57 protein-coding genes, 5 tRNA genes, 1 riboswitch and 2 other annotated features (1 of these 65 running past the window's edge) are annotated in these 57,671 nt (G+C 36.7%); of the genes, 55 read left to right on the forward strand and 7 right to left on the reverse strand.

The features are described from left to right. Positions 1-65 precede the first annotated feature (65 nt). From ABF682_RS05060 to ABF682_RS05100, 9 genes are all read left to right on the forward strand, one after another. A tRNA-Gly gene (locus tag ABF682_RS05060) sits at positions 66-136 on the forward strand. Between the two features lie 15 nt (positions 137-151). Then, positions 152-239, forward strand: a tRNA-Ser gene (locus ABF682_RS05065). 6 nt (positions 240-245) lie between these two features. Next, positions 246-317, forward strand: a tRNA-Glu gene (locus ABF682_RS05070). Positions 318-326: 9 nt separating this feature from the next. Then, positions 327-400 (forward strand) — tRNA-Met (locus tag ABF682_RS05075). 13 nt (positions 401-413) lie between these two features. Beyond that, positions 414-487, forward strand: a tRNA-Asp gene (locus tag ABF682_RS05080). Positions 488-604: 117 nt separating this feature from the next. Continuing rightward, positions 605-689: riboswitch (SMK box riboswitch) on the forward strand. Further along, on the forward strand, positions 687-1,877 hold the full coding sequence (metK, locus tag ABF682_RS05085; protein WP_415619179.1) for a methionine adenosyltransferase: 1,191 nt from the start codon (positions 687-689) through the stop codon (positions 1,875-1,877). Its footprint overlaps the riboswitch before it by 3 nt. Before the next feature lie 50 nt (positions 1,878-1,927). Next, positions 1,928-2,148 (forward strand) — a binding site (T-box leader). A 65-nt stretch (positions 2,149-2,213) separates the two neighbouring features. Beyond that, positions 2,214-4,628: a leucine--tRNA ligase gene (gene leuS, locus ABF682_RS05090; RefSeq protein ID WP_289977686.1), complete on the forward strand. Its 2,415-nt coding sequence runs from the start codon at positions 2,214-2,216 to the stop codon at positions 4,626-4,628. Positions 4,629-4,925: 297 nt separating this feature from the next. After that, positions 4,926-6,602, forward strand: coding sequence for a putative polysaccharide biosynthesis protein (locus tag ABF682_RS05095; protein WP_415619180.1), 1,677 nt, complete (start codon positions 4,926-4,928; stop codon positions 6,600-6,602). A gap of 11 nt (positions 6,603-6,613) precedes the next feature. Further along, positions 6,614-7,336, forward strand: a complete 723-nt coding sequence (locus ABF682_RS05100) for a pseudouridine synthase (protein ID WP_415619181.1) — start codon at positions 6,614-6,616, stop codon at positions 7,334-7,336. Positions 7,337-7,451: 115 nt separating this feature from the next. On the opposite strand, the gene ABF682_RS05105 is transcribed toward ABF682_RS05100, so the two are convergent. Then, positions 7,452-8,297, reverse strand: a complete 846-nt coding sequence (locus ABF682_RS05105; protein WP_289977678.1) for an NAD(P)H-hydrate dehydratase — start codon at positions 8,295-8,297, stop codon at positions 7,452-7,454. A gap of 133 nt (positions 8,298-8,430) precedes the next feature. On the opposite strand from ABF682_RS05105, the gene pepV reads away from it, so the two are divergent. The 3 genes from pepV to ABF682_RS05120 all read left to right on the forward strand — a co-directional run bounded on the left by pepV (position 8,431) and on the right by ABF682_RS05120 (position 10,600). Continuing rightward, positions 8,431-9,831, forward strand: a complete 1,401-nt coding sequence (pepV, locus tag ABF682_RS05110; RefSeq protein ID WP_415619182.1) for a dipeptidase PepV — start codon at positions 8,431-8,433, stop codon at positions 9,829-9,831. A gap of 159 nt (positions 9,832-9,990) precedes the next feature. Continuing rightward, a complete protein-coding gene (locus tag ABF682_RS05115; RefSeq protein ID WP_289977676.1) occupies positions 9,991-10,236 on the forward strand; it encodes a hypothetical protein in 246 nt (81 codons plus the stop codon). An 82-nt stretch (positions 10,237-10,318) separates the two neighbouring features. Continuing rightward, positions 10,319-10,600 carry a hypothetical protein gene (locus ABF682_RS05120; RefSeq protein ID WP_289977673.1) on the forward strand — a complete coding sequence of 94 codons (282 nt, stop codon included), beginning with the start codon at positions 10,319-10,321 and terminating at the stop codon, positions 10,598-10,600. A 16-nt stretch (positions 10,601-10,616) separates the two neighbouring features. On the opposite strand, the gene ABF682_RS05125 is transcribed toward ABF682_RS05120, so the two are convergent. Beyond that, positions 10,617-11,066 carry a universal stress protein gene (locus ABF682_RS05125; protein WP_289977670.1) on the reverse strand — a complete coding sequence of 150 codons (450 nt, stop codon included), beginning with the start codon at positions 11,064-11,066 and terminating at the stop codon, positions 10,617-10,619. A 231-nt stretch (positions 11,067-11,297) separates the two neighbouring features. Here ABF682_RS05125 and ABF682_RS05130 point away from each other — a divergent pair, with 231 nt between their 5' ends. After that, complete coding sequence (locus ABF682_RS05130) at positions 11,298-12,248, forward strand: alpha/beta hydrolase fold domain-containing protein (protein WP_415619235.1); 951 nt, start codon at positions 11,298-11,300, stop codon at positions 12,246-12,248. A gap of 181 nt (positions 12,249-12,429) precedes the next feature. Here ABF682_RS05130 and ABF682_RS05135 read toward each other — a convergent pair whose 3' ends face one another. From ABF682_RS05135 to ABF682_RS05145, 3 genes are all read right to left on the reverse strand, one after another. Continuing rightward, entirely contained in the window at positions 12,430-13,320 is an 891-nt protein-coding gene (locus ABF682_RS05135; protein WP_289977669.1) for a peptidylprolyl isomerase PrsA, read from the reverse strand. A gap of 149 nt (positions 13,321-13,469) precedes the next feature. Next, positions 13,470-13,772 carry a hypothetical protein gene (locus tag ABF682_RS05140; protein WP_289977668.1) on the reverse strand — a complete coding sequence of 101 codons (303 nt, stop codon included), beginning with the start codon at positions 13,770-13,772 and terminating at the stop codon, positions 13,470-13,472. A gap of 3 nt (positions 13,773-13,775) precedes the next feature. Then, positions 13,776-14,204: an HIT family protein gene (locus tag ABF682_RS05145; RefSeq protein ID WP_415619183.1), complete on the reverse strand. Its 429-nt coding sequence runs from the start codon at positions 14,202-14,204 to the stop codon at positions 13,776-13,778. Between the two features lie 137 nt (positions 14,205-14,341). Between ABF682_RS05145 and ABF682_RS05150 the strand changes: the two genes are divergently transcribed. The 33 genes from ABF682_RS05150 (at position 14,342) to ABF682_RS05310 (ending at position 44,452) form a co-directional block, all read left to right on the forward strand. After that, positions 14,342-15,082 carry an ABC transporter ATP-binding protein gene (locus ABF682_RS05150; protein ID WP_415619184.1) on the forward strand — a complete coding sequence of 247 codons (741 nt, stop codon included), beginning with the start codon at positions 14,342-14,344 and terminating at the stop codon, positions 15,080-15,082. After that, a complete protein-coding gene (locus tag ABF682_RS05155) occupies positions 15,075-16,280 on the forward strand; it encodes an ABC transporter permease (protein ID WP_415619185.1) in 1,206 nt (401 codons plus the stop codon). The genes ABF682_RS05150 and ABF682_RS05155 overlap by 8 nt, the downstream gene beginning before the upstream one ends. A 64-nt stretch (positions 16,281-16,344) precedes the next feature. Next, complete coding sequence (locus ABF682_RS05160) at positions 16,345-17,139, forward strand: phosphotransferase family protein (protein ID WP_289977661.1); 795 nt, start codon at positions 16,345-16,347, stop codon at positions 17,137-17,139. A gap of 349 nt (positions 17,140-17,488) precedes the next feature. After that, positions 17,489-18,136: a tRNA (guanosine(46)-N7)-methyltransferase TrmB gene (trmB, locus tag ABF682_RS05165; protein ID WP_289977658.1), complete on the forward strand. Its 648-nt coding sequence runs from the start codon at positions 17,489-17,491 to the stop codon at positions 18,134-18,136. A 524-nt stretch (positions 18,137-18,660) separates the two neighbouring features. Beyond that, positions 18,661-18,981, forward strand: coding sequence for a thioredoxin family protein (locus ABF682_RS05170; RefSeq protein WP_415619186.1), 321 nt, complete (start codon positions 18,661-18,663; stop codon positions 18,979-18,981). Positions 18,982-19,043: 62 nt separating this feature from the next. After that, complete coding sequence (gene ytpR, locus ABF682_RS05175; protein WP_415619187.1) at positions 19,044-19,655, forward strand: YtpR family tRNA-binding protein; 612 nt, start codon at positions 19,044-19,046, stop codon at positions 19,653-19,655. Positions 19,656-19,812: 157 nt separating this feature from the next. After that, complete coding sequence (locus ABF682_RS05180; RefSeq protein ID WP_415619188.1) at positions 19,813-22,008, forward strand: DNA translocase FtsK; 2,196 nt, start codon at positions 19,813-19,815, stop codon at positions 22,006-22,008. A 75-nt stretch (positions 22,009-22,083) separates the two neighbouring features. Then, positions 22,084-23,415, forward strand: coding sequence for a UDP-N-acetylmuramate--L-alanine ligase (murC, locus tag ABF682_RS05185; RefSeq protein WP_289977646.1), 1,332 nt, complete (start codon positions 22,084-22,086; stop codon positions 23,413-23,415). 211 nt (positions 23,416-23,626) lie between these two features. After that, positions 23,627-24,112 carry a MaoC/PaaZ C-terminal domain-containing protein gene (locus ABF682_RS05190; protein WP_289977644.1) on the forward strand — a complete coding sequence of 162 codons (486 nt, stop codon included), beginning with the start codon at positions 23,627-23,629 and terminating at the stop codon, positions 24,110-24,112. Beyond that, positions 24,112-24,807 (forward strand): Bax inhibitor-1/YccA family protein, encoded by a 696-nt coding sequence (locus ABF682_RS05195; protein ID WP_289977642.1) that lies wholly within the window; start codon positions 24,112-24,114, stop codon positions 24,805-24,807. The genes ABF682_RS05190 and ABF682_RS05195 overlap by 1 nt, the downstream gene beginning before the upstream one ends. Positions 24,808-24,945: 138 nt before the next feature. Continuing rightward, complete coding sequence (gene polA, locus ABF682_RS05200; protein WP_415619189.1) at positions 24,946-27,627, forward strand: DNA polymerase I; 2,682 nt, start codon at positions 24,946-24,948, stop codon at positions 27,625-27,627. 22 nt (positions 27,628-27,649) lie between these two features. Then, positions 27,650-28,477: a DNA-formamidopyrimidine glycosylase gene (mutM, locus tag ABF682_RS05205; protein ID WP_289977640.1), complete on the forward strand. Its 828-nt coding sequence runs from the start codon at positions 27,650-27,652 to the stop codon at positions 28,475-28,477. Further along, entirely contained in the window at positions 28,478-29,077 is a 600-nt protein-coding gene (gene coaE / locus ABF682_RS05210) for a dephospho-CoA kinase (protein ID WP_415619190.1), read from the forward strand. A 43-nt stretch (positions 29,078-29,120) separates the two neighbouring features. Then, positions 29,121-29,615, forward strand: coding sequence for a transcriptional regulator NrdR (gene nrdR, locus ABF682_RS05215; protein WP_289977637.1), 495 nt, complete (start codon positions 29,121-29,123; stop codon positions 29,613-29,615). Between the two features lie 14 nt (positions 29,616-29,629). Continuing rightward, the gene (locus tag ABF682_RS05220) at positions 29,630-31,000 is read left to right on the forward strand and encodes a DnaD domain protein (RefSeq protein ID WP_415619191.1); all 1,371 of its coding nucleotides are present in this window, start codon (positions 29,630-29,632) and stop codon (positions 30,998-31,000) included. A gap of 17 nt (positions 31,001-31,017) precedes the next feature. After that, complete coding sequence (gene dnaI / locus ABF682_RS05225; protein ID WP_289977634.1) at positions 31,018-31,935, forward strand: primosomal protein DnaI; 918 nt, start codon at positions 31,018-31,020, stop codon at positions 31,933-31,935. 314 nt (positions 31,936-32,249) lie between these two features. Beyond that, positions 32,250-34,187, forward strand: coding sequence for a threonine--tRNA ligase (gene thrS / locus ABF682_RS05230; protein WP_415619192.1), 1,938 nt, complete (start codon positions 32,250-32,252; stop codon positions 34,185-34,187). 41 nt (positions 34,188-34,228) lie between these two features. After that, positions 34,229-34,362: a sequence feature (ribosomal protein L20 leader region), on the forward strand. 45 nt (positions 34,363-34,407) lie between these two features. Beyond that, positions 34,408-34,908, forward strand: a complete 501-nt coding sequence (gene infC, locus ABF682_RS05235; protein ID WP_289977632.1) for a translation initiation factor IF-3 — start codon at positions 34,408-34,410, stop codon at positions 34,906-34,908. Positions 34,909-34,935: 27 nt separating this feature from the next. Continuing rightward, positions 34,936-35,136 (forward strand): 50S ribosomal protein L35, encoded by a 201-nt coding sequence (gene rpmI, locus ABF682_RS05240; RefSeq protein ID WP_003690491.1) that lies wholly within the window; start codon positions 34,936-34,938, stop codon positions 35,134-35,136. Between the two features lie 93 nt (positions 35,137-35,229). Continuing rightward, the gene (gene rplT, locus ABF682_RS05245) at positions 35,230-35,589 is read left to right on the forward strand and encodes a 50S ribosomal protein L20 (RefSeq protein ID WP_289977628.1); all 360 of its coding nucleotides are present in this window, start codon (positions 35,230-35,232) and stop codon (positions 35,587-35,589) included. A gap of 304 nt (positions 35,590-35,893) precedes the next feature. Next, positions 35,894-36,427, forward strand: coding sequence for a YqeG family HAD IIIA-type phosphatase (locus ABF682_RS05250; protein WP_415619193.1), 534 nt, complete (start codon positions 35,894-35,896; stop codon positions 36,425-36,427). Continuing rightward, a complete protein-coding gene (yqeH, locus tag ABF682_RS05255) occupies positions 36,420-37,538 on the forward strand; it encodes a ribosome biogenesis GTPase YqeH (protein ID WP_415619194.1) in 1,119 nt (372 codons plus the stop codon). Before ABF682_RS05250 ends, yqeH begins: the two co-directional genes overlap by 8 nt. Before the next feature lie 10 nt (positions 37,539-37,548). Next, positions 37,549-37,863, forward strand: coding sequence for a ribosome assembly RNA-binding protein YhbY (yhbY, locus tag ABF682_RS05260; protein ID WP_289977620.1), 315 nt, complete (start codon positions 37,549-37,551; stop codon positions 37,861-37,863). A gap of 25 nt (positions 37,864-37,888) precedes the next feature. Further along, positions 37,889-38,530: a nicotinate-nucleotide adenylyltransferase gene (locus tag ABF682_RS05265; protein WP_289977618.1), complete on the forward strand. Its 642-nt coding sequence runs from the start codon at positions 37,889-37,891 to the stop codon at positions 38,528-38,530. Next, the gene (gene yqeK / locus ABF682_RS05270) at positions 38,523-39,116 is read left to right on the forward strand and encodes a bis(5'-nucleosyl)-tetraphosphatase (symmetrical) YqeK (RefSeq protein ID WP_289977617.1); all 594 of its coding nucleotides are present in this window, start codon (positions 38,523-38,525) and stop codon (positions 39,114-39,116) included. The genes ABF682_RS05265 and yqeK overlap by 8 nt, the downstream gene beginning before the upstream one ends. A gap of 11 nt (positions 39,117-39,127) precedes the next feature. After that, the gene (gene rsfS, locus ABF682_RS05275) at positions 39,128-39,484 is read left to right on the forward strand and encodes a ribosome silencing factor (protein WP_289977615.1); all 357 of its coding nucleotides are present in this window, start codon (positions 39,128-39,130) and stop codon (positions 39,482-39,484) included. Then, positions 39,484-40,221: a class I SAM-dependent DNA methyltransferase gene (locus tag ABF682_RS05280; protein WP_289977613.1), complete on the forward strand. Its 738-nt coding sequence runs from the start codon at positions 39,484-39,486 to the stop codon at positions 40,219-40,221. The genes rsfS and ABF682_RS05280 overlap by 1 nt, the downstream gene beginning before the upstream one ends. A gap of 12 nt (positions 40,222-40,233) precedes the next feature. Next, complete coding sequence (locus ABF682_RS05285; protein ID WP_415619195.1) at positions 40,234-41,376, forward strand: nucleotidyltransferase; 1,143 nt, start codon at positions 40,234-40,236, stop codon at positions 41,374-41,376. 82 nt (positions 41,377-41,458) lie between these two features. Then, entirely contained in the window at positions 41,459-41,989 is a 531-nt protein-coding gene (locus ABF682_RS05290; protein WP_289977611.1) for a YceD family protein, read from the forward strand. Positions 41,990-42,087: 98 nt separating this feature from the next. Then, entirely contained in the window at positions 42,088-42,264 is a 177-nt protein-coding gene (gene rpmF, locus ABF682_RS05295) for a 50S ribosomal protein L32 (protein WP_415619196.1), read from the forward strand. Between the two features lie 162 nt (positions 42,265-42,426). After that, positions 42,427-43,014, forward strand: a complete 588-nt coding sequence (gene yihA, locus ABF682_RS05300) for a ribosome biogenesis GTP-binding protein YihA/YsxC (RefSeq protein ID WP_289977608.1) — start codon at positions 42,427-42,429, stop codon at positions 43,012-43,014. Positions 43,015-43,030: 16 nt separating this feature from the next. Then, on the forward strand, positions 43,031-43,330 hold the full coding sequence (locus tag ABF682_RS05305; protein ID WP_289977606.1) for a nucleoside triphosphate pyrophosphohydrolase family protein: 300 nt from the start codon (positions 43,031-43,033) through the stop codon (positions 43,328-43,330). 48 nt (positions 43,331-43,378) lie between these two features. Next, positions 43,379-44,452, forward strand: coding sequence for a S66 family peptidase (locus ABF682_RS05310; protein WP_415619197.1), 1,074 nt, complete (start codon positions 43,379-43,381; stop codon positions 44,450-44,452). Between the two features lie 189 nt (positions 44,453-44,641). Here ABF682_RS05310 and ABF682_RS05315 read toward each other — a convergent pair whose 3' ends face one another. Continuing rightward, positions 44,642-44,779, reverse strand: a complete 138-nt coding sequence (locus tag ABF682_RS05315) for an SPJ_0845 family protein (protein WP_289977600.1) — start codon at positions 44,777-44,779, stop codon at positions 44,642-44,644. Positions 44,780-45,026: 247 nt separating this feature from the next. Here ABF682_RS05315 and ABF682_RS05320 point away from each other — a divergent pair, with 247 nt between their 5' ends. The 3 genes from ABF682_RS05320 (at position 45,027) to uvrC (ending at position 49,267) form a co-directional block, all read left to right on the forward strand. Beyond that, on the forward strand, positions 45,027-46,445 hold the full coding sequence (locus tag ABF682_RS05320; protein ID WP_415619236.1) for an ABC transporter substrate-binding protein/permease: 1,419 nt from the start codon (positions 45,027-45,029) through the stop codon (positions 46,443-46,445). 1 nt (position 46,446) lies between these two features. Beyond that, positions 46,447-47,172: an amino acid ABC transporter ATP-binding protein gene (locus tag ABF682_RS05325; protein ID WP_289977730.1), complete on the forward strand. Its 726-nt coding sequence runs from the start codon at positions 46,447-46,449 to the stop codon at positions 47,170-47,172. 325 nt (positions 47,173-47,497) lie between these two features. Continuing rightward, positions 47,498-49,267 (forward strand): excinuclease ABC subunit UvrC, encoded by a 1,770-nt coding sequence (uvrC, locus tag ABF682_RS05330; RefSeq protein ID WP_415619198.1) that lies wholly within the window; start codon positions 47,498-47,500, stop codon positions 49,265-49,267. On the opposite strand, the gene ABF682_RS05335 is transcribed toward uvrC, so the two are convergent. Further along, entirely contained in the window at positions 49,268-50,179 is a 912-nt protein-coding gene (locus tag ABF682_RS05335; protein ID WP_289977594.1) for a cation diffusion facilitator family transporter, read from the reverse strand. Positions 50,180-50,430: 251 nt separating this feature from the next. On the opposite strand from ABF682_RS05335, the gene obgE reads away from it, so the two are divergent. The 6 genes from obgE to recJ form a co-directional block, all read left to right on the forward strand. Next, positions 50,431-51,747, forward strand: a complete 1,317-nt coding sequence (gene obgE, locus ABF682_RS05340; protein ID WP_289977593.1) for a GTPase ObgE — start codon at positions 50,431-50,433, stop codon at positions 51,745-51,747. A gap of 37 nt (positions 51,748-51,784) precedes the next feature. After that, the gene (locus ABF682_RS05345; protein ID WP_415619199.1) at positions 51,785-53,671 is read left to right on the forward strand and encodes an acyltransferase family protein; all 1,887 of its coding nucleotides are present in this window, start codon (positions 51,785-51,787) and stop codon (positions 53,669-53,671) included. 633 nt (positions 53,672-54,304) lie between these two features. Continuing rightward, positions 54,305-55,267, forward strand: a complete 963-nt coding sequence (gene rnz, locus ABF682_RS05350) for a ribonuclease Z (RefSeq protein WP_289977589.1) — start codon at positions 54,305-54,307, stop codon at positions 55,265-55,267. Beyond that, positions 55,254-56,063 (forward strand): SDR family NAD(P)-dependent oxidoreductase, encoded by an 810-nt coding sequence (locus ABF682_RS05355; RefSeq protein ID WP_289977587.1) that lies wholly within the window; start codon positions 55,254-55,256, stop codon positions 56,061-56,063. Before rnz ends, ABF682_RS05355 begins: the two co-directional genes overlap by 14 nt. Positions 56,064-56,101: 38 nt before the next feature. Next, on the forward strand, positions 56,102-56,449 hold the full coding sequence (locus tag ABF682_RS05360) for a LapA family protein (protein WP_415619200.1): 348 nt from the start codon (positions 56,102-56,104) through the stop codon (positions 56,447-56,449). Positions 56,450-56,471: 22 nt separating this feature from the next. Next, positions 56,472-57,671, forward strand: the 5' portion of a protein-coding gene (gene recJ, locus ABF682_RS05365) for a single-stranded-DNA-specific exonuclease RecJ (RefSeq protein ID WP_415619201.1). 1,131 nt of this gene lie beyond the right edge of the window; only the first 1,200 of its 2,331 coding nucleotides appear in the window; the start codon lies at positions 56,472-56,474; its stop codon lies off the right edge, out of view.

The following is a 57,671-nucleotide window of genomic DNA, read 5'->3' on the forward strand; positions in this document are numbered from 1 at the left end:
GTAGAGCAATGGATTGAAGCTCCATGTGTCGGCAGTTCGATTCTGTCCCGCGCCATAAGATTTATGCGGGTGTAGTTTAGTGGTAAAACCACAGCCTTCCAAGCTGTTGTCGCGAGTTCGATTCTCGTCACCCGCTTATTAATTTTTTCATGGAGAAGTACTCAAGTGGCTGAAGAGGCGCCCCTGCTAAGGGTGTAGGTCGCGAAAGCGGCGCGAGGGTTCAAATCCCTCCTTCTCCGTTTTTTGACCCGTTGGTCAAGTGGTTAAGACACCGCCCTTTCACGGCGGTATCATGGGTTCAAATCCCGTACGGGTCATTTTAATATCGCGGGATGGAGCAGTCTGGTAGCTCGTCGGGCTCATAACCCGAAGGTCGTAGGTTCAAATCCTGCTCCCGCAATTTTGTTTGTTATGGTCCTATGGTGTAGGGGTTTATCACGCCTGCCTGTCACGCAGGAGATCGTCGGTTCGAATCCGTCTAGGACCGTAGATAATGGTTTAAGTATAAGTAAAGTGAAGTCTTCCTTTTAAGGAGGATTTTTTATTTTTTTTGAGTAGCTATTGAAACAAAGCGGCCGCTAAATTAATAATTGTGATAAAATAGTATTGTTACAGCGTATTCCCGAGAGGATTCAGTAATGTGAAGCTGCCTTGTAACCAAAAAATATTGTAATGGGGGAATTATTGTGTCAGAAAGACATTTATTTACATCAGAATCAGTTTCAGAAGGGCATCCTGATAAGATAGCCGATCAGATAAGTGATGCGATCTTAGATGCTTTGTTAGAAAAAGATCCAAATTCACGTGTTGCTTGTGAAACAACAGTCACGACAGGATTAGTAGTTGTTGTAGGAGAGGTCTCAACAGATGCTTATATTGATATTCAGAAGGTTGTCCGTGGAACTATTAAGAAAATTGGATATACCGGTGGGAAATATGGCTTTGATGGTGACAATTGTGCGGTTATGACTGCGATAGACGAACAATCACCTGATATCGCACAAGGTGTTGATTCATCATTAGAAACACGAAATGGTGATGTTGATCCGCTAGATCAGATTGGTGCGGGTGACCAAGGTATGATGTTTGGGTATGCTATTGATGAAACGCCAGAGCTAATGCCGCTTCCTATTGCATTAAGTCACCGATTAATGCGCAAAATTGCAGAAATTCGTAAAAACGGAACTTTAGATTACTTGGGGCCAGATGCGAAGGCACAAGTGACAGTGGAGTATGATGAAAAAAATACACCCGTGCGAGTTGACACAGTCGTCGTTTCAACACAACATTCTGAAGATGTAAACTTAAAAACAATTCGAGCAGATATAATTGAGAAAGTAATAAAGGCAGTTATTCCAGCTGAATTACTTGATGATGAAACAAAATATTTTGTTAATCCTACTGGCCGCTTTGTTATTGGTGGCCCCCAAGGTGATGCTGGTCTGACTGGCCGTAAGATTATTGTGGATACTTACGGTGGATATGCTCATCATGGTGGTGGTGCGTTTTCAGGTAAAGATGCTACCAAAGTTGACCGTTCCGCTAGTTATGCGGCACGATATATTGCAAAAAATATTGTAGCAGCTAAGATTGCTTCACAAGTTGAAGTTCAACTGGCATATGCTATTGGTGTTGCTCAACCAGTTTCGGTATCTGTGAATACTTATGGAACTTCAAAAGTAGAAGATAAGGTTCTTGTCAAAGCAATTAGAGAAATTTTTGACTTACGGCCTGCAGGTATTATTGAAATGCTGAATTTAAAACGTCCAATTTATGAACAGACGGCAGCATACGGTCACTTTGGTCGTACAGATATTGATTTGCCTTGGGAAAAAACAGATAAAGTAGACGAATTAAAAACTAAATTAAATATTTGACATAGATCTGCCTTGCTTTTTATTTTTTTTTTTGTTATATTTGACTAAATATAATTGTGTTGAAAAGGATTAGTAGTTATTTTTCTTGTTTAAGAGAGTGCGTGGGTGGTGTTAACGTATACTTGATAAATAATGAACTCGCCTTTGAGTTTCTTGTTGAATAGAATTTATTTTTTTGTAGGCAAGGACGGTATTTTCCGTTATGAAATTAAGTGTCGGCATTTTTAGTTGTCGGAAAATAGGTGGTACCGCGATTGCATTCGTCCTATACAGAACTCTGTTTGAGTTTGTATGGGGCTTTTTGTTTTAAAAAAATGAAGAAGGATGGTTTTCAAATTGACATATAATCATAAAGAAATTGAAAAAAAATGGCAACACTATTGGGAAGAACATAAGACCTTTAAGACAACAGAAGATGAATCTAAGCCTAATTATTATGCATTAGATATGTTTCCTTATCCCTCTGGACAGGGACTGCATGTAGGACATCCTGAAGGGTATACAGCAACAGATATCATTGCCAGAATGAAAAGAATGCAAGGATTTAATGTTCTTCATCCAATGGGATGGGATGCTTTTGGGCTGCCAGCAGAACAATATGCATTAAATACAGGACATTCACCAAAGGAATTCACAAAAGAAAATATTAATAATTTCAGAAGACAAATCAAATCATTGGGTCTATCTTACGATTGGGAACGCGAAATTAATACTACAGATCCTTCATATTACAAATGGACACAATGGATTTTTGAAAAGCTGTATGAAAAAGGACTAGCTTATGAAGATGAAGTGGCTGTTAACTGGAGTCCCGATCTGGGAACAGTAGTCGCTAATGAAGAAGTAATTGATGGGAAGACTGAACGTGGAGGATTCCCAGTAATTCGTAAACCCATGAGACAGTGGGTCTTAAGAATCACAGCGTATGCTGACCGGTTGATTGAAGATTTAAACGATCTTGACTGGCCAGAAAATATTAAGGAGCAACAACGTAATTGGATTGGACGATCAATTGGAGCAAGTATCAAGTTTAAATTTGCAGGATTTACTGACAAGAAGATCGAAGTTTTCTCAACTAGACCAGATACCATTTTTGGTGCTTCTGCGATGGTGCTGGCTCCAGAATTAGAAATAGTCGAAGAAATAACGACACCAGAGCAAAAAGATGCTGTTGATGCCTATATCGAAGAAATTGCTCATAAATCTGATTTAGAGAGAACTGATTTGGCAAAGGATAAAACAGGAGTCTTTACGGGTGCTTACGTAATTAACCCGGTAAATGGGGAAAAAATCCAGGTTTGGATTGCCGATTATGTTTTGGCTTCGTACGGAACAGGTGCGGTCATGGTTGTTCCAGCGCATGATGATCGTGATTATGAATTTGCTTCTAAATTCCAATTGCCGATTATACCTGTAATTGAAGGTGGAGATGTTTCAAAAGAAGTATATACAGGCGATGGAATCCATATAAATTCAGGCTTTTTAAATGGACTAGATAAGAAACAAGCTATTGCTAAAATTATTGAATGGTTGCGTGAAGAAAAAGTTGGAGATAAAAAGGTAAATTATCGCTTACGTGATTGGTTATTCTCACGGCAACGTTACTGGGGAGAACCAATTCCTGTTATTCATTGGGAAGACGGGGAAACAACGCTTGTTCCTGAGGATAAGCTACCTTTACGCTTACCTAAGGCTACTGATATTAAGCCATCAGGGACAGGAGAAAGCCCCTTAGCCAATTTGGATGAATGGATAAATGTGGTTGATAAAAATGGACGAAAGGGGAAGCGCGAAACAAATACTATGCCTCAATGGGCAGGAAGTTCATGGTATTTCTTGCGCTATATTGATCCACATAATCAAGGGAGAATTGCAGATCCTGTTAAATTAAAAAAATGGCTGCCGGTTGATCTATATGTGGGTGGTGCCGAACATGCTGTACTACACTTACTCTATGCACGCTTTTGGCATAAATTCTTGTATGATATTGGTGTAGTCCCGACAAAGGAACCGTTCCATAAGTTAATTAACCAAGGAATGATATTAGGTGATAACCATGAGAAAATGTCGAAGTCAAAAGGGAATGTTGTAAACCCTGATGATATTGTTACTGAGTATGGAGCAGATACCTTAAGACTTTATGAAATGTTCATGGGTCCATTAGATGCATCTATTGCTTGGAGTACAGAAGGGTTGAACGGTGCAAACAAGTTTATTAATAGAATTTGGCGATTGATTGTTGATGAAAATAGTCATTTAAGAGACCGTGTTACAACATTAAATGATGGTAATCTTGATTTTATTTATAACCAGACTGTAAAAAAAGTTACAGAAGATTATGCAGCTCTTCATTTTAATACTGCAATTTCACAATTAATGGTTTTTGTGAACGAAGCATATAAAGCTGAGGCACTTCCATTAAATTATGTTGAAGGCTTTGTCAAAATGATTTCACCAATCACACCACATATTGCAGAAGAATTGTGGACAAAGTTTGGACATGTTGGTTCAATCACATATGAGAAATGGCCAACGTTTGATGAGGATAAACTAGTTGAGGATACGGTTGAAGTTGTCTTACAAGTAAACGGTAAGGTTCGGCAGCATTTGAAAGTGTCAAAACAGATTTCAAAGGAAGATTTGAAAAAAATAGCATTGGACGATGAAAAAATAAAACAAGAAATTGCCGGAAAAGATATAATGCGAGTAATCGTGGTTCCTGGTAAATTAGTAAATATTGTTGTGAAGTAATACTAGGATTAGGGGCTGGGTCAAAAGTTAAATTTTGACTCAGTTTTTTATTTATTCCAGATAAACGTGTTTCATAAGTCAAAACTCTGCGGCTAACTTCTAATTCCTCATAGCAAAATACTAATTATGTTTGTAATTTAGAGTTAATGCTTAAATTTTCTCGACTTTCTAGTACACTCCTTTTTTATTGGAATATTTGAGTTAGTTGATATTTACTAAATTATTATAACCAACATTGCAACTCTATCAAAATCAGTATAAAATAACAGAGTGATTTAGGAAAAGGTAGGAAAATACATGGCAAATAGGTCACTTGATGAATCGGGGTATTCTAAGACCGAGAGTGAGAAAATTCTAAAGAAAAAAAATGAAACTGCAAAGGCAAAAATGTTACGTGGCTCTGCCTGGATGACAATGGGAAGTATTTTCTCTAGAATATTAGGAGCGCTTTATATCATTCCATGGTATGCATGGTTTGGGAAAGATAATTTGGCGGCCAATAACTTATATACTCAAGGATATACTGTGTATAGTGTTTTTTTAATGATCTCAATTGCAGGTATTCCATCTGCTGTCTCCAAGCAAATATCTAATTATAACGGGCAAAATGAATATGCTTTAGGCCAGCGGTTGTACAAGAAATTATTACTGATAATGTTGGGACTGGGTATTATCTCTGCTATTGCAATGTGGTTTGTTGCCCCATTTTTGTCACAAAACGATAAGAATGTTATTCCAGTGTATCGTTCACTTGCAATTGCACTGACAATTATTCCAACAATGAGTTTAACTAGAGGATTTTTTCAAGGATATCAGGATATGTTTCCGTCTGCAATGTCGCAGTTAGTAGAACAAATTGCACGAATTATATATATGCTGGGGACCACCTTTATAATTATGAAAGTTATTCATGGAAAATATGTTTCCGGAGTTGTTCAATCAACATTTGCTGCTTTTATAGGTGCAATTGCTGGTTTACTGTTTCTAGCATGGTTTTATTTTAAGAAGAAAGATGAGTTTGCAACATTAGCTAGACAGAGTGCAAATAAATTGAATATTTCTGATACACAGGTCATTAAGACTTTATTGTTGGAGGCGATTCCTTTTGTTGTTATCAGTGTTTCAACCACTGTTTATAATCTAATTGATCAATTTACTTTTAAACAAGTGATGTTGCGCTTTACTGACTACAGAGTAACCGTGATTAATGATCTCTATACAATTTTTGCAGGTAATTCGAACAAGTTAATAATGATTATTATCTCATTGGCTTCTGCAATGTCTGCTACAGCAATTCCACTGCTTGCACAAGCATATTCAAAACACAAGAGAGAACAAACTGCGACTCAATTAGCTGATGCAATTGAACTATTCTTTTTTGTGATGTTGCCTTGTTCTTTAGGAATGGCCGCAGTTGCCAAACCCTTGTATATCATTTTTTATCAATATAATTTTACTGGGGTATATGTCTTAAGTTTCTCTGCATATGTTGCACTACCAATTGGTTTGTTTATGGTCTTAGCCTCATTACTACAAGGTGTTTACCAGAATATGCAGGCAATTAAATTCTTCTTAATTGGATTAGTAATTAAGCTAGTATTGCAAGTTCCACTGATATTACTTTTTCATCCGTTTGGACCGCTGATGGCAACGGGAATAGGGATGACAGTTTCAAGTTGTCTGATGCTTAGATATTTTTATTACAATCTGCAAGTTAATCTAGGTAAAGTTATTGGAAGATTTAATCAATTACTGCTTTTCTCATTAATAGTGTTTGTTGTGGCATTAGGTGTAATTCAGCTAAGTGATCTTTTCTTGAATCTACAATACCGAATAACTGCCTTTGTAGTGTTAATTGTTGCTGTCTTAACTGGTGGATTGACCTACGTATATTTATCATTGAAAACAAGGGTAGCTGATAAGATAGTAGGAAATCGGGCTGCTGTACTAAGATCAAAGTTGAGAATAAAGTGAGGAAGTAAAAGATGAGACTTGATAAATTTATTGCTGACTCGAAAGGATTGACACGTTCGCAGGCAAAAATACCTATCAAAGATGGTTTAGTTAGTGTAAACCAAAAGATTGTTAAGCAAACAAAACATCAAGTTGATTTGAATTTTGATGTTGTCCAATTAAACGGGATAACAGTAATATATCAAGAATATAGATATTATATGATGAATAAACCTAAGAATGTAGTTTCGGCGACTAGTGATGTTCTTGAGAAAACAGTTATAGATTTGACTGCAAAGGTAAATCAAAAAGGTTTGTTTCCAGTAGGAAGGTTAGATAAAGATACAACTGGGTTATTGTTTTTGACAAATGATGGTATGTTGGGGCACAAATTGTTAGCACCTAGAAAGCATGTCACTAAAGTTTATCGCGCTTTGATTGCTGGTGAGGTTACAGAGGAAATTGTTCAAACCTTTGCCAGTGGAATTACATTAAAAAATGGTGAAACGACAAAACCTGCGCTATTAAAAATTTTAGCTATTAATAGGCAGAAAAATGAAACGAAAATAGAAATAAGTATTGTTGAAGGTAAGTATCATCAAATTAAGCGGATGTTTGGAGCGGTTTCAATGAGGGTCCAAGAATTAAAAAGGGTCCAAATGGGTGGCTTAAAACTTGATGAAGGGCTTAAACTTGGGGAATATCGTGAATTGACACCTGATGAATTGAGTTGCTTAATTAGGAATATTAATTAATTTTACTAAAATAAAGTGGGGCTGGGTCAAAAGTTAAATTTTGATTCAGTCCCCATTTTCTTTCTTGTATAGTCCAAAACAAATTAGTCATGCAGTCCTTTACCGCTTTTATTTATTACGAGACAGCCCAACGTTTCATAAATGATTGAATTTCTGCAATAATATCGGTGGGCAAAACAACATATTTTGTTGTACTAATTTCATCAGCAATTGCGCTGTGAGCATAAAGCGCGGCATCAACAACATATTCATAATTTTTAAATTTGAATTGTGCAAGAAAACCTGCAATTATACCTGCAAGTGTATCACCCATACCACCAGTTGCCATGTACGGTCCACCAATTGCCAGTTGTGAAATAGACCCATCTCTATGATAGATTGTTGTATGATATTTTTTTAGAACAACGGTAGCCTGTAATTGCTGCTGATACAGCGTATTTTTGATATCATCCTGCTCAGAAATCTTAATTCCACTTAAACGTTGCCACTCCATTTGATGTGGTGTAAGAATCGGATGCAATTCTTTAAGAAGGGGCAGAAATTCATGATGATCGGCAATCATTGTAATTGCAGACCCATCAATAATTAACTTTTGTTGAAGTGTCATATGTTGCAAGACAGTTTGTAAAATTTTCAGTGAATTTTCATTGGTTCCAAGACCAGGTCCAACAAGAATCACATCTGAATTTGTCAATGCATCAATTAGTTTGTATTCAGAATCGAAGGGAATGAACATTGCTTCTGGAACAATAGTGTGAAGTGCTGTTAAGTTATCAAGCGAAGTAGCACAAGTTGCCAGCCCAGCACCGCTGTGAATAATTGCTGAAGTTGCCATGATTATTGCACCACCAAATTGGCTGTTGCCGCCAACCGTTAACACACGACCATAATTACCTTTATGGCTTTTAACTGGTCTAGTAGTAATAATCTGATTTAAAATATTTTTACTAAGTACATGCATAACCCAATCCTCCTTGAAAAGAAAGTTCGTTCTTATTATACAGCAAATCTTTTTTTTGTTTGCAGTATTTAGTAATAATATCTGGATATCATGTGATAATATTATTGTATGACACGTATTAAGGAGGAGAAGCATGCAGATTGAATGGCAAAAAGAAATCAGTCAAAGAAAAGATGCATTATTAGCAGACTTAACCGAAATGCTAAAAATTGAGAGTGTGAGAAATGAGAAACTGGGGTCAAAAAATGCCCCCTTTGGTCCTGGGCCACGCGCAGCGCTAGACAAGTTTTTAGAAATTGGAAAACGTGATGGTTTTGCAGTACTTAATGTGGACGGAATTGCAGGACACCTTGAATATGGTACCGGTATTGAGACTATGGGAATTCTTGCTCATGTTGATGTGATGCCAGCTGGAAAAGGGTGGGATACTGACCCCTTTGAGCCCATAATTAAGGATGGAAAATTATTTGCACGAGGTTCTTCAGATGATAAGGGACCAGGGATGGCCGCGTATTATGGTTTGAAGCTTATCAAGGAATTAGGATTACCAACAAGTAAAAAAGTTCGCATGATTATTGGGACGGATGAAGAAAGCGGTTGGAGATGTATGACACATTACTTTGAGAAAATGCCGCTTCCAGATTTCGGATTTTCGCCGGATGCTTTCTTTCCTTTGATTAATGGTGAGAAAGGAAATGTTAGCTTTAATGTTGATTTTCAAGGTGGAAATGGTGCAGGGGCAAAACTTTTGGATTTTTCTGCAGGGTTACGTGAAAATATGGTGCCACGTGATGCGATTGCACACATCAGTGGAATTGAACTAAAAGAAATTAAAGAATTACTTACTGAATTTGCGGACGATAAGCCAATTGAAGTTGAAGCGTTAGAACAAAATGAAAGAATTGAAATATCAGTTATTGGTAGGGCAGCACATGCCCAAGAACCAAAAAATGGTGAAAATGCGGGAACATATCTAGCACTATTTTTAAAACAGATCGAATTAGGATCAGGTGCTGAACAATTTATTGATTTTGCGGCTGACTATCTACATGAAGATTCACGAATGGATAATTTTGGACTACATTTTTCTGATAAAACCATGGGTGATTTAACAATGAATGCTGGAATTTTTAATTTTGCAGCTGCGCAAGGTGGACGTGTGACGTTAAACTTTCGTTTTCCAAAAGGAATTGGTGCAAGTCAAATTGAAGAAGCACTGGCTAAAGTCGCGACAAAGGTGAACGCACAGGTTAACACGACTGGTAAATTACAAGAACCACATTATGTCTCAATTGAGGATCCATTAGTTAAGACTTTGTTGGGTGTTTATGAACGTCAGACAGGTAATAAGGGTTACGGAATGGTTGTTGGCGGCGGTACTTACGGGCGCTTAATGAAACGAGGAGTTGCATTTGGTGCAATGTTCCCAGGAACGCCAGACACAATGCATCAGGCAAATGAGTATATGCTGATTGAGGATATATTAAAAGCAGCTGCAATATACGCCGAAGCAATTTATGAATTAATAAAATAAAAGTTTTTTTGAATTAGCTTTTACTGGTAAGTGTAGAATCTTGAATTTTTTGATAAAAAGTAAAGGATGCAACCAGTAGTGAGGGTTTTAATATTTGGTTGACCTTTGAATTACCAATAAATAAGGGGTAGACTTAAGTTATACAAAGGGGGATTTGGTATGCAAAAAGAATTTATGCATGAAATTGAAGCGAATGTTTTAGATGAAGATAATACAACGAAGACCTTTTCTGTACCTAGCAAGAGAGAGAATTTAGTAATTAGAGTGGATAAGGAAGTCATTTCTAAGTTGGAAAATGATTCAAAGTTTGAAAGAATGTTAAAGAATTTGCTTAAAATGAGTTCGAAAAATACAAAAAAAGAGATAATAAACATAACCAAACGTAATTATCGAATTTTTCTTTAATAATTATGTATGTCCTATGATTTTTATCCTATAGTGGCTATGATTAATTAAGTCAAATTGTAGTTTCAAAAGGAGGATATTAATGTTTTTGACAACGGGAGAAATAAATCGTGCATATATGGTTGTAGGGATTGTTAATGCGACAGTAAAAAGAACCTTAACACCAGATGAGATTGATGATGTTGATAATTTTGACGATTTATATGAAAAAGTTAAGACAAAATTGATTGAACATACGGTCGCTAGAGATGGTGATGGGATCATTGCTGTACATTTTAACCCAGAAATAGTCAGTGTAGGTATCGGTCCCAAATATATGGTTTTACACGGCTATGGAACAGCAATTAGTTTTCCAAAAAAATGATTTGAGCAAGTCGGTATTAATGAATTGTTAAAATATCGCAGCTTGCATATTTACTCACATAGGTATAGACAGAGCCAGTCAGGACTCTATGAAGATGATTGAACTGCGGCTGTCCAAGAACGATTAGATCATTGCGGTATTCTTCAAGAAAACTGTCACAAATTATTTTTCGTGGATCCCCAAAGCGAATATGCGAGTGAATTTGGTACATGGACGAACCTTCATCCAAAAATTTTTGGATGAGATTCGCCATTTTTTTTTCATAAATTTCTGCTAAATCTTTTCTTTGCTGCGGTGACATTTCAGGTTGAAAATTACCAAAAGCAAGCAATGTATCGTCAATGACATAGAGAATATCAAGTTGAATATTATGGACTCGTGCATAGCTGACAGTTCCATTGAGTGCATTTATTGAGTTATTACTCCATGAAATAGGACATAAAATTCGTTGATAATTGTTAGACATAAAAGTACACTTCCTCTTACTATTATATTGAACATTCAATCTGAAGATAAGCATATCATATTTGTAAGAGCATATCTCTATCTTAAAAGATATGGTTACAAATAGTTAAATAGAAAGTTTGATATAACGGGGTTGAATCAGAATTAAATTTAAAAAGTAGACTAAATAATAAAGTTTGTGCTAGCCTAAGCATGTACAATAATGAATTTTTTAGGAGATGAGACTGTGGCTATGAAGAAAGTGTTACTTACAACTTTAGCGGCATCGGCTGCATATTTGAAGTATCAGAGTGTAAAACAAAAGCGTAGTATGCAAAGCTTAGTGGTCGAACAGGGACTAAGAAGTTTTTTGCGGGGACCAGATCCCAGAAGAGCTTTGGACTTTGAGAAGTTTAATCATATTAATTCTGAGGTATATAGTATTCCCAGAAAAGTTCATGATCAGCTTGATTTTAAATGGCTTGATATTGGAATGCAAGTTTTGAAGAGAGATAGTATTGTAAAACCGGAAAAGAAAATTATTTTTTATTTGCATGGCGGAGCATACTGGTATCAACCATTCGCTCTACAATATCATTTTATAGCCAAGTTGGCTGATCGGGTAGGAGCGAGTGTTGTTATGCCAATATATCCCAAAGCACCCGCATACGATGTTAATGATGCTTTGTCTATGGTTATGAAAAGTTACCAAGAATTACTTGCTATTAGTGGTGTTGCAGCAGAAAATGTTATATTGCTTGGTGATTCTGCGGGGGGCGGCCTAGCTGTGTCATTGGTAGAACAATTAAGGAATGCACAGATTGATCTTCCAAGCCAGGTTATCCTGCTTTCACCATGGTTGGATGTTTCCTTGGAAAATGCAAAAATTGCAAAGATTGCAAGGAAAGATCCGATTTTAAAGTTAGAAGAATTACGATTTGAAGGAAAATATTATGCTGGGAGCGAAAGCTTAAAAAGTCCACTTGTTAGTCCTATTTACGGTGATTTAGCAGATTTACCGCCAATAACCATTTTTGGTGGTACAAATGATATTTTGTATCCGGATATGGAGCTTTTTACAGAAAAGGCACAGCAAAGTGTAAAGTTAATCACATACGAAGGCATGTTCCATGTATTTCCAATCTTCCCATTACCAGAGTCTAAAAGAGCATTTGAACAAATTGTGGATATTATTGGATTTTAAAATGAGGCGGAAGAATTTGAGTATTAGCCCGAAATTATAGACATAGCGAGTAATTAGTAATTTGTTATGAGTAATTCGAAGTTAGACTTATGAAACACTTTTATTAGTAATAAATAGAGGACTTAAGCCAAAATGTAAATTTTGATTTAAGTCCTCTATTTGTATTAAACTATTTTGGTGTCTAGTTGCTTGAACTTGATGAGCTTGAACTACTTGATAAGTAACTTGAAAGAATATCCTTTAAATCGCTATCCTTAATTGAAACATTTCCTTTTTTAAGAACTTTACCAATAACTTTTTGGAGAAGTGTCGAATCATTCATATCGCTATCAATAATTTGTGTCTTAAGTTCACTAATATGTGAACTCATCTTACCCTTAGCAGGTTTCTTAATTGACTTGATAACATGATAACCATAGCTTGTCTTAACCGGTGTTGTTGTGTATTCACCTTGTTTCAGAGCGAAAGCAGCTTTTTTAAAGGCAGAAGCTAGGGAAGTATCAGTGTTATTAAACGCAGATAATTTTCCACCCTTATTTTTGGTAGCAGTATCGGTTGAATATTGCTTAGCAAGTTTCGTAAAGTTTCCACCTGCCTGTAATTTCTGGATAACTTCTTCAGCAGTGGCTTTCTTAGCTACTAAGATATGAGCGACTGTCGTTTCTGTTTCATAACTCTTCCACTGGGTCTTTAATTGTTTTTGAGTAATAGTTGTATTATCTTTTACTGCTTCACGAAGCAATAAATTTGAACGCAGTTGCTTTTTGAAAGTAGCTTTGGTCAAGCTATTTTGTGAAAGCACTGAAGAAAATGAAGAGCCGTATTGATTTGCATACGTATTGTATTGCGCATTGACTTGTTTGGTTGAAACCTTGCTACCATATTGTTTTTCAAGAACCTTGTCAAGAATCATCTGTTGTAAAATTTGTTTACCTGATGATGTTTTTTTCATACTGTCATAATATGCACTTTCAGTAATTTTACCGCCGGAAGTGGTTGCAACTGTCTTAGAACAAGCAACCAAGCTGACAGTCATAAGAATACCTGCTAGTGCAAGAAACCATTTTTTCATTATAAAATACACATCCATTCGTTTATTTTGCTTGTATTAAGATACAAATCAACGTTACTAACTATAACACAATAGTTAATGATGTTGAAAGAAAAGATAAAATTTACAAAAAAATTCATCATTTATTCAATTTGTTTTATAAGTAGCTACTATTTCATATTTTTTGCTTGAATTTGCGAAATGTTATCAAGATTATTCTGAATTTTGAATTGATATTCAGAAACGAGAGTAGATATTTCATCGATTGTTTGCTGTGAGCTAGGTAGCTCATTAGTAAGCTTTTCAACATTTTCCATCAGTTTAATATATGCTTTTTTTACGTTATTGGCTGATTCAGATAATTCTTTTGCTTTTTCATTACCAGAAAGAGTAGTTTTTTTCCGAGATAAGTATGCGATTGCTGAGATAATTCCAAGTGCTCCTAAAGATATTAGAACTCTTTTTCCGCTCATGGGTTAATCCTCCATGTTCTTATGAATAAGATTGGCAATTTCCTGCAGTTTGGCTGAAGAATATTCTCCAGAATTATCTTTAAAAGTCATTGCAAATGAATCGGTAGCAGCAAATCTCGGGATGAAATGAAAGTGTGAGTGGAAAACTGATTGATATGCAATTGCTCCATTATTGTTCACAATATTAAGGCCTGAGATTTTTGGATTGCTTTTTTTAATGGCACGTGCAATCATGGGTATTTTTGTTAAAACTTTTTGAGCTAGAGATTCATCATACTCGAAAATATTAGTAATATGTTTTTTTGGTATTAATAGAGTGTGACCTGGTGTAGTTTGCGAAATATCTAAAAATACTTTAATATCATCGTCTTCATATACAGAAATACTTGGAATTGTACCAGCAATAATCTTACAAAAAATGCAATCGTTCATTTAAAAGAACCTTCTTTCAACTTATATTTATTTTAGTATATAATAACACACACCGATGAAGGAAACTTTAACATGATTTGCTGTTCGATGTTTATGTTATAATTTTCAATAATTGAAGTGAAAGGAATTACAAATCTATGACTTTAAAAATAAATAGACTCGTGGGCGGATATTCGCGGATACCAGTGTTAAAAGATATTTCATTTGCAGTTAATTCAGGTCAATTAGTCGGATTAATAGGGTTGAATGGTGCTGGTAAGTCAACGACAATTAATCATATTATTGGATTGCTTGAGCCACAAAAGGGCAGCATCACAATTGATAACGTCGAGTTAAAAGATGATTCCAAAGTATATAAAGGAAAGCTGGCCTATATGCCAGAAATGCCGGTTTTATATCAGGAGCTGACTTTAAAGGAACATTTAGAATTGACTATTATGGCTTACAATTTAGAGCCAACGCATACTTGGAAAAGGGCAACCGAACTTCTAAAAGTTTTTCGTCTAGATAATAAATTGGATTGGTTTCCAGCAAATTTTTCAAAAGGAATGCGGCAAAAGGTTATGATTGTGTGTGCTTTTATGACAGAAGCACAAGTTTATGTAATTGATGAACCGTTTTTAGGACTAGATCCGTTGGCAACCCGAGATTTATTGAACTTGGTCGATGCTGAGAAAAAAAGGGGTGCAGCTATTTTAATGTCTACACATGTACTCAGCACGGCACAAGAATATTGCGATTATTTTGTCTTGCTTCACCAAGGTAAGATTAGAGCTCAAGGTAGTCTTGCAGAACTAAGAGGAATCTTCAACGACAATAAGGCATCATTGACGGATATTTATCTTGGAATGACGCAGGATGGAAATGCCAATGAATGAAATATGGAATAGAAGATTAAAAAAATATCAAAGCATGCTATTGCGTTATGCAAAATATGTTTTTAATGATCACTTTGTCTTAGCATTACTATTTTTTGCTGGAGGGGTGGGACTTTCATACTCGAATTTTGTAAAAGGTTTACCCGAAAGGCCTTTTTGGTGGGAGCAGCCCACGCTCATCATAATTCTTTTCTTGATAATACATATTGGTAAACTAGTAAGTTTGCTGGAGGAGGCAGACAAGGTCTTTCTTTTACCCAAAGATTATCAAATGAAAGATTATTTTAAGCTGGTTTTAAAACATTCGACGCTCGTATCTTGTGTGATACAGGTAATATTCTTGATAATATTAGCTCCATTTATTATACGTGGTTTACAGTGGAATCTTACGATGTGGGGTATTTTGCTAGTCGTACAATGTTTGTTGAAGGTAAGTTATTTACTTTTTTTGGCAGTAAGGGTCTATAACACTGCTTTAAAGAAATTCTCACAGCAATGCTATTTTCAGTTAACCTTGATAGCTATCTTAGCAATTGGACTGTATCTAAATCTTGTACTCAGTTTGATTTTGTCACTGGGTTTGGTAGTAATAATTAAGCATTCCTTTGACAAGTCAGCACAGCAGCACATTTTCAAATGGAATGAGACAATTAAGTCCGAAAAAGAACGAGTGATGACCTTATATCGCTTTATAAATATGTTTACGGATGTTCCACAAATAGTTGGACAAACTAAGCGACATAAAATCTTTGACTTTCTGTTGCACGGTACATCTAAAAATGTTTATCTTTTCCTGTATAGTAGGAGCTTCATTAGGCAGAGTGGTTTTAGTGGACTCTTCTTACGCCTATTATTTCTAGCAAGTATCATTGTTTTTTTCTCGCCGAATTATCTATTTAGTTTGTTTATAATTTGTATCTGTCTCTATCTGATAGGAGTGCAATTATTTGGCTTATATTTCATTTTCGAAGATAATGTTTTCACCCATATTTATCCAATTGATGAAAATCAAAAAAAATCTGCTTTCAAGAAGTTATTGGGCAAAGTCTTGCTGCTTGCATGGTTAATATTGAATATTATTGCAGTAGCAACACCTCTTTTTGAGGTAAAGTATTTGCTGATTCCGGCTGTTTCTTTAGGTGAAATATATTTGATAACAGGTAGTTTTTTGAGGAGCTATATCAAAAAAAATACTTGACACTTGTGGTATGAATTTGTATCCTTGTTTAAGGATTATGGACTTGTAGAGGAGACTTGCCAATATGGATTTCAGATTGGATGATGGTTGGCAGATTCATCCGCTTGGGGGTAATACTGGAACTGCCTATATGGGTGTTAAAGAGCAGGAAAAGTTATTTATAAAGAGAAATACTTCACCTTTTCTTGCTGCATTATCGTTGGAAGAAATCACACCAAGATTGGTATGGACGAAGCACATTTCAACGGGTGATACGCTTACCGCACAAGAATGGCTAAATGGCAGATGTCTTTCTAAAGAGGAAATGGGACAGGAAAATGTTGCAAGACTGTTGAGCAGAGTTCATCGGTCTAAAATTCTTAGAAAGATGTTGTGTCAGGTAGGTGGAAGGTATGTTTTTCCTGAAGAAATACTCAGTAACTATTTTCGAGGATTGAGTTTAGAATTAAGAGCTCATCCCTTGCTTAAAAGAGTTGCAAACCAATTGCGGACACATCAGCCAAAGCTAGATCATAGAGAATTTAAGGTTTCACATGGCGATTTGAATCATAAGAATTGGTTATTGTCGGATAGAGACAGATTATATTTGGTTGATTGGGAATCGGCAAGATTAGCAGACAGTGCACTGGATATTAGCATGTTAATGTGTCAATATGTCCCACGCGCGGAGTGGAAACAATGGTTAGCCGAGAAGTATGAAATTTCAATCACGGCGGGGTTGAAACAAAGAATTAGTTGGTACTACATGGTTAATTTGCTTCTTTCTGTAAAGGATGAGCATCAGCGTGGTCGTTTTTTTGAAATGAACCGAGACATATTGAAGTTAGCAGCCTTTTTTGAAAATCAAGATTTTATTTAAATCGAAAAAGCATAATTAGATGGTGAACATGTTGAGCAAAAATGTGTCTCGTAAGTCGATAGAATTTAAGTATTAATGATGAACTTAAATGGTAGATTTTGACTTATGTTACACATTTAGATGGAATCAATAATGGGACTGGATCAAAATTTAACTTTTGACCCAGTTTCTCTATTTATTTCGTATAAACGTGTTTCATAAGTCAAAATTCTCCGTCTAACTTCGAATTACTCATAGCAAAGTGCCTGCTATGTTCGTAATTTCGAGTTAGTACTCAAATTTTCCCGACTTATAGCACACCCCCTTTGTTTGAGCGGATGATTCTGGCCAAGTTGAAAGGAATGAAAAAATGCGTTTAAGAAACAAGCCATGGGCAAAGCCGCTGATTGATAGCAACCTTGAGTTGATTGTAACTAAACCAGCTGAATATCGCGGTAAGTGGGAAACAAGATTTGAAAAAAAAGCACCATTATTCGTTGAGATAGGGATGGGTAAGGGTGGCTTCATAATGGAGTTGGCAAGCAGACATCCTGAAAATAATTATATTGGAATTGAGATTCAGACGACGATTGCTGCGATTGTTCTGCGTAAACAAATAGAAGCAAAGTTACAAAATCTGCAATTGATTTGTGCTAATGGCAGTGGTTTAAGTGAATATTTTGAGGAAAATGAAGTAGATGGAATCTACTTGAATTTTTCTGATCCGTGGCCTAAAACCAGACAAGAGAAAAGAAGATTGACTTACAAATTGTTCTTAAAGCAGTATCAGTATGTGTTGAATGGCAAAGGCAGTTTGGAGTTTAAGACTGATAACCGCGGATTGTTTGAATATTCATTAACCAGTCTGAATAATTATGGAATGAGATTTAATCAAGTCTTTTTAGACTTGCACAAAGACGATGAAGCAATGATTGAGAATGTAATGACTGAATATGAAGACAAATTCAGTAAAAAAGGACAACCAATTTACAAGATTTCCGCAAGCTTTAAAAGTTAACAAAAATCCTCTGGCTGTCCTGAGTTGCAAAAGACACAGTTTACAAATCAATTCTATTCAGGTTAAGCACACTTCCAGTTTTAGCATCAGCTTGGAATTCATAACGAACGATTTGATTATCTTCGAGTCGTGAAATTCCTCCTTGATAGATATCTGTAGTTAAGGCAAATTTCCGAATTCTTTCAGGTCTAACAGATATCCAAGAATCTTGAACAGGAGTTTCGTTTTGAAACGAGTTTTTGATGTTGTTTAAAATCTGTTGGGGAGTGAGTCGTTCCTGCTTCTTAAGAACGTTGCTAGCCTGGATGCAGCACACCAAGCGTCAGTGGGAGAAACTTATTAAAAGTATTTGTCATAGCTAGACTCCTTACCAAATTTCTTATGATATGTAATTATAGCACCAATTTAGAATGTTTAAACTTAATTGCTTAATAAAATTAAAACAAATCACTTTTTTTTGCGAATAAATAGTCTATAATGATGTTATCTAAAGAATATTAAGATAAGTTGAGGAGGAATGGAAAATGGAACAATTTGGAAAAATGAATTTGGAAACATTAAAGAAAAAACTCGAAAAGGGTTCATATGTCCTATTTTTTTCTGCCGACTGGTGTTCAGACTGTAATTTTATCAAGCCGGCTCTTCCCGCAATCGAAGCAGAATATCCAGATTATAAATTTATTCATATTGATCGCGATGAAAATATTGACCTTTGCCAAGAATTGATGATCATGGGGATTCCAAGCTTTGTCGTTTACAAGAATGGTGAAGAAAGCGCACGATTTGTTAATAAGGATCGTAAAACAAAAGAAGAAATTGAAACATTTTTAAATGAGGTCGCATAATTTTAAATGATAATGGGACTGCGAACTTATGCAGTTCTTTTTTTGTGTAAAGGAGAAAAGGGATGCTAATCGCTAGTTATAACAAGGCACAGCTAGGGGATATTCTTGTAGTAATGCTGCACGAGGATGGACCAAGTCAGGTAACAAAGAAAAAAGATACAATTGTAGAAATAAGTGATTCAAGTGATGGAACTGTATTAGGTTATAATTTTTTTGGAGTAGGGGAGGAACTTGGACTAACTGCGACTGGTCAAATCAAGCTTGATGACGAACAAGTCAAAATATTGAATGCTAAACTCCATGAGGCTGGATTTGAAACTATTCTTGAAATTGATGAAATGCCAAAATTCGTAGTTGGATTGGTTGAAGAAATGATCGAACACCCAGATTCAGATCACTTGCATATTACAAAAATCAATCTTGGCAATGAAATATTGCAAATTGTTTGCGGGGCACCAAATATTATGCAAGGACAGTTAGTGGTTGTTGCTAAGGTTGGTGCAATGATGCCAAATGGTGAAATCATTTGGCCCGGAAAACTTCGCGGGATTGAGAGTAACGGAATGGTTTGTTCAGCTCGTGAATTGCATTTGCCGAATGCACCGCAAAAACGCGGAATTTTAGTCCTTTCACTAGACAACTTCCATCAAGGCCAACCATTCTTGATTAGTTAATTTTTTGCTGATTGAAATAAATGTATGGTAATATGCTCTCATGGGCAGATTGGCACTTTGAAGAATTAATATAGTGATAGCTGTCCTTTAGCTCGTGTGAACTGAAGACAGCTATTTTTTTAGAATAAAGTATTGTAAAAAGTAAGGAAGAATACTAATGCAACATTATGATGGACCAGCCTTTTATAGAAAACAAAATAAAAAAATCAAGCAAAATATGAATGATAAGCTGCCGAAACCTGCAGATAAACCAAATATAAAAAAGGGCCAGACGTTTCATCCCTCATATGTTCCACCTTCTTTTGCTGGTTGGGAATATTCTGCCCAAAAAAGAAAACAAAAATATCAAAAATTATTTGAATGCTTGCAAAAACAAGCAAATGATTATTTGCTGTTTGCCGAAATTACAGATATTGAGAAGAGTAAAATAAAAATAGTAACAGAAAATGTCTCTAATGTATCGAGACAAAAAAGTGAAACAAGCAAAACTACTGCATTTAGCGAACAGGTTGCAGATGATGGTAGGCAAACAGTTGTTGTCGAGACAAACGATGACATTAAGAATGGTATAGGTAATAGACAGCAGGTAGATAAGTCAGTTCACGTAAAAGGCGAGGAGATTCCTGAGAATAATGCTCAACCTAATTTAGATGGAACTATTTCAGTCCATGAAGAAAATGAGTTGAAAAAAACTGTAGCTGCTGAAATAAAATTAAAACAAGATAGTCAAAGCGATGTAAATGATAAGCAAAAATTGCAAAGCTACAATGATAAACCTGATATCAATAAGATGGCAGAAAAACTTGAACCAAGTGATGAATCGGGTACAGATGCAAAAAAAGATATTTTGGGAGATTCTGTGGTAAATACTTTGAAAGATCCGGTAGTAAATCTCAAAAAAGAGCCACAAAGTATAGTGGCTGTTAATGGATATAAACTTCCAGACATTAATTTACTTCCAAAACCGGTTCAAGTAAACGAGGATGTTCAAGATGAATGGGTATTGGAACGAATTGATACTCTCAATGAAACCTTGGAGGCTTTTCATGTCGCTGCAACAGTTAGCGATTGGACGATTGGACCTGCAGTGACACAATTTGAGCTAACACTTGGAAGAGGTGTTAAGGTCAATAAAATCACTAATCTAATTGATGACTTGAAGTTAGCATTGGCAGCTAAAGATATCCGGATTGAGGCACCTATTCCTGGGCGAAGCAGTGTGGGAATTGAAATTCCGAATCTAAAGGCAAGACCAGTGATGTTATCAGAAGTTTTAAATTCAACTGTCTTTGCAAGCAAGGCCTCACCGTTGACTGTAGCATTGGGAGTTAACCTTTTTGGAGAACCAATTGTGACTGATTTAAGGAAAATGCCTCACGGACTAGTGGCTGGGGCAACTGGTTCTGGAAAATCTGTTTTTATAAACAGTATATTGATTTCTTTGTTGTATAAGGCTACACCTCAACAAGTAAAGCTATTGTTAATTGATCCTAAAGCTGTTGAAATGGCACCTTACCATGATATTCCACACCTTTTAGCGCCAGTTGTTTCTGATCCAGCTGCTGCATCAGCGACATTAAAATGGGTCGTTAAAGAGATGGAGGAAAGATATCAGAAACTAGCTGCTGCAGGTGTTAAAAATATTGAAGGATTCAATGAGAAAGTAATGGAGCATAAGGACTACGGGCTGCAGATGGCTTACATTGTGATCATTATCGATGAATTGGCCGATTTAATGATGGTTGCCTCATCAGAGGTGCAAGACTGTATTGCTAGAATCACACAAAAGGCTCGAGCAGCGGGAATTCATCTGTTGATCGCAACGCAACGACCAAGTGTTGATGTGATAACAGGAACAATTAAGAATAATATTCCTACAAGGGTTGCCTTCATGGTTTCTAGTCAAATTGATTCAAGGACGATCATTGATACAGCTGGTGCAGAGCGTCTTCTTGGAAGAGGTGATATGTTATACCTTGGCAATGGAGCAAGCCAGCCGATGAGATTACAGGGAACATTTGTACAAAATGAAGTGGAACAAATTACGGATTTTGTACGTACTCAGGGGCATCCACAATATGCTTTTGATCCAGATGGATTAAAAAAACAAATTATTCAAAATAAACAAGAAGATGAGCTTTTGCCTGAGGTTCTAGATTGTCTTGTGAACGAGGACAGTATTTCGACATCAAAGTTGCAGCGAATATTTGCAATTGGTTATAATAGGGCTGCTAATATTATTGATACATTGGAAGAACGCAGATACATCTCTCCGGCGAAAGGATCCAAGCCAAGGGAAGTCTACCTAACCCAAGCGAGATTAGATAAGGTTAGAGAAAATGTTGATTATTGAAAAGAAATCCCATCAATTTTGTGGTAAACTAAGACGGTAATTTTATTTAATTAAAGAAAAGAGAGGACAATAATTATGGATACAAAAACCACCTATTATTTTGTAGGGATCAAGGGAACTGGAATGAGTTCATTGGCCTTGCTTTTACATGATAAAGGATTAAAAGTTATTGGTTCTGATATTGAGAAATATACTTTTACACAACGAGGATTAGAGTTAGCGGGAATAAAAATATTACCCTTTGATGAAAAGAATATTCAAGCAGGTTTGACGATTATTCAAGGCAATGCATTTGGTGATGATCATCCTGAAATAAAAAAAGCTAAAGAAATTGGTCTTGAAATTATTACATATCCCGATTTTCTAGAGAAAATCGTAGAAAATACGACAAGTATTGGAATTGCAGGGGCACATGGAAAGACGAGTACTACAGGATTATTGGCTCATGTTTTGGGCGGAGTTTCACCGACAAGTTATTTGATAGGAGACGGTTCTGGTAAAGGTGTACCTGACGCACGTTTCTTTGTTTTTGAAGCTGATGAATATCGCCGTCATTTTGTTGCATACCATCCAGATTATGTGGTTATGACCAATGTGGATTTTGATCATCCTGATTATTTCACAGGAATTGAGGATGTCTTTGATGCTTTTGAAACTTTAGCGAAGCAGACGAAAAAGGGAATTTTTGCTTGGGGAGAAGATAAATACTTAAGAAATTTAGATGCAGATGTTCCAGTTCATTATTATGGAACTTCTACAGACAATGAGTTCAGGGCAACCAATATTAAGCGAGCAACAACTGGTTCAACTTTTGATGTATATCATTACGATGAGTACCTGGGAACTTATGAGATTCCAATTTTCGGTGAGCATAATGTACTAAACAGTTTAGCTGTGATTGCAGTCTCATATTTTGAAAAAGTTTCTCAAGCTGAAGTCAAGCGTGAATTATTGACTTATCAAGGTGTCAAGAGACGCTTTACTGAGAAATATGTTGCAGATATGACGATTATTGATGATTATGCACATCATCCTTCTGAGATTAAAGCAACAATTGATGCTGCACGTCAGAAATATCCAAGTAAGAAAATTATTGCAGTTTTCCAGCCGCACACATTTAGTCGAACGATTGCTTTGATGGATGATTTTGCAACCAGCTTGAATCTTGCAGATAAAGTATACTTAACAGATATCTTCAGTTCCATTCGCGAACACGGAGGAAATGTTTCAAGTAACGATTTAGGTGATAGAATTACAAAAGGTGGAGAAGTATTGAAAGTTGATAATATGTCTCCGTTGCTTGATTTTCATGATGCCGTTGTAGTATTTATGGGTGCTGGCGATATTCAAAAGTATGAGTACGCTTACGAAAAACTATTGAGTAGCTTAAGTCTTAAGAATAATTAAAGACTTGAGCAATTGTAGAAAGTAGCTGAAGCAATAATTAAATTTTGTTTTAGCTCTGTTCAGTGAACTCAGATAAGTGGTTCCATAAACTAAAACTTGAATACGAACTTATGTCATACTTTCTATTTTTTTATTTTCATGTCAGATGGATTGAGGCAAATCAAAGTATATGCTAGAATACATTTAAGACTACATGGAGGTGTCGATATTAATGTCAGAAGATACTCATAGGCAAGGGAAAACGATTGATGATTTAAACGAAGGAGATTCGTTGACAGTTAATGAAAGTGTTGCGGATCGCGATATTTTGTTGTATTTAGGGATGACTAATGACAATAATCCGCTGTATATTCAAGATGAGTATGCGAAAAATATGGGATATAAAGCAGCAATAGTTCCCCCCGTTTTGTTGACGGGAATTATTACGAGGTCAGTATCAAAGCTGCTTCCGGGTCCTGGGAGTCAGGTAGTCAATTTGTCAGTCAATTTTATTTTGCCGGTGTATCATGAAGAAGATGTGACCTTTACTTTTGAGGTCATAAAGGTAGATGACATGAAGGAAGTAGTCACATTATCCGTAACAGGCGTTAATGATGAAAATTGTCGGATTGTCGATGCAGTCGTGATGGTTAGACCGCCAATTAAGGCAGCATTAATGAGTAACGATGAGAATGAAAGTGCAGAGGTGAGTGTTTAATGGAGAATGAAAGAAAATTAGTAAGTAATACTGGGGTTAATGGGTTTCTAACAAAAATGTATGGTTTTATGGCAGGTGCCGTTGCAATTTCTGCAGTGGTAGCATATCTAGTTTCAAACGTTTTTTACAATGAAGTTGCTACTTATATGTCTGGTCATCCCTTCATGATGTTTATCTTGTTTGGATTACAATTGCTAATCGCCGTGGGAATGTCTTTTAAAGCTGATAGATCACCCGTTGTTTCTGGCTTAGGACTTGTTGCCTTTGCGACAATCCAGGGAGTATTTTTTGGCATAATAGTTTCACTGTATGCGGCAAGCGATGTTACAATGGCTTTCGTGGGAGCCGCAGCGGTATTTGTTTCAATGGCTGTGATGGGAACAACTACCAAGAAAGATTTGTCGAGAATTGGGACGCATGCTTTGGCGGCTTTAATTGCCTTAGTTATTGTTTCGGTTGTTAATATGTTTTTACAAAGTACAATGATTACATTTGTCTTTTCATTTGCTGGTGTAATTATCTTTACAGCCTTAACAGCGTGGGATGCTCAGAAATTCAGAACATTATATCTGCAGACAAGGGGTCAAGTTTCTGGAACTGGTTTGGCATTAATGGGTGCATTACAGCTCTACCTAGATTTTGTTAACCTCTTTATCAGCCTTTTGAATATTTTCACAGGATTTAATAATAAATAAGTTAATAGTTTTTTAAGAACTTCGTTAGGAGAAGAATCCTAGCGAGGTTTTTTTGTAGAATGCAGTCGTTGATTTCTATTAATGGTCACGATAGTTTGTTAAAATAAGAGAGGATAATATCTCAAAGGAGCTAATTGAATGAATAAACAAAAGAAATTATTGCTCATCGATGGTAATAGTGTGGCATTTCGTGCTTTTTTTGCACTCCATCAATCGCTTGAAAGATTTGTGAATCATAACGGGCTACATACTACTGCTATTTATGGCTTCAAGACAATGTTGGACAAGATTATTGAAAAGGTTCAACCGAGTCATGTTTTAGTTGCTTTTGATGCGGGGAAAAAAACATTCAGGACTGAAAAATTTACTGAATACAAGGGAGGACGTTCTAAAACACCAAGTGAACTTTCTGAACAGTTTCCGTATATTAAAAAATTATTGACTGCTTATGGTATTAAAAGTTATGAGTTGGCAAATTTTGAAGCAGATGATATTATTGGAACTTTGGCGAATGAGGCCGAGGCACAAGACTTTATGGTCACAATTGTAACTGGGGATCGAGATTTGACTCAGCTTACAACTGACAAGACAACGGTAGCAGTTACACAAAAAGGTGTTAGTGAAGTTGAAGAATATACTCCAGCACATGTATTTGAAAAGTATGGAATTAAGTCCGCACAAATTATTGATATGAAGGGATTAGTTGGTGATAACTCGGATAACTATCCCGGAGTAACAAAAGTTGGTGAGAAAACGGCGGTTAAATTGTTGCAGCAATTTGAAACAATTGAAGGAATCTATGAGAATCTAGATAATATCAAGGCCTCTAAAATGAAAGAACACTTGGTTGAGGATCGTGAACTGGCTTTTTTGTGCAAAGATTTAGCAAAAATCTTAAGAAATGCACCCATTGAAGTTACGGTTGATGAAGCGAAGTGGTCAGGGCCGATAGAAGATGAGTTAAGATTATTTTATGAAGAAATGGATTTCAAGAGTTTCCTTGCAAAAATGAGTTTACCTGGTAACACTAGTAATTCGCAAACAAAACAGAATAAGATTCCAGAATTAGAGTATCAGGAATTGAGCACACAAAATATCAAGCAGTTAGTATTTGAAAAAAAAGCTGCTGTGTCGTTTTATTTAGAGATGAGTGGTGAGAATTATCATCAGGCACCATTTGCTGGTTTTGCTCTTAAAAATGGAGCAAAGATATATGTTAGCCGTGATGTGGAACTTTTGAAGAAAAGAGAGCTCAAAGAATTACTTGAAAAAGAAGCTGTTAAAATTGATTTATTTGATGGTAAGCGGACTTTTGTTGGACTTAAAAGATTAGGCATCACTCTTGCCACTGTTGACTTTGATATGCTGCTTGTATCATATTTATTGGACTCAAGCGATAATAATAATGATTTTGGTAAATTGGCACAGCAGCACGATTATTTCGCTGTTGCAAGCGATGAGGAAGTATACGGCAAAGGTGCAAAGTATCAAATTCCAAAAGAAGATACTGTATTTTTTGAACATTTGGCAGGTAAAGTTCAAGCAATTGAGCAGCTAAAAGAGAATCTAATGGAGAAGTTGTATAAAAATAAGCAAGAAAAACTTTATTTTGAAATTGAGCGCCCACTTTCTTTAGTTTTGGGAGAAATGGAAGTTGCTGGAATCAGATTAGATAAAGATAAGCTTGAAGAGATGAGCAGTAAACTAAAGGAAAGATTGGCAGAATTGGAGCAGTCAATCCACACGGAAGCTGGCGAAGATTTTAACATTAATTCTCCTAAACAATTAGGTGTTATCTTATTTGAGAAACTGAAGCTGCCTGTGATTAAGAAAACTAAAACTGGATATTCAACTGCAGTCGGAGTGCTGGAAGAACTAAGAGGAATGGCACCAATTATTGATAATATTTTGAAGTATCGTCAAGTTGCAAAAATCCAGTCAACTTATGTTGAAGGCCTGTTAAAAGTTGTATCAGAAACTGATGGTAAAGTCCATACGAGATATACCCAGACACTTACAGCAACCGGAAGATTATCATCTGTTGATCCTAATCTACAAAATATCCCTGTGAGATTAGAAGAAGGGCGCCAAATCAGAAAGGCGTTTGTCCCTGAAAAGACTGAATGGGAAATCTTTTCATCAGATTATTCGCAAATTGAATTGCGTGTGCTAGCACATATTTCTCATGATAAAAACATGCAGGCCGCTTTTAATAAAGGCGCAGATATTCATGCAAATACTGCAATGCAGATATTCGGATTAGATTCAGCTTCTGAAGTTACAAGTAACATGCGCAGACAAGCGAAAGCAGTTAACTTTGGAATTGTATACGGGATAAGTGATTATGGATTGGCACAAAATATTGGAATTACACGTAAACAAGCAAAGGATTTTATAGCACGCTATTTTGAGATATTCCCCGGAGTAAAACAATACATGAACGAGATTGTGGCAAAAGCTCATGAACAAGGGTATGTTGAGACGTTATTCAAGCGCCGTAGATACTTACCAGAGATTAAGAGCAAAAACTTTAATTTACGTTCATTTGCGGAAAGAACGGCTATGAATACGCCAATTCAGGGGAGTGCGGCAGATATCATCAAAGTCGCTATGATAAATATGCAAAAAATGCTTAGCAGAGAACAACTTGAGGCAAAGATGCTTTTACAAGTGCATGACGAATTAATTTTTGAAGTACCGAGTAAAGAAATTACAAGACTGGAAAAATTGGTACCAAAAGTAATGGATCAGGCGGTTTCCTTGGAAGTACCACTAAAAGTTGAAAGTGCACATGGAAAAACATGGTTCGATGCAAAATAAAGTTTTGAGAAGGAGATAAAAAATGCCTGAATTGCCTGAAGTGGAAACTGTACGTCAAGGGCTACGCCAATTAGTATTGAACAAAAAGATTCGCAAAGTGACAGTCCTTTACCCCAAGATTATAAATGGAGATACCAATATTTTTATTGAAACACTTGAGGGATTGACGATTAAAGAGATTGGACGCCGGGGAAAGTATTTGATTTTTAACTTTGATGATGGGATTTCGCTGGTCTCTCACTTACGGATGGAAGGAAAGTATTTTGTTCGTCAAACTGGTGATGAAATTGAGAAACACACGCATATTATTTTTGAATTTACGGATGGGAAACAGCTTAGATATAATGATGTGCGTAAATTTGGCAGAATGGAATTAGTCAAGACAGATAATATCAATGACTTAAAAAGTCTAAAGAAATTAGGCCCAGAACCGACAAAAACTGATTTTAGCATAGAAGATTTTACAAACAAATTGAAAAAGAAAAATAAGATGATCAAGCCTGCATTACTTGATCAGAGTTTGGTTGTAGGTTTAGGAAATATTTATGTCGATGAAGTTCTGTGGATGAGTAAAATAAACCCACAGACAATTGCTAAGCACCTGGAGAAAAATGAAATTATTATTTTGCATGATGCAATTATTGCTGAGTTAGCAAAGGCTGTGAAAGCTGGCGGGACAACAATTAGGAGTTATACAAATGCGTTTGAAAATTCAGGGACATTTCAATTTGACCTGAATGCATATGGCAGGACGGGTGAACCTTGTCGCAGGTGTGGAAACTCAATTGAAAAAATAGTTGTTGCTCAAAGAGGAACCCATTATTGTCCAAATTGTCAGAAGGTGAAATGAGTGACATATATTCTTGGGCTTACTGGAGGAATTGCAGCCGGTAAATCAACAGTCAGTCTCTTTTTAAGAAAAAAAGGTGCAAAGATTATCGATGGTGACCGGGTTGCACGCGAAGTTGTTCAAAAAGAGAGCGTTGGATTAAGCCAAATTGTGAATATTTTCGGTGAAGATTACTTAACGAGTACGGGTGAGTTGAATCGTAAGAAGTTGGGCTCACTTGTATTCAATGACAAAAATAAGTTAAAACAATTGACCGATATAACAGGTCCATTAATTCATAAGCGAATTGAAGATTTGATTGTTGCAGCAAGAGTAGCGGATTGTAGGTTACTGGTATTAGATATTCCATTACTTTTTGAAGGCAATTATCAAAAATATTGTGATAGTGTCATGTGTGTTTGGGTTCCAGAAAAACTACAAGTAGAGCGCTTGGTGGCAAGAGACGGTTATACCGAGCAACAAGCACAGCAACGGATTTTGAGTCAAATGTCAAATGAAGAACGCTGCATACTAGCTGATGTTTTAATTGATAACTCTAAACAAGTTGAAGAAACACTTAAGCAAGTGCTAAAATGGCTAGAGACAATGGAATTAGTGTAATTAACACTGTATATTAAAGGTATAAAATAATGAGGTGAAAGATATGAGATGTCCCAAGTGCCATCATAATGGTTCACGAGTGGTTGATAGTCGTCCTGCAGATGATGGTCATGTAATTAGAAGACGCCGTGAGTGTGAGGCTTGTGGCTTTAGATTCACAACGTTTGAAAGAATTGAAGTTACTCCGCTGTTAGTAATCAAAAAGGATGGGACACGCGATGAATTTAATCGCGAGAAGATTTTGCGCGGAATTATTAGAGCTGCTGAAAAAAGACCAGTTGGAATGGATCAGATTACGAAAATTGTTGATGAAGTTGAAAATAAGGTGCGTTCGCTTGGTGAAAGTGAAGTTTCTAGTCAGTTGATTGGAGAATATGTGATGGGAATGTTGGCAGATGTCGATGAAATATCTTACATTCGTTTTGCAAGTGTCTATAGGCAATTTAAGGATATGCGTGTATTCTTAAAGGAACTACAAGAAATGATGGCACGGGATAAGAAAAATCTTTCAAGTAATGACGATGAAAAGAGTGAGTAAGAAGGTGAGTGCAGATGGTTGCTGAGGAGAGAAACTTCACACCTAAAGATGGATTCGTAGTATGTACAGGGCATAAGCTGTATGAAAGTCAACTGGAAGTAGTTTTAAAACTTTATCAACCATTGGTTGGAACAGCGAGCTTCAGCCTGTATGCCCTTTTGCGAACAATGGTGCAGTCTGATTTACAACTCTCAAATCGAAAAATGCACAGTGAATTATTTGATTTACTTGATATTGGTTTGCAGACTTTCTATGAAGCCAGATGTAAGCTGGAAGCAATCGGATTACTTAGAACATTTGAGCAAAATGATGAACTTGGTAGATTGGTGATTTATGAGCTTCAGGAACCGCAAGAGCCTGCAAATTTTTTTGCGGATGATTTACTGCGGAGTTTGTTGCTGGAAACGGTCGGAGAAAGAATTTTTAAGGAGCTTCGAGCTTACTTTTTCTTCGCACCAATTGAAACGAAAGAGGCAGTTGAAACTACTAAACACTTTCTAGAAGTCTATACAGTACAGCCAGAGACCTTGAGTGAAGGCAAGAACTTGGTGGCGACTGAGCACCCATTGCTGTCCAAGGTTAATGCAATACAAAATTCTAACTTAGACGAAGAATTCCTAAAACAGCTTATTGGGCATTCATTCATTGACAGCAGACAAGTTTTTGATAATTATCAGCGCCTAACCGCTGCAAATGCGGTGTATGGGTTTGATGAGTTAGCGTTGTTGAGTTTACTTGAGGAAGCTGCAAATGTTGCAACAAGTCAAGTGGACTTTACTCTATTTTGGAAGTTGGTCCATGAGAAATTTGCAAAGCAAGACTCAAAGGCTATGTTAGATATTAATCCGGATATTACAGCTAAGAAAGCAGTAAATAAAAAGCAGAAGATACTGAAAAGTGAAGATCAAGAGCTTTTGGCTGCAAGTAGGGCGTACGCTCCTGCAGAGTTCTTGCAAGAATTGAAGCGTGAGAAGGGCTCGTTTGTAACCGGTTCGGAGAGAAACATTATCGAATGGGTTGTCCAAAAAAACTTTTTTCAAGCTGAAATAATAAATATTTTAATTCATTACATGATAGTTGATCGGGGGATGGCTACCCTAAATCGGGCCTTTTTTGAGGCGGTTATTGCTGATTGGAGTCAAAAAAAGATCAGTACACCAGAAGAGGCGATGCTTCAGGTGCGAACTTTCAATGCACCTAAAAAAGAAAGTTCCAAGTATGCACAAACGCAAAGATATTCAGGAAACAAAAGAGTTGTACAAAAAGAAAAGCTGCCAGACTGGGCGAAAAATGAACTTGTTTCAGAAGGTAAGTCAACCTTGAGTCAAGAAGAGCAGGCGCAATTGAAAAAAAGGCTGAGTAGGTTTAAGAAGAAAATCGACTAGCAAAAGGTGGTGGTAAGATGAAGGACATTGGCGAGGAAATGGCACAGCAACTTCGCAATAGAAACTGGGTGAAAAACTACAAAGAGTTAATTGATGATGCCTTTGCCGACGACGAGGTTAAAGCTTTTGTGACTGAAAATCAATTGTCTCAGGCCGAATTAGCGCGCAGTGCCAGTAAAGTCTATGAGTTTGTAAGTATAAAAAGACAGATTGAAAATGGAGAAGTCACGCCCGCACCTGGATATCAACCAGAATTGGTTTTGAGTAATCATCTGATAGATGTTGCATATGTTCCAAGTGCTGAATTAATAAAAAGTCAAAAGCAGGCCGAAATCAGAGCGCGAGTCAGGGCATTAAACATGCCTAAAGCAATCAAAAATGCTCAGCTGGCAGATTTTGACATAACTGGACGCGAAGAAATTGCACAAGCGGCGGCGGATTTTATTGATGCGTATACCGCTAATCCACAAAAGTTTATTCAAGGAATGTATCTGCAAGGAAGCTTTGGGGTTGGGAAAACTTATCTTTTGGGGGCGATTGCCAATGGGCTTGCAGAAGAGGGGTTTCGTTCAACAATGCTTCATTTTCCATCTTTTGCAGTTGAGATTAAAGGCGCAATTGGTTCAAATAATGTTATTGAAAAAATCGATAGTATAAAGAAGGCTCCTCTCTTAATGTTAGACGATATTGGAGCTGATCAATTATCAAGCTGGTTAAGAGATGATGTTCTAGGGATTATTTTGCAATATCGTATGCAAGAGGAACTCCCAACTTTCTTTAGCTCCAATCTTTCGCTGCAAGATTTATTGGAACAATATTTAACAGTCAATAATCGTGGAGAGGCCGAACCGTTAAAAGCACGCAGAATAATGGAACGAATTATTTTTTTGAGTAAAGAGTATACAATGATTGGCAGAAATAGACGCCATTCATAAATTATAATTTAATGCTTGAATGATTTCTGTAATAGTGGTTTAATAATTGTTAAGTAATATCTCAGAGGACAAAAGGTTATCTAGATCAGGGATAAGTGGCATTAACTGCAAGCTGCCTAGTGTGATGACTTACCACCTCCATGATGAATTTATTCCAATATTGGTTGGAACGGGTCGAACCTGTTAAAAACGATGTGAGAGATTTTTAATATCTAAATTTGGGTGGAACCACGCTAATTGCGTCCCTGGTGTACTTTTTTTAAGTATACCAGGGATTTTTATTTTGTTTATTATTTTAAAGGAGAGATGGAATTATGGTTAAAGTTAAGTTTCCTGATGGAGCTGTTAAAGAATTTGAAGATGGAGCAACGGTTGCAACGGTTGCTCAATCAATTAGTACGAGTCTTGCAAAAAAAGCAGTTGCTGGACGTTATAATGGCAATTTGATTGACTACAATGCGCCATTAGATACTGATGGAGAAATTGAAATTGTCACAAAAGACTCTGAAGATGGATTGAAGGTCTTATGGCAGACTGTTTCATTGTTATTGGGTGCCTCAATGGTAGATTTATATCCAGAGATGAAGTTTGGAGAATGTAGCATCAGCGAGCATGGTTTCTTCCTTGACACGGATAATGCAGCTGGTCAAATTGCTGAGACTGAGTTTGATAAAATTACACAGAAAATGCAAGAAATTGTGAAATCAGGTGCAAAGGTTGAACGCTTGGCAGTTACTGAAAAAGAAGCATTAGCTTTAGTGGACGGTGACGCCTATCGAATGGAGCTTGTCAAAGAAGCTGTTGTTTCTGGCAAAGTTATTTTACACAAATTAGGTAGCTTTGTAGATGTTTCTGCAGGTGCATATTTGGAAAAAGTTAGTTCAATTAAAATTTTTAAATTGCTTTCGGTTGCTGGTGCGTACTGGAAGGGTGCCTCAAGCAATCCAATGCTTCAACGCATTTATGGAACGGCTTTTTATAAACAAAAAGAATTGGATGAAGAACTGCAGAGAAGACAAGAAGCACGTGAACGCGATCATCGCGTGATTGGAAATGATTTGGATTTGTTCTTTGTTGATCCTAAGGCTGGAGCGGGATTGCCATACTGGATGCCTAATGGTGCCACAATTCGTCGAACAATTGAACGCTACATTATTGATAAAGAAGTATCTCGTGGCTATGAACATGTATACACTCCGATTCTTGCTAACTTAGACTTGTATAAACAGTCAGGACATTGGGACCATTATCGTGAAGATATGTTTCCCCCAATGGATATGGGGGATGGTGAATTATTGGAATTACGACCAATGAACTGTCCATCGCATATCCAAATCTATAATCATCATATTCGTTCATATCGAGATCTTCCACTCAGAATTGCTGAGTTAGGGATGATGCATCGTTATGAGAAGTCTGGTGCACTTACAGGATTATCACGTGTTCGTGAAATGACATTGAATGATGGGCACACATTTGTTACGCCTGACCAGATTGAGGCCGAATTTAAAAATACTTTACAGTTAATGGTTTCCGTTTATGCAGATTTTGATATTAGCGACTATCGTTTCCGCTTAAGTTATCGCGATCCTAAAAACACACATAAGTACTTTGATGATGATGAAATGTGGGAAAAATCACAAAAAATGCTTAAGTCTGCTATGGATGATTTGGGATTGGAATACTTTGAAGCAGAAGGTGAAGCTGCCTTTTATGGTCCTAAGCTTGATGTTCAAACGAAGACTGCTTTAGGCGGCGAAGAGACTTTGTCTACCATTCAATTAGATTTCTTATTACCTGAGAAGTTTGATTTGCATTATATTGGCGCAGATGGCGAAGAACATCGCCCAGTTATGATTCATCGTGGAATTGTTTCGACAATGGAACGCTTTACAGCTTACTTGACAGAAATGTATAAAGGGGCATTCCCAACATGGTTGTCTCCAAAACAAGTTACAATTATTCCTGTTAAGAATGATTTACATTTGTCATACTGTGAGGAATTGCGTGCGCGTTTGACGGCTGCCAATGTGCGTGTCTCGATTGACGATCGAAATGAAAAAATGGGTTATAAGGTTCGTCAAGCTCAAGTGACAAAGATTCCTTATATCCTGGTTGTTGGTGACCAAGAAGTTGCAGCCAAACAAGTTGCAGTCCGTCGCTATGGTGAAAAAAAGACGGTTAATGTAACAAAGGATGAATTTGTTAATGAAATTCTAGCAGATATTGCGAGCTATAGTCGTACAAAATAATTCTTGACTTTGATTTGCTAGTAATGTATAGTAAGAGAGTTGAGAAAAAGCAGAAGCAACCCGCTTCTCGCCTAGCGAACTGATTGTTCACGGGCAGATGATATTTATTTCGAATTGATGAAGTGAAGATTAGTCCGGGTAGCTTTGTATAAGCTATCCGGTTTTTTCTGCGTTTTTCTCTGATATTAAACGGAGGTGAAGCATCATAGCAGTAGATAAGATGGTAAATGAAGGCATACGTGCAAGTGAATTGCGCTTAATTGCCAGTGATGGTTCCCAACTTGGGGTTAAAACCAAACAAGAGGCACTAACGCTAGCTGAACAATCTAGTCTCGATCTCGTTTTAGTTGCTCCAAAGGCGAAACCACCTGTTGCCAGAATCATGGATTATGGTAAATATCGGTTTGAGCTGCAAAAGAAACAACGTGAGGCAAGGAAGAATCAGAAAATTATCAATGTTAAAGAAGTTCGTTTGAGTCCAACGATTGATACTAATGACTTTAATACAAAATTGAATAATGCGCTTAAATTCCTTGGTAAAGGAGATAAGGTAAAAGTATCAATCCGTTTCAAGGGACGCGCAATTACTCATAAAGAAATCGGTTATGATGTTTTGAATCGATTTGCAAAAGCGGTTGAAGAAGTTGCAACTGTTGAATCGAGAGCAAAAATGGACGGACGCAGCATGTTTATGATGCTGGCACCTAAAGCCGAAAAATAGGTTTTAATATAGGAGGAAGAAAGTATTATGCCAAAACAAAAAACACATCGTGCATCAGCAAAACGTTTTAAGCGTACAGGAGATGGCGGATTGAAGCGCTCAAACGCTTTTACAAGTCACCGTTTCCATGGAAAGACAAAGAAACAACGTCGTCAATTACGCAAAGCCTCAATGGTATCTAGCTCAGATATGAAACGTATCAAGCAGATGCTTTCACAAATGAATTAATTAAAATAAAATTGATGATGAGGTCTTGAAGAAAAGACCGTTTCGAAGGTGTGCTAAAGATAAGCACCTCGAATATATAAGGGAGGAATTATCATGCCACGTGTTAAAGGTGGAACAGTTACGCGTCAACGTCGTAAAAGAATGATTAAATTAGCAAAAGGGTACCGCGGTTCAAAGCATATCCAGTTTAAGGTAGCTAAGCAACAGGTTATGAAGTCATATATATATGCCTTCCGTGATCGTCGTAAGACGAAGACTAATTTCCGTAAATTATGGATTGCTCGTATCAATGCAGCAGCTCGTATGAATGGGATTAGCTATAGCAAATTAATGCATGGGTTGAAACTTGCTGAAATTGAAGTTAACCGTAAAATGTTAGCTGACCTTGCAATTACTGATAATACAGCATTTACAGCACTTGTTGAAGAAGCAAAACAAGCATTAGCAAAATAAGCATTAGTAAAATATGTTTGCAGATGTGCAAGCGAGTATGGCATAGGTCGAAAATTAAAGTACTAACTCGTAATTATGAACATAGCATTTTGCTATGAGTAACTCGAAGTAGACGGTAAATTTTGGCTTATGGTGCATGTTTATATGTTATTCATGAAGGGACCAGGTCAAAATCTAACTTTTGACCCAGCCCCTTTATTTTATTTATATTGGGAAATTTATTAATAAACGTAATTTTTTTGCTTTAAGTAGGGACAATAGAATATAATTAACAGACAAAAGGATTAATATAGGAGTGAACCAAATGCTGACTCGTTTCAAACCAACTTGGATGATTAACTCAATATATGAGATAACGCCAGCTGAAATTAGAGAGATGGGTATCAAAGTAATTTTAACTGACCTAGACAATACACTAATTGCATGGAATAATCCAGATGGCACTCCGGAGTTGAGAGAGTGGCTTGAGGTCATGAGGATTGAAAAGATTCCAGTGATTGTTGTTTCAAATAACAATCAAAAGCGTGTTGAAAAAGCCGTTGAGCCATTAGGGCTGCCTTTCATTGCACGTGCAATGAAACCCTTGACTAAGGGAATCAATGAAGCTAAGAAAAAATTTGCTTTAGAAGATAGACAGATAGTTTTAGTTGGTGACCAATTGTTAACAGATATTGCAGCAGCAAATGCAGCCAAAATAAAGAGTATCTGGGTCAAACCAATTATTGAGACAGACGCGTGGAATACGAAACTGAATCGTTTTATAGAAAAAATAATAAAAAAAAGATTACAAAAGGAAAATATTATAAAAAAAGTTTGGGGGCATTCATTGAATGACTGATGAAACTGAGGCACTATATTGTATTGGATGTGGCTCATTAATTCAAAGTGATAATCCTGACGAGCTGGGCTATGTACCTGCTTCCGCTTTGAAGAAACAAGTCGAAACTAAGGAATTATATTGTAAGAGATGTTTTAGATTGCGCCATTATAATGAAGTATCAGATGTTAGTTTGACGGACGATGATTTCTTGAAAATTCTGACGCAAATTGGAGACACTGATGCATTGATTGTAAATGTGATTGATATTTTTGATTTTAGTGGATCAATTATTCCGGGTATTCAGCGTTATGTAGGCAAAAATCCAATTTTGATGGTTGGAAATAAAGAGGATTTATTACCTAAATCACTCAAGCGTACAAAATTGAAAGACTGGATTAGGCAAAGTGCTAATTTAGTTGGGCTGAGACCAGTGGATGTTGCGTTAGTGAGTGCAGGAAAGAATCACGGAATAGCAACACTACTGTCTTTAATTGAAAAGTATCGTGAGGGACGTGACGTGTATGTTGTAGGGGTAACCAATGTTGGCAAGTCAACTTTGATTAATCAGATTATCAAGCAGCAAACGGGAATAAGCGAGTTGATTACTACATCGCGCTTTCCAGGAACAACCCTTGATAAAATAGAGATTCCATTAGATGACGAACATCTTTTGATTGATACTCCAGGAATTATTCATCAAGATCAAATGGCACATTTTCTTAGTGGTAAAGAGCTTAATATTGCCTCGCCGCAAAAAGAGATAAAGCCTAGAGTATACCAATTAAATGCGGGCCAAACACTTTTTCTTGGTGGTTTAGCGCGTTTTGATTATATTTCTGGTGAAAAGGATGGAATTATTGTTTATACAGATAATAATTTGATGTTGCACCGAACAAAATTAGAAAATGCAGATATGTTTTATGAGAAACATGTTGGGGAATTACTGCAACCGCCGTCTGAAGAAACATTGACAAAATTGCCAGAGTTGGTGAGATTTGAATTTAAGACCGTCCAAAAGAGTGACTTGGTCTTCTCTGGTCTAGGGTGGATTACTATTCCGGCAAAGGCTGTAGTTGCTGGATGGGCACCAAAGGGCGTAACTGTAACTATTAGACGTGCGATGATTTAAGGAGAAATAAATGAATTTATTGAATGGAAAACAGAAGAAATTTTTAAAAGCCAAGGCACATAACATGAAACCCATTTTTCAAGTTGGTAAAGAGGGAATCTCTGATAAGTGGGTTGAACAAATTAGATATGCTTTGGATAAGCGTGAGTTAGTAAAGGTCAATGTGTTGCAAGGCTCTGATTTTGAAGCAAGTGATGTATCTGATTACTTAACAGAGAATACTGACATTGTTGTTGTTCAAGTCATCGGGCATGTACTTGTTTTGTATCGCCAATCATCCAAGATAGAAAAGCGTGAAATTTCGGTTGAATTACAAGGTCTTTAGTATAGGGTATAGGGAGTGTCAATAGATGAATGTGAATACACTCGTGAAATCAGTTATTCAGGCTAATCCTGCAGTCGAGTCAAATGAGAGTCAGAAGAAGAAACGAGTAGGTATATTAGGAGGGACCTTCAATCCACCACATACAGGTCATCTAATAATTGCTGAGCAAGTTACGAGTCAACTTGATTTGGATGAGATGTTATTCATGCCGGATGCTTTACCACCACATGTTGATCATAAGGATGCCATAGCGGCTGCTGAAAGAAGAAAGATGGTCGAATTAAGTATTGCAGGGAACCCACTTTTTAGTTTAGAAACTGCTGAATTGGAGCGTGGCGGAGTAAGCTATACTTTTGATACTATAGTTGAATTAAAGAAGAAACATCCTGATTATGAGTACTATTTTATTATTGGTGGAGATATGGTGGCCTACCTTCCGAAATGGCACCGTATTGCTGAATTGGTAAAATTGGTTCACTTTGTAGGAGTTGCGAGAGCTAATTTCCCAAGAAAGAGCGATTATCCGGTAATGTGGGTCGACATACCATTGATTGAAATCAGTTCAACACAGATTCGCTGGAATATTCAGCATAATTGTTCAATCAAATATTTGGTCCCTGAAGATGTAGTGCATTATATTAAGGAAGAAGGTCTTTATCTTGAATAAGCAAGAAGATAGCCATAAATATTTTCCAGGCACAAGGGATGAACTATTAGTGCAAGTTAGAAAGAGTGTCAGTGATAAGCGTTATCAGCACATACTAGGTGTTGAGCAAGCGGCAATTAAGCTTGCTGAGCTGAATAAATTTGAGATTGAAAAGGCAAGTATTGCAGCTTTGGTACATGACTATGCCAAGGAACGCAGTGCTGCAGAGTTTAAGCAAGTTATAATGAAGAAGAAACTTGACACGGACCTGTTGAATTGGAATAATTTTATTTGGCACGGAGTTGTTGGTGCTGAAATTATAAAAGATGAATTGCATATTGTAGATGAAGAAATTTTGAATGCAGTAAGGAAACATACTATCGGCGCTGAGGACATGACTACCCTTGATAAAATTATTTACGTTGCCGATTATGTTGAGGATGGCAGGATATTCCCAGATGTCAGTCTTGCACGAACGTTAGCTTATAATAATTTGAATGATGCTGTTGCATTTGAGACTAAACATACATTGGAATATCTGATTTCGACTAACGGCGAGGTGTACCCTGATGCAATTTTGACTTATAATAAATGGGTAGTTAAATAAAGGAGAATTTAATGGATAGTAAAGAAATATTAAAAGTTGTTGTTGAAGCAGCTGACAGCAAGCGTGCCGAAGATATTGTTGCACTGGATGTCAGTAAAATAAGCTATTTAGCTGATTACTTTGTGATAATGCAAGCAGATTCTGAGCGCCAAGTTAAGGCAATTGTTGACGGTATCGAAGAAGAAGTTGAGAAAAATGGGATTGACATCAAACAAGTTGAAGGAAAAAGCAGTGGTAACTGGATTTTGATTGATTTAAGAGATGTAGTTGTTCATGTATTCAAATCAGAGACAAGAGGCTTTTATAATCTTGAAAAGCTTTGGGCCGATGCGCCAATGGTTGAAGTTAATGATTGGATTACAGAATAATGATTTACTCGGCATTTGCGCAAGTCTATGACGAGTTGATGGATCCGCAAATCTACGATAACTGGTTGAAATTGGTTGATACAGTTACAAGTAAGCAAAAAAAAAAATTACTGGATTTGGCATGTGGTGCTGGTAGATTGGCAGTACTGCTTGCCAAGAGCGGTTATCAGGTGACCGGAGCAGATTTATCAGAAGAAATGCTGGCACTTGCGGAAGCTCGCGCTCGGAAAGCTCGGGTTGAATTGGAACTTTTGCAGGTGAATATGACTGATTTGAATGAGTTAGAGAATTTTGATGTTGTAACTTGTGGACTAGATTCACTATGTTATCTTGCTGATAATGAAGAACTATTACAGACCTTTCGAGAAGTTGCGGGTCACCTAAATAAAGATGGAATATTTATCTTTGATGTACTTTCTCCATATCAGACGGATGTTATTTATCCGGGGTATATGTATAATTATACGACGCAGGAGCAAGCTTTTTTGTGGGAAAGTTTTGCGGGTGAAGTCCCACATAGTGTTATCCATGATTTGACTTTTTTTGTTGCAGATAAAAAAAAGTTGAGTTATCAGCGGTATGAAGAAACTCATTATGAACGAACTTACGAGTTAGATGTATATTTAGAGCTTCTTGCTAAAGCTGGATTTAAGAGAATTGAAGCGACTGCGGATTACGGAAATCGGGAAATTGATGATAAAACAACTCGTTTTTTCTTTGTTTGTCATAAGTCATAGGGAGGTATGTGTATGGATATTGTGGGGATAGTTACCGAGTATAATCCATTACACAATGGACATCTATATCAAATTAATGAAGTGAAAAAAAGATTTCCGAATGCTGTCATAGTTGTTGTAATGAGCGGCAATTTTTTGGAGCGCGGGGAGCCTGCCATTCTTGATAAGTGGACAAGGGCAAAAGAAGCAATCCTAAGTGGTATTAATCTGGTTGTTGAATTACCTGTAGCTTTCTGTGTTCAGCCAGCAGATTTTTTTGCATTTGGAGCACTCAGAATTCTTAAAGAATTAGGTGTACAAAAATTAGTTTTTGGTGTTGAAAATGCAGACTATGACTTTGCCGAAATGGCACAATTGACCAAGAGGGTGCACGGAGATTTTTCGATTTATAATGAGTCTTATGCAAAGGCGTATCAGAGAGCTATTACGCAAAAAACCGGAGTAGATGTCTCTGAGCCAAATAATCTTTTAGGGTTAGCATATGCAAAAGCAAATCTAAAATTAGGTTCTTTTTTAGAATTGATACCAATTCAAAGAAAGTCAGCAGAGCATCATGATCGACAGCTGCCGGTTGCTTCACAGATTGCCAGCGCTTCAGCAATCAGAAGTGCAGTATTGACTAATAAAGAATTAGTTATTGACTTTGTACCTGACTTGACGGGTGCAGATCTTCGGCAATCAAAAAAGCTAAGCTGGGTAGACTTTTGGCCACTCCTTAAATATCAAGTTTTGACAAGCAAGATAGAAGATTTAAGCGAAATATATGGAATAACGGAAGGACTTGAATTTCGACTTAGGGATAAGCTAGAGAGAATGGGACCAACGGTGACTTTTGCGGATTGGGTAAGTGAAGTTAAGTCAAAGCGCTTTACGTATACGCACCTAACAAGGCTGGCGACGATGATTTTACTACAAGCAAAGAAAGAAGAAGTTGAGCAAGTCGAACAGAATCCTTACATTAGAATATTAGGATTTGATAACCTGGGTCAGAAGCATTTAAATATGATAAAGAAGAAGATGACATTTCCAGTTGTTTCTAGGGTCTCGCAAGAGATAGCCGCGAATTTGCTGAGTTTGGACTATCGAGCAGGATTAGTATATAGTCAGATTAGCGGTCAGCGCCAGGATTTTGGTCAAAGTCCATTTCAACGATAGTTAATGCTGTCAAGGAAAAAACATTGACAATGTATTTTTTGACAGGTATAATCAAGTTTGTTGCATTAGGAGGAAGTATTGAATGAAGTGGTCTTTGAATGAGCTAGGACAGATCGGTTCAACACCTTTTCAGTTTGATGAGGTCGTTAACTTAACTGATTCGATTGGTAAACGAAATAGCGAGATCACTGCTATTTCTCCGGCACATGTAAGCGGCTTTTTCGTAGTAGATAGTTTAGGTCTCCTTGGTTCGTTCAAGGTAAGCGTCAAGGTGACACTGCCTTCTACTAGGTCTCTCAAGTTGGTTGAAGTTCCGCTTGATTTTGAAGTGAGTGAATATTATGTGAGCTACAGGACACATGATTTATCTAGATTTGATGCTAATGATGTCGTGATTATTTTGGAAAATGATATTTTCAATCTTGATCAAGCGGTCGAGGATAATATATTATTACAAATTCCAACAAGAGTTCTGACAACTGATGAAGAAGCTAGTGCGAGCTTACCTCAAGGTAAAGATTGGGAAGTTTCTGACGATAGTCGCAATGATCAAATACGAAAAGATAAGAATACTGTTGATCCAAGATTAGCAAAGCTAAAGGACTTTTTTTGATAGAAAAAACGGAATTTTAGTAGTTGCAAAATTGTTGAATTAAAAGTACAATTCTTTTTGTTGATTAATTTTATTAATTCGAAGGAGGTGGCGTTAAGATGGCAGTACCAGCACGTAAAACATCAAAGACTCGTAAGAGATTACGTCGTACACACTACAAGTTGCAAGTTCCAGGTATGAGTGCATGCCCTAACTGTGGTGAATTAAGGAAATCTCATCATGTATGCCCAGGTTGTGGGTTTTACGGTGATAAGGAAGTTGTAAAAGTTGATTAATAATTGAGGTGAGGGACCATGGCCCTTATTTCTTTTTTGATGAATGATGCATCCCAAGCTAAATGAGCGGGGATGTTTTTTTTTGCAAAAATATGTTTTATTGTTAGAGTCAGGAAGACAAGATATGGTAGAATTTAACAGTATAGGAAGGATCGTAAGTAGATGAAAGTTCATAATGTAAATCTCAAAATAAGTGCTGTTAAGCCAGAACAGTATCCCGAGGAAGGATACCCTGAAGTTGCATTGGTGGGCAGATCTAATGTTGGTAAATCTTCTTTAATTAATCGCTTAATTAATAGAAAGAGCTATGCACGGACATCAAGTCAGCCTGGTAAAACACAGACATTGAATTTCTATGATGTAGAATCATTGCTTTATCTAGTTGATGTTCCTGGGTATGGGTATGCAAAGGTTTCTAAAACTGAGCGTGAAAAATGGGGCAGAATGATTGAAACGTACTTGGTGCAACGTGAACCATTGAGAGGAGTCATTTCTCTGATTGATGGGCGTCATGAGCCAACGGAATTAGACGTGCAAATGGTCGAATTTCTGCAATATTATAACCTGCCAGTTTTATTGGTGGCTACAAAGATTGACAAAGTACCAAGAAGTAAATGGAATAAAGTTGAAAAAGATATCAAAAAGAAGATAAGATTGAATGAGGAAGACAAGTTAATACTCTTTTCTGCTACTGAAAAAATTGGTGATGAGATTGTTTGGAATTGGATAGAAGAAAAAATAAATGGTTAAGGGAGATTGGAATTAGATGGAATTTAATGAATATCAAGAAGCGGCTACGAGAACACTGTATGGCAATGAGCAGGTACTCACAAATTGCGCACTTGGACTTGCTGGAGAGAGCGGTCAGGTAGTAGATCTCATCAAGAATTACACATTTAAAGGGAAAGAACTCAATCGTGAGGAAATGATGCATGAGATGGGGGATGTTCTATGGTATTTGTCACAAATTGCTGCCTGGGCAGATATTCCTTTTGATGAAATCGCTAAGGACAATATTGAGACACTTAATAAACGGTATCCACATGGATTTGCACAAGATAACTAGGAATTGGTTCACCTAACTGAAGAATAAATCTAAAAAAGGAGGATCTTAATGAAACCACCGACATTAAAAATTGGAAATAAGGTTGCAATTGTGAGTCTATCTAGTGGTGTTTTAGGTGAAGATTTTGCAAAACATCAAAGAAGCTTAGGAGAAAAAAGGCTTCGTGACTATGGTGTGGAGCCGGTCTACATGACTAATGCACTACGAGGAATGTCATACTTACAAAATCATCCAGAGGAACGTGCTGCGGATTTAAAGGAAGCTTTTTTGCGTGATGATATTCAAGGAATATTCTGTGTGATAGGTGGGGATGATACATATAGATTGTTACCCTATTTACTTGATGATCAAGAATTTATTGTGGCAGTTCATGATCATCCAAAATTATTTTCTGGTTTTTCTGATACAACAATTAATCATCTGATGTTTTATAAGCTAGGATTGCAAACCTTTTATGGACCTAACTTCTTAAATGATCTAGCAGAACTGGATAATGATTTGTTGCCATACACAGCGAATACTATCAGTAACTATTTTAAGAATACTACTGGTCTGAAAATTATTTCAAGTGATATATGGTATGAAGAGCGAACTGACTTTTCACCTGAAGCTATTGGAACTGCACGGGTTAGTCATGCAGAAAGTCTGGGATATGAGACTTTAAATGGTAAAGGCATAGTAACTGGGCAGTTGCTTGGTGGATGTATAGACAGTCTAAATGACATTTTGACAAGCTCAAGGTATCCTGATGAGAGTGAAGTTTGTTTTAAATATGGAATATTTCCTGAAATAAAACAATGGAAAGATAAAATTCTCTTTATTGAAACTAGTGAGGAGAGACCTACTCCGAGCGAATATGAAGTAATGCTTAATAATTTGGAACAAAGCGGAATATTTGGTGTGATTAAAGCTATAATTTCAGGTAAACCACAAAATAATGTGTACTACGAAGAGTATCAAGAAAAATTGCAGATGGTGGCAGAAAAACATAACTTACCTGTACTAATGAACGTTAATTTTGGGCACGCATATCCTAGAACTTTAATACCTTATGGATGTATGGCAAAGATTGATTTTAATAAGAAAACATTTACAATTGTTGAATCTTTATTCGAAGAATAAAGATATAAAGAGATAGCTAGCAAAAGAGACTTATTGTTGTGAAATGAATACCGTCCTCCAAAAGTTAGGTTAGAAATAACTTTCGGAGGACGGTATTTTTATGATTAAACTTTGTTTTGCACCAAGCCTATTTATCAAGTTCGCACAAAGATAAAGTGGTTCTATAAATTAAAAAATGTTTCTTCGTTATTAATTCTTTTTATCTTTTTCGTCAGTTTTTTTCTTCTCATCTTTTGGCTTTTGCGTTGTTCGCGGTTGCTTTGGATCAACCGCGAATTTGCCGAAGAGTTCATCCAATTTTGTCTGGCTGTTCACCGTAAGTCCCATAATTTAGTCTCCTTCACATAATTATTATTACTAATAGAGTATCAGTTTGCAGGAAAAAGTTCAATTAGAATATAATATGTATATTTAATGCTTTATACACTTTATCGGTGCATATAAAATGTTTATTTGACAATTTTATTGAATAATAATTCTTTTTACTGTATACTTAACATCGTTGGGTTAGAAAAGATAAGGGAGAAATTTAATGAAAAGTAAAAAGATTTGGATTACTTTGGTAATTTTAATTATGATGTTGCTGGTACCCTTGGGTAAAGTGAGTGCCTCAAATGATGGTTATTTACAGAAAGTCAAGGATAAGGGTACACTTGTGGTTGGGACAAGTGCGGATTATCCACCTTATGAATTTACAGTAAAACAAAGTGGAAAAACAAGTTACGTGGGTTTGGACATTGAGATTGCGAAAAAATTCGCAAAAGATTTGGGTGTGAAATTAGAAATCAAAAATATGAATTTCGATTCACTGCTGGTTGCACTCGAGACCCACAAAGTTGATGCTGTTATTTCGGGAATGAATCCGACGCCTGAACGACAAAAAAGTGTTGATTTCTCAAATGTTTATTATAGAGGGCAGCAGTATATGTTGATTAATAAAAAAGATGCAGCACTTTATAAAAATATTCATAGTTTTAAGAATAAGACGATTGGCGCTCAGACAGGTTCACTGCAGTATGACCTTGTTAAGAAGCAGATGAAGAATAATCAGGTAAAAGGTTTGGCTAAGTTGAATGATTTGGTAATAGCTCTTGAATCAGGAAAGGTTAATGCAGTTGCAATGGAAGAGGCAACTGCAAAGGCATTCGCACAAAATAATAGTTCATTAAAAGTTATCAATCCCGAATTTAATGTCAATTCTAGTCAGACAGGTTCAGCGATGGCATTTCCCAAAGGTGCGACGAGCCTAGTTAAGGCAGCTGATAAAACAATCGCTGAAATTCAGAAGAAAAATCTGATAAATAAGCAATACATTCCTTTAGCAGGAAAGTATATGACTAATAATTCAAAGAAGAATTCAATGTGGAGTTATTGGACCTATTTTGCAAAGGGAATTGAGTATACATTGATAATAACTGTTGTTTCAGTTTTCTTCGGATTCATATTAGGCGTAATATTAGCACTCTTGCGTTTATCTAAGAACAAGCTGGGCAAGGCAGTTGCAGTCGCATATATTGAATTTGTCAGAGGAACACCGTTGATGGTTCAGGTAATGTTTGTTTATTTTGGAGTGGGCGCAGTTATTCAGTCATTGCCAGCGCTGCTTGCGGGTATAATTGCTGTTTCATTAAATTCAGCGGCTTATGTTGCTGAAGTCATTCGCTCAGGGATTGAGTCGATACCAACAGGACAAACGGAAGCCGCAAGAAGTCTTGGCTTATCACAATCACTAACATATAGATATGTTGTGATTCCACAAGCCTTAAAGAACATTTGGCCAGCTTTAGGAAATGAATTTATTACATTAATTAAAGAGAGTTCAATTGTCTCTATTATTGGTGTTGGTGATTTGATGTACCAGATGCAGCTGGTACAATCAGCAACGTATAAGGGTGTAATTCCTATCTTTATTACAATGGTCATTTATTTTGTAATGACATTTGGGCTTTCAAAGGTCTTAGGATATTTTGAAGGGAGAATGAAACATGCCTAATATGATTGAAATAAAAAACCTCGAAAAATCATTTGGTGATAATCAGGTTTTAAAAAATATTACTGAGGTTGTGAAAAAAGGTCAAGTTATCTGTGTAATTGGACCTTCAGGTTCAGGAAAGAGTACCTTTTTAAGATGTTTGAATGTATTGGAGCAGCCATCTGCAGGGCAGATAATTTTTGAAGGACAAGATTTAACAAACATTTCTGAGATTGAATTAAATAAACTCAGAGAACGTATGGGAATGGTTTTTCAAAGCTTTAATCTTTTCCCAAATATGAATGTAATAGACAACGTTAAGCTTGCACCGTTGAAAGTTAAAAAAACTATGGAAAAAGAAGCAATACAAAAAGCTGGCCAGTTATTGGAGCAAGTCGGTTTGGCAGATAAAGCTGAACAGTTTCCCTTGAGCCTTTCAGGTGGACAACAGCAACGTGTTGCGATTGCACGGGCACTTGCAATGAATCCAGAAGTTATGCTCTTTGATGAACCAACATCCGCGTTAGATCCTGAGATGGTCGGTGAAGTTTTAAAAGTAATGCAAGATCTTGCCGAATCAGGAATGACAATGATTGTTGTAACCCATGAGATGGGATTTGCAAAGAAAGTTGCTGATCAGATATGGTTCATGGATGAAGGGTATATTCAAGAAAAAGGTACACCAAGTGAATTTTTCGCGAATCCAAAGACAAGTCGTGCTAAAGAGTTTTTGTCAAAAATACTATAATTGTATAGTTGAAAGTAAGAGTTAGTTGTTTTTAATAATCCAGTTTAATAATTGTTAAGACTATTTAAACATTTGTATATGGAGCTGAGTCAAGGCGCAAGTTTTGAAAACAGCTCTTTTTTTGTTACGGTTGAAACGGAAACTATATTTTGGTGTGCTTTCTTAAGTCAGTTTTCTTGCTCAAATTTTAAGAGAGACGCACTGGTTTATGACGTACTCACAAGTAAGAAGAATATTAGAAGTGGAAGTCTTTTCCTATAAACTTGATTGTTGCTGTAATATAATATTATAAGAATTCTTTCGGTAGATGGAGGTGTATATTAAGGTGGCAACACAGCACATTGAAAATAAATTAAAATTGTTACCAGACTTACCAGGTTGTTACTTGATGAAAGATATTAATAGTAAGATCATTTATGTTGGTAAAGCCAAAAATTTGAAAAATAGAGTACGTTCGTATTTTAAAAGTATGCATGAAGGTAAGACCGCAAAATTAGTTGCAGAAATAAGAGATTTTGAAACGATTATTACTTCAACAGATAAAGAGGCCTTCCTGTTAGAAATCACACTGATTCAAAAACATAAACCTTATTACAATATAAAATTAAAAAGAGGAACAGGTTATCCGTATATCAAGATTACAAATGAAAAAGACCCAACATTGAAAATTGTAAGTCAGGTCAAAAAAGATGGTGCCTATTATTTTGGACCCTACCCGAATGTTTATGCCGCGAGTGAGACGATGCACCTCTTGCAGCGTGTTTATCCACTTAGGCGATGTAATGGTTATCAGAAACGACCGTGCTTGTATTATCACATGGGACAATGCCTAGGGGCTTGTTTTAAAGAAGTAAAAGCGGAAGAGTATGATAAGCAAATCAAAAAAATAAAAACTTTTTTGAATGGTAATGTAGGTGCTATCAAAAAAACGTTGGAGAGCAAGATGAATGCTGCTGCACAGAAGCTTGAATTTGAAAGGGCAGCTGAGCTTCGTGATCAGATGCACTATATTGAAGTAACTGTAGAAAAGCAGAAAATAATCTCAAATGATAATACGCCAAGAGACTTGTTCAACTTTTACATGGACAAAGGCTGGATATCAATGCAAGTTTTCTTTATTCGCCAGGCGCGCTTAATTAAACGTGAGAAACGGCTTTTCCCCTGTATAGATACACCAGAGGCCGAGCTTGAGTCATTTATTTTACAATTTTATAATCAAAAAAATAGAATTCTCCCTAAAGAAATTCTTGTTCCTAAAGGAGTAAGCCACGATGTATTAGGTGAGATATTACAAGTCCCCGTTAAAACACCAATTAGGGGAACAAAGAAAAATTTGATGGAGCTTGGACAAGAAAATGCAAGACTGGTTCTTGAAGAAAAATTCCGTTTGCTGGAACTGGATGATCGCAAAACAACAGGTGCAATGGATGAACTAATGAAGGCTCTAAATCTGCCATTGGGACATCGAATTGAGTCATTTGATCATTCACATATTCAGGGAACCGATATTGTTTCGGCGATGGTTTCATTCTTGGATGGTCGACCGCAAAAAAGTCAATATCGCAAGTATAAGTTACGCACGGTCACTCATGCAGACGAAAGTGCAAGTACGAGAGAGGTAATCAGAAGAAGATATATTAGATTGTTGAAAGAGCACAGTGAATTGCCTGATTTAATCTTAATGGATGGAGCGGAAATTCAAATTGAAGCTGCACAAGACATATTGCAAAATGAACTTGGATTAAATATACCGGTGGCAGGAATGGTCAAAGATAACCATCATAAAACTGCAGATTTAATGAATATGCAGTATCAAAAAGTAGCATTAGACCCAAAAAGTGAAGGGTTTTACTTGCTTCAACGTATTCAAGATGAAGTTCACAGATTTGCGATAACATTTCATCGCCAAACACATTCTAAAAATTCTTTGTCTTCACGATTAGATTTAATTCCCGGAATTGGTCCAAAATCACGCATTAAATTATTAAGAAAATTTGGATCTATGAAAAAGATTGCAGATGCTTCTCTGGAAGATATTCAAGCCTTAGGTATTTCTAAGAAGGTTGCCCAAACAATTAAATTAAGTCTTAAGTAACTAATGACTGTTTAGTTCATTTGGTTGTTGGGGTTCATAGTCAACGTCCCAAGGTTCAACATGAACATCAGTATCGAAAACGCCATATTCTCGTTGGAGGAGACTCTCAATTTTTTCTGTAATATGATGGCTTTTTCGCACTGTCATTTGCGGATCTACCCAGATAATAATGTCTACAAAAACATTCGCACCATATGAACGGCCTTGAATATTATGGACAAGTTCGACACCGGGAATCTTTTCAACCTCAATTGTGTATTTTTCGAGCAGGTCGTCATCAAAACCGTCAGATAATGAGAAAGCACTTGCTGAGAAAATATCATAAGCCGTTTTGAGAATTAAAAGACCAATCAAAAAGGCAACAACACCATCAAGCCAAGCCATATTAAAATTAGCTGCGAAGATTGTAATTGATGTTCCAAAACTAGTCCAAGCATCGCTTCTGCAATCTTTTGCAATTGCGAGCAATGATTGTGAGTTTATTTTTTTTGCTTGGTGTGCATTATGGAGGTAGACACTATACATTATCAATCCACTGAAAACACCAACAAATAAGGCATAAATATCAGGTGATTCGTGATCACCTGATAAGATATTTTTGATTGAAGTATAAAGGACACTCAGACCTACCAGCAGCATAATTAGTGAAGTCAAGAAGGTTGCAATTGTTTCGGCTTTCCAATGCCCATATTGGTGGTGTTCATCTGGTGGGCGGGTAGCTAAACGCAGTCCAACCATGATAGCACAGGATGAAAAAATATCGGTCACATTATTGAATCCATCTGCAATTAGTGTTTGAGAGTGACTTAATTGGCCGATGATGACCTTTAATAGGGAGAGTAGAATATAAGCGCAAAGACTAATTAAGACACCTTTTTGAGCTGTTTTTAGATTTTTATATCTTTGCTGCATTTTGAACACCTCTTGATTATTATTTAGATACGTAAATCAGATGATTTATTTTGATGAAAGAAAATTGTTAGACCTTGTAGTGTAAATACGTAAGAATGTGAGCAGTCGTATTTTTGACCTTGATTCTAAAAACTGTTATAGTTGGCGGTGGTAGTTTTTAGGGTAACGATGAACAAGTTCATTTTTTCTTTATTAGCTCACATATTAGTGCAAATGTAAATAATCAATATGGAAAGAAGGGTGAATGAATAATGTTTGTCGATCAAGTAAAAATCAATGTAAAGGCCGGAAATGGCGGAGATGGCATAGTTGCATTTCGTCACGAAAAGTTTGTTCCTAATGGTGGCCCAGCTGGTGGAGACGGTGGCAAGGGTGGAAGTGTAATCTTAAAGGTTGATGAAGGGCTAAGGACCTTAATGGATTTTCGTTATCATCGTCATTTTAAAGCCAAGGCTGGCGAAAAGGGTATGAATAAAGGAATGTATGGTCGCGGAGCAAGCGACTTCTATGTTTCTGTACCTGAAGGAACTACGGTCATGGATGATGAGACAGGGGAAATTTTAGGTGATTTGCTGCATGATGGTGACGAGTTAGTGGTTGCAAAGGGCGGTCGTGGAGGCCGAGGGAATATTCATTTTGCGAGTCCAAAGAATCCAGCACCAGAGATTGCAGAAAATGGTGAACCAGGAATTGAACGTGTTTTGCGGTTAGAATTAAAAGTTTTGGCAGATATTGGGTTAGTTGGTTTCCCTTCAGTCGGCAAGTCGACGCTTTTGGCTACTGTTACAAGTGCAAAGCCAAAAATTGCGGCTTACCATTTTACAACACTTGTTCCTAACCTAGGAATGGTAAGATTGGATGATGGGCGCGACTTTGTGATGGCTGACCTGCCGGGACTAATAGAAGGAGCTTCCCAAGGGGTTGGACTCGGAATTCAATTTTTGAGACACATTGAGCGTACAAGGGTAATTCTGCACTTAGTTGATTTAAGTGGCATGGATGGACGGGACCCATATGATGATTTTGTTAAAATTAATCAGGAATTGGTTTCGTATGATGAAACGCTGCTTGAGCGTCCGCAAATTGTAGTAGCAAGTAAGATGGATTTACCGGATGCTAAGGAAAATTTAGCTGATTTTATTGTTAAAATTAAGAATGATACAATGCTCAAAACTGTACCAGAGGTTGTTGAAATTTCTGCGGTGACGCATACAGGTGTTAAGGAATTGATAGCGAAAGCTGCTGATTTACTTGAGGAGACTCCTATATTTCCAACACTGGCAGATAGAAAACGACAGGAACAGCTTGAAAATGGAATTGTTTATAAGTTTGAAGAATCAGAACAATATCCATTCGAAATCACAAGAGATCCAGATGCAACTTGGGTATTAAGTGGTGATGCATTGGATAAGTTATTTAAAATGACGGATTTTGAACATGATGAAAGCATTATGCGGTTTGCTCGTCAGCTACGAGGGATGGGTGTTGATGACGCTCTAAGAACGAAGGGTGCTAAACAAGGCGATCTAGTTAGAATTGATAAGTTTACATTTGAATTTGTTGAATAAATTGTAGAAGTTTTTTGTATTTTGGGGTTGGAAAAAAATGAATACGAGTAATAAGAAGAGACGTTATATTACAGGCTTTGATGGTATCAGAACAATTGCAGTTATTGGGGTAATTTTATATCATCTTGTGCCATATGATATCCAGGGTGGCTTTTTGGGAGTTCCAATTTTTTTTGTATTATCTGGATATCTGATTACGGATATTTTGAATGAAGAGATCCAAAAAAATGGAAAGGTCAATCTTTTTTCTTTTTATAAGAAGAGAATGAAGCGACTTTATCCAGGATTGGTTACAATGATTGTTGCTACGAGTGCATATATAACGCTATTTCAAAGAAGTTTACTGAATGGCATCCGAAATGTGATCGTTGGTAACCTGTTTTATGTCTATAATTGGGTGCAAGTTAGACAGGGGCAATCGTATTTTGATCGTTTTGGAGTACAGTCGCCGTTTACGCATCTCTGGTCATTGTCGATTGAAGGTCAATTTTATCTTTTCTGGCCAATTATACTAACAGTTTTGTGGGTAGTTCTACGAAAAAAGCAACCGATTTTTGATACTATTTTTATAGTTGCTTTTTTTTCAGCATTAACGATGGCATTATTGTATAAAGACGGCCAAGATTCTTCAAGAATATATTTTGGAACTGATACAAGGATGTTTTCTATCTTGTTAGGAACTAGTTTAGCGGTTATCTGGCCAAGTAAAGGATTGAAAAATAATCTTCAGAAAAAGTCACGAATAATTTTAGATTGTATTGGAATAGTTAGTCTAATTTTGATTATTTTGATGTTCTTCTCAATGTCTGGGGAAAGTGACTTAACATACCATGGAGGGATGTTCTTCTTTTCCTTGATTTCAGTGTTCCTAATTGCAACCGTTGCACATCCTGGAGCCGATCTGAACAAGTTGCTAACTAATCGCGTATTTACTTGGCTGGGTAAGAGAAGTTATGGGATATATCTCTATCAATATCCGGTAATGATTTTTTATGAGTCCCATGTAAATATTGCTGCACATCCATGGATACATGTTGTTATTGAGATTCTTTTGATTGTGATGATTAGTCATTTATCCTATCGTTATATTGAATTGCCACTACAGCACTTTGATTATTCTAGGACAAAAGAAGTAATTGGGGAATTTTTCAAAAAAAAGTCTCGTTATGGTTGGCAAAGATTATGGATAGCGGGTGCAGTTGTCATGGTCGCACTGACCATGACGGGTGCAGTTTTTCAGCCTAAAACACAAAGTAATCAAGGAGATCAACAATTAGAAAATGTGATAAAAAAGAACCAAAAAGAAGTTACAGAAGATAATAAAAAGCTGCAAGATAAAGGAAAACAAGGCACAAGTTCGAGTTCCGCTTCTTCACAAAAAGGTACGAGTAGTTCAGCACAATCAAGTTCGAAGTCAATCCAGTTAACACAATCACAACAGCAACAAGCGGCAAATATGAAAATCACAGCAATTGGAGATTCTGTACTGGCTGATGGGTCATTAAAACTAAAATCAATCTTCCAGCAGATGTATATTGATGCAAAGGTCGGAAGACAACCAAGAGATGCAATTGGAATCTTGAATGACCTTGCACAAAAAGGTCAGCTAAGCAATACAGTCTTGTTGAGTCTGGGGACGAATGGACCGTTTAATGATGGAGAACTGCATCAAATTATGGGAGCAATTGGAAATCGCAGAGTGTATTGGATAAATACACATGTTCCAACGAGAAGATGGCAAAAGCAAGTTAACGACTCGTTGAATGCTGCAACTAAAACGTATTCTAATTTGCGGATAATTGATTGGTATGATTATAGTAATAATCATACCAATTGGTTCTATGATGATAACGTTCATCCAAACGAATATGGACTGAATTATTATGGCAATTTTATTGCAAAAGAAATATTAGAAGATAAGTAAAAAAGAAAATAAGAGAATTTAACAATTTTTTGACTTTTGATACGTAATTATGAGTATACGAAGTGCATATTTTCTGATTAATCAGGTGAAGTGTTTCTTCTGGAATACGCCGTAATGTAATTGACACGAGGGATGCCACAAAGAAATATTTTGCGGACAACCTCGTTTTTATTCTATAGACGCAGCTTACCATTTATTAATAATTTATTTTCTGCTATTCGATATCCAAAGACTTTAAAAGTATTAAAGTCGTAGTTAATCAGAATTTCTTTGTCCGATAGAACAGACTGGTTTGACAGAGTAAAAAATGTTTTTAAGTTTAATGCAGTATTTGAATTAGAATTTGTGTGTAAAATCGCAGATTGATCATTGACCGAAAATTTTGTAATCGGAATCAAGGCATTATCTACCTGAAAATATAATTGATAATAAGGATTGAGTCCAAATATAAGTGTTGTAAAGTCTTTTAGATACATGTTGTTCCTCTCTTCTTAGGATAAATTTTTTTAAAATCCCACTTTAATTATATTTTGTAATTAAAAATAGTGACAGCTTTTATTTTGATGTTAAAATAGTGTAAGACATTATTATATTTTAAACCATCTTTGCTGGTTTAATAGATTGGAATTATATATGGAAATTGAATTTTTAGGAACTGGTGCGGGATCGCCTGCGAAGTCACGTAATGTAACTAGTATAGCCCTAAAGCTTTTAGAGGAAATAAATGAAGTTTGGTTATTTGATGTTGGAGAAGGAACACAGCATCAAATATTAAAAACATCGATAAGGCCACGAAAGGTGACTAGGATTTTTATTACACATCTTCATGGAGATCATCTTTTTGGGCTTCCTGGCTTTTTAAGTAGCCGCTCTTTCCAAGGTGCTCAACAGATGGGAACTTTGGTGATTTATGGACCAAAAGGAGTAAAGGATTTTGTGCAAATGAGTTTGCGTGTTTCACAATCTAAATTAACTTACAAAATAAAATACATTGAAATTGAACAAACGGGGTTATTGGTAGACGAAGCACGCTTTCAAGTTTATGTTGATAGGTTAGATCATCGAATCGAATGTTTTGGGTATCGTGTAGTTGAAAGCGACTATGCCGGAGAACTTCAAGTTGAACAACTTAGAGCGGAGCATATACCAGCTGGTCCAATATATGGCAGACTGAAGGCAGGTGAGAGGGTATCATTGGCTGATGGCAGAATTGTTGATGGAAATGACTATCTTGGGGAAAAAAAGAAAGGCAGAATTGTGACTATTCTTGGTGATACAAGACAGACATCATCGATTTTAGAATTAGCAAAGAATGCAGATGTACTTATTCATGAGAGTACCTTTGGCAAGGATGAGGCACAACTGGCGTATAATTATCATCATTCAACTAATATGCAAGCTGCAAAAATTGCTAAACAAGCTGGAGTAAAACGACTATTTCTCACACATATTTCTGCAAGATATATTGGTGCAAAAGCAGTGCAGCTTGAAAAAGATGCACATAAGATTTTTAAAAATACGACATTGGCAAATGATTTTGATACTTATGTGGTTCCATTTTCTCGTAAACAGGAGGGAAAGAATGAAGAATTATAAACAGCTGAGGGATTTGCATAATCGAATTGTTGTTGTAACTGGGGCATCTTCTGGATTAGGTGAGCAGATTGCGTATGAATTAGCGAGAAAAGGTGCAATTGTGGTTGTTTGTGCCAGAAGATTGGATAGACTTGAAGAGGTTGCTAAAGAATGTCAGAAGTTGTCAGGAAGAATATCAGTTGCGAAGCAGTTGGATGTTGAAGACCCGGAGCAGATTGAGAACTTAGTTGGAGAGGTTGAAGATGAACTTGGTCCGATTGATGTACTCGTTAATGATGCTGGATTCGGACTAATGGAGGATGTCTTGAATTTCGAAATGAAGACGGCAGAAAAAATGTTTAGAGTCAATGTGCTGGGCTTGATGTATCTATCGAAGTTTACTGCGCTTAAGATGGCACAGCGCAACAGGGGAGCCATCATTAATGTTGCATCTGCGGCCGGTAAAATTGCAACTCCCAAATCTGCTGTATATTCAGCAACCAAGTTTGCTGTACTAGGATATTCGAATGCATTAAGGCTTGAGCTGAGGCCATTGGGTATTTCTGTGCTAACCGTTAATCCAGGACCAATTGATACTAATTTTTTTGAAATTGCAGATCAGACAGGCAATTATTTGAGTAAGATTGGCTTTTTGATCCAGAAGCCAGAAGAAATTGCACAAAAAGTAGTTAACACAATAGGAACGAGTAAAAGAGAGCTCACAATACCTTTTGTGTTTGAAATCGCTCATCGCTTCTATGACTTGTTTCCACGAGTTGGTGATTATTTGGCAGGAGATTTGTTCAATAAAAAATAGACGTTAAAAGGAATAGGCATTGAAAAGGGGAGTTAATTATGAAAAATCAGTGGCGGATGATTCTAGCACTTTTGATAGCACTTGTTGTCGTTGTTTTTGCACTATTGAATACGCAAAAGGTTGAACTGAATTTTCTCTTTGGCAAGTTTAGTTTACCGCTAGTATTAATCTTGGTAGTCTCTTTGTTACTAGGTGCCTTGATTGCTGTCTTATTATCAACAATGACGATTGTTGGTCTAAAACGAGAATTAAAGAAAAAAAGTGATCACGAAGAGCAAACCAAAAAACAGTTTGAAGCAGACTATCAGAAGAAAGTAACTGAAGTAAGAGCTGAGTATCAGCGCAAGATCAATGATAATCGAACAAATAGTTTGAATTTAAAGTAAAGTTGAGTAGGAGCTGATTTTTTTGTTTGACACGCACTACGAATGGAAGTTCGAGTCTACGTCATTAGGAGAAAAGGAACTCAAGCTGCAAAAGCAAATGGGCATTTCAAAATTGCTGACACAGTTGTTAGTCAAAAGAGGTATTTCAACTCCTGCGGCTGCTGCTGAATTCTTAAATCCTAGTGAAAATAATATTTATGATCCATATCTTTTACATGACATGGATAAGGCTGTAGAACGAATTCAAGCTGCTGTAATGGACGATCAAAAAATTACGATTTATGGCGACTATGATGCAGATGGATTAACAAGTACGGCAGTGATGTACGAAACGCTTGAACAAATTGGTGCCAACGTAAATTATTACATACCTGATCGTTTTATCGATGGATATGGGCCAAATATTGAGGTATATAAGAGATTAATCAGTGAGGGAACAAAGCTGATTATTACGGTAGATAACGGGGTTAGCGGCTACGCGGAGGTTGCATATGCGCGCAGCCACGATGTGGACGTTGTAATAACCGACCACCATGAATTACCTGACAGGTTACCCGAGGCCGCTGCCGTTGTTCATCCGAGACATCCTGATAAAGAGTATCCTTGGCCAAATTTGGCAGGTGTTGGCGTTGCTTTCAAAGTAGCCTCAGCGTTATTGGAAGATATTCCACAAGAACTGCTTGATTTAGTTGCAATTGGAACCGTTGCTGATTTAATGCCGCTACTTGATGAAAATCGTGCGCTTGTCAAGTTTGGAATCATGTCACTGAGAAACACTCAGCGAATAGGTCTATTAGCATTATTGAATAATGCTAAAATTGGCATTGCTGATCTCGATGAAGAAACGATTGGTTTTGCACTTGCCCCACGATTAAATTCTTTGGGCAGAATTCAAAATGGAAATCTTGGTGTGGAATTATTAACCACGCTTGATGAAGATAGGGCGAAGCAGATTGCAAGCCAAGTTGAAGAATTGAATACTAGACGTAAGGAACTGGTAACAACAATTTCAAAGCAGGCATCCCAAAAACTGATGGAGAATACCACTAAACATCTAGTGAACGTTGTTGCTGGTAAGAATTGGCACGAAGGTGTACTGGGAATTGTTGCTAGTCATTTAGTTGAAAAGACAGGCAAACCATCATTAGTGTTAAGTATCACGGATGATGGAAAGATTGCTAAGGGTTCAGGAAGGTCAATTGAGGATTTCCAACTTTTTGAT

Source organism: Liquorilactobacillus sp. (genome assembly GCF_047719775.1).
Taxonomy (GTDB): domain Bacteria; phylum Bacillota; class Bacilli; order Lactobacillales; family Lactobacillaceae; genus Liquorilactobacillus.

Coding starts and splice junctions, on each gene's coding strand:
- pepV (WP_415619182.1), top strand. CDS start 8,431: ATGCAGATTGAATGGCAAAAAGAAATCAGTCAAAGAAAAGATGCATTA.
- murC (WP_289977646.1), top strand. CDS start 22,084: ATGGATACAAAAACCACCTATTATTTTGTAGGGATCAAGGGAACTGGA.
- ABF682_RS05170 (WP_415619186.1), top strand. CDS start 18,661: ATGGAACAATTTGGAAAAATGAATTTGGAAACATTAAAGAAAAAACTC.
- ABF682_RS05105 (WP_289977678.1), bottom strand. CDS start 8,297: ATGCATGTACTTAGTAAAAATATTTTAAATCAGATTATTACTACTAGA.
- mutM (WP_289977640.1), top strand. CDS start 27,650: ATGCCTGAATTGCCTGAAGTGGAAACTGTACGTCAAGGGCTACGCCAA.
- ABF682_RS05280 (WP_289977613.1), top strand. CDS start 39,484: ATGATTTACTCGGCATTTGCGCAAGTCTATGACGAGTTGATGGATCCG.
- ABF682_RS05290 (WP_289977611.1), top strand. CDS start 41,459: ATGAAGTGGTCTTTGAATGAGCTAGGACAGATCGGTTCAACACCTTTT.
- yihA (WP_289977608.1), top strand. CDS start 42,427: ATGAAAGTTCATAATGTAAATCTCAAAATAAGTGCTGTTAAGCCAGAA.
- rpmI (WP_003690491.1), top strand. CDS start 34,936: ATGCCAAAACAAAAAACACATCGTGCATCAGCAAAACGTTTTAAGCGT.
- ABF682_RS05140 (WP_289977668.1), bottom strand. CDS start 13,772: ATGAGCGGAAAAAGAGTTCTAATATCTTTAGGAGCACTTGGAATTATC.
- ABF682_RS05360 (WP_415619200.1), top strand. CDS start 56,102: ATGAAAAATCAGTGGCGGATGATTCTAGCACTTTTGATAGCACTTGTT.
- ABF682_RS05265 (WP_289977618.1), top strand. CDS start 37,889: ATGAATGTGAATACACTCGTGAAATCAGTTATTCAGGCTAATCCTGCA.
- ABF682_RS05285 (WP_415619195.1), top strand. CDS start 40,234: ATGGATATTGTGGGGATAGTTACCGAGTATAATCCATTACACAATGGA.
- ABF682_RS05160 (WP_289977661.1), top strand. CDS start 16,345: ATGGATTTCAGATTGGATGATGGTTGGCAGATTCATCCGCTTGGGGGT.
- infC (WP_289977632.1), top strand. CDS start 34,408: ATGGTAAATGAAGGCATACGTGCAAGTGAATTGCGCTTAATTGCCAGT.
- rpmF (WP_415619196.1), top strand. CDS start 42,088: ATGGCAGTACCAGCACGTAAAACATCAAAGACTCGTAAGAGATTACGT.
- ABF682_RS05355 (WP_289977587.1), top strand. CDS start 55,254: ATGAAGAATTATAAACAGCTGAGGGATTTGCATAATCGAATTGTTGTT.
- ABF682_RS05100 (WP_415619181.1), top strand. CDS start 6,614: ATGAGACTTGATAAATTTATTGCTGACTCGAAAGGATTGACACGTTCG.
- ABF682_RS05120 (WP_289977673.1), top strand. CDS start 10,319: ATGTTTTTGACAACGGGAGAAATAAATCGTGCATATATGGTTGTAGGG.
- rsfS (WP_289977615.1), top strand. CDS start 39,128: ATGGATAGTAAAGAAATATTAAAAGTTGTTGTTGAAGCAGCTGACAGC.
- ABF682_RS05345 (WP_415619199.1), top strand. CDS start 51,785: ATGAATACGAGTAATAAGAAGAGACGTTATATTACAGGCTTTGATGGT.
- obgE (WP_289977593.1), top strand. CDS start 50,431: ATGTTTGTCGATCAAGTAAAAATCAATGTAAAGGCCGGAAATGGCGGA.
- ABF682_RS05195 (WP_289977642.1), top strand. CDS start 24,112: ATGGAGAATGAAAGAAAATTAGTAAGTAATACTGGGGTTAATGGGTTT.
- rnz (WP_289977589.1), top strand. CDS start 54,305: ATGGAAATTGAATTTTTAGGAACTGGTGCGGGATCGCCTGCGAAGTCA.
- ABF682_RS05190 (WP_289977644.1), top strand. CDS start 23,627: ATGTCAGAAGATACTCATAGGCAAGGGAAAACGATTGATGATTTAAAC.
- ABF682_RS05315 (WP_289977600.1), bottom strand. CDS start 44,779: ATGGGACTTACGGTGAACAGCCAGACAAAATTGGATGAACTCTTCGGC.
- ABF682_RS05095 (WP_415619180.1), top strand. CDS start 4,926: ATGGCAAATAGGTCACTTGATGAATCGGGGTATTCTAAGACCGAGAGT.
- ABF682_RS05335 (WP_289977594.1), bottom strand. CDS start 50,179: ATGCAGCAAAGATATAAAAATCTAAAAACAGCTCAAAAAGGTGTCTTA.
- yqeH (WP_415619194.1), top strand. CDS start 36,420: ATGACTGATGAAACTGAGGCACTATATTGTATTGGATGTGGCTCATTA.
- yhbY (WP_289977620.1), top strand. CDS start 37,549: ATGAATTTATTGAATGGAAAACAGAAGAAATTTTTAAAAGCCAAGGCA.
- ytpR (WP_415619187.1), top strand. CDS start 19,044: ATGCTAATCGCTAGTTATAACAAGGCACAGCTAGGGGATATTCTTGTA.
- trmB (WP_289977658.1), top strand. CDS start 17,489: ATGCGTTTAAGAAACAAGCCATGGGCAAAGCCGCTGATTGATAGCAAC.
- ABF682_RS05115 (WP_289977676.1), top strand. CDS start 9,991: ATGCAAAAAGAATTTATGCATGAAATTGAAGCGAATGTTTTAGATGAA.
- ABF682_RS05125 (WP_289977670.1), bottom strand. CDS start 11,066: ATGTCTAACAATTATCAACGAATTTTATGTCCTATTTCATGGAGTAAT.
- ABF682_RS05310 (WP_415619197.1), top strand. CDS start 43,379: ATGAAACCACCGACATTAAAAATTGGAAATAAGGTTGCAATTGTGAGT.
- ABF682_RS05150 (WP_415619184.1), top strand. CDS start 14,342: ATGACTTTAAAAATAAATAGACTCGTGGGCGGATATTCGCGGATACCA.
- ABF682_RS05130 (WP_415619235.1), top strand. CDS start 11,298: ATGAAGAAAGTGTTACTTACAACTTTAGCGGCATCGGCTGCATATTTG.
- polA (WP_415619189.1), top strand. CDS start 24,946: ATGAATAAACAAAAGAAATTATTGCTCATCGATGGTAATAGTGTGGCA.
- rplT (WP_289977628.1), top strand. CDS start 35,230: ATGCCACGTGTTAAAGGTGGAACAGTTACGCGTCAACGTCGTAAAAGA.
- ABF682_RS05305 (WP_289977606.1), top strand. CDS start 43,031: ATGGAATTTAATGAATATCAAGAAGCGGCTACGAGAACACTGTATGGC.
- ABF682_RS05180 (WP_415619188.1), top strand. CDS start 19,813: ATGCAACATTATGATGGACCAGCCTTTTATAGAAAACAAAATAAAAAA.
- ABF682_RS05135 (WP_289977669.1), bottom strand. CDS start 13,320: ATGAAAAAATGGTTTCTTGCACTAGCAGGTATTCTTATGACTGTCAGC.
- thrS (WP_415619192.1), top strand. CDS start 32,250: ATGGTTAAAGTTAAGTTTCCTGATGGAGCTGTTAAAGAATTTGAAGAT.
- nrdR (WP_289977637.1), top strand. CDS start 29,121: ATGAGATGTCCCAAGTGCCATCATAATGGTTCACGAGTGGTTGATAGT.
- ABF682_RS05325 (WP_289977730.1), top strand. CDS start 46,447: ATGATTGAAATAAAAAACCTCGAAAAATCATTTGGTGATAATCAGGTT.
- ABF682_RS05320 (WP_415619236.1), top strand. CDS start 45,027: ATGATGTTGCTGGTACCCTTGGGTAAAGTGAGTGCCTCAAATGATGGT.
- ABF682_RS05155 (WP_415619185.1), top strand. CDS start 15,075: ATGAATGAAATATGGAATAGAAGATTAAAAAAATATCAAAGCATGCTA.
- ABF682_RS05145 (WP_415619183.1), bottom strand. CDS start 14,204: ATGAACGATTGCATTTTTTGTAAGATTATTGCTGGTACAATTCCAAGT.
- dnaI (WP_289977634.1), top strand. CDS start 31,018: ATGAAGGACATTGGCGAGGAAATGGCACAGCAACTTCGCAATAGAAAC.
- ABF682_RS05250 (WP_415619193.1), top strand. CDS start 35,894: ATGCTGACTCGTTTCAAACCAACTTGGATGATTAACTCAATATATGAG.
- ABF682_RS05220 (WP_415619191.1), top strand. CDS start 29,630: ATGGTTGCTGAGGAGAGAAACTTCACACCTAAAGATGGATTCGTAGTA.